General features: G+C 55.6%; 50 protein-coding genes, 1 other RNA gene and 1 pseudogene (2 of these 52 cut by a window edge). 25 read left to right on the forward strand and 27 right to left on the reverse strand.

The genetic code is table 11. From position 1 onward, the window contains the following. Positions 1-1,349 carry the 5' portion of a penicillin-binding protein activator gene (locus RTU33_RS03970; RefSeq protein ID WP_312625463.1) on the reverse strand. Its footprint begins 823 nt before the window's first position, so only the first 1,349 of its 2,172 coding nucleotides appear in the window; its start codon is at positions 1,347-1,349; its stop codon lies off the left edge, out of view. Between the two features lie 63 nt (positions 1,350-1,412). Between RTU33_RS03970 and rsmI the strand changes: the two genes are divergently transcribed. Further along, positions 1,413-2,279, forward strand: a complete 867-nt coding sequence (gene rsmI / locus RTU33_RS03975) for a 16S rRNA (cytidine(1402)-2'-O)-methyltransferase (RefSeq protein ID WP_312625465.1) — start codon at positions 1,413-1,415, stop codon at positions 2,277-2,279. A gap of 4 nt (positions 2,280-2,283) precedes the next feature. After that, positions 2,284-3,074, forward strand: a pseudogene (locus RTU33_RS03980) (Fic family protein). A gap of 31 nt (positions 3,075-3,105) precedes the next feature. Here RTU33_RS03980 and RTU33_RS03985 read toward each other — a convergent pair. The 8 genes from RTU33_RS03985 to kbaZ all read right to left on the reverse strand — a co-directional run bounded on the left by RTU33_RS03985 (position 3,106) and on the right by kbaZ (position 11,288). Then, entirely contained in the window at positions 3,106-4,995 is a 1,890-nt protein-coding gene (locus RTU33_RS03985) for an enterotoxin (protein WP_312625467.1), read from the reverse strand. A 22-nt stretch (positions 4,996-5,017) separates the two neighbouring features. Continuing rightward, positions 5,018-5,890, reverse strand: a complete 873-nt coding sequence (gene kbaY, locus RTU33_RS03990; RefSeq protein WP_312625469.1) for a tagatose-bisphosphate aldolase subunit KbaY — start codon at positions 5,888-5,890, stop codon at positions 5,018-5,020. 12 nt (positions 5,891-5,902) lie between these two features. After that, entirely contained in the window at positions 5,903-7,048 is a 1,146-nt protein-coding gene (locus RTU33_RS03995) for an SIS domain-containing protein (protein WP_312625470.1), read from the reverse strand. A gap of 341 nt (positions 7,049-7,389) precedes the next feature. After that, positions 7,390-7,824 (reverse strand): PTS galactosamine/N-acetylgalactosamine transporter subunit IIA, encoded by a 435-nt coding sequence (gene agaF, locus RTU33_RS04000; protein ID WP_312625471.1) that lies wholly within the window; start codon positions 7,822-7,824, stop codon positions 7,390-7,392. 17 nt (positions 7,825-7,841) lie between these two features. Further along, entirely contained in the window at positions 7,842-8,720 is an 879-nt protein-coding gene (gene agaE / locus RTU33_RS04005; RefSeq protein ID WP_312625472.1) for a PTS N-acetylgalactosamine transporter subunit IID, read from the reverse strand. Next, positions 8,710-9,489 (reverse strand): PTS N-acetylgalactosamine transporter subunit IIC, encoded by a 780-nt coding sequence (gene agaW, locus RTU33_RS04010; RefSeq protein WP_312625473.1) that lies wholly within the window; start codon positions 9,487-9,489, stop codon positions 8,710-8,712. The genes agaE and agaW overlap by 11 nt, the downstream gene beginning before the upstream one ends. A gap of 10 nt (positions 9,490-9,499) precedes the next feature. Further along, positions 9,500-9,973 (reverse strand): PTS N-acetylgalactosamine transporter subunit IIB, encoded by a 474-nt coding sequence (gene agaV, locus RTU33_RS04015; protein ID WP_312625474.1) that lies wholly within the window; start codon positions 9,971-9,973, stop codon positions 9,500-9,502. Between the two features lie 19 nt (positions 9,974-9,992). Next, positions 9,993-11,288 carry a tagatose-bisphosphate aldolase subunit KbaZ gene (gene kbaZ, locus RTU33_RS04020; protein WP_312625475.1) on the reverse strand — a complete coding sequence of 432 codons (1,296 nt, stop codon included), beginning with the start codon at positions 11,286-11,288 and terminating at the stop codon, positions 9,993-9,995. A gap of 250 nt (positions 11,289-11,538) precedes the next feature. On the opposite strand from kbaZ, the gene RTU33_RS04025 reads away from it, so the two are divergent. Continuing rightward, positions 11,539-12,348: a DeoR family transcriptional regulator gene (locus RTU33_RS04025; RefSeq protein ID WP_312625476.1), complete on the forward strand. Its 810-nt coding sequence runs from the start codon at positions 11,539-11,541 to the stop codon at positions 12,346-12,348. A gap of 69 nt (positions 12,349-12,417) precedes the next feature. Here the strand turns inward: RTU33_RS04025 and garD are convergent, their stop codons facing one another. After that, positions 12,418-13,989 carry a galactarate dehydratase gene (gene garD / locus RTU33_RS04030; RefSeq protein WP_312625477.1) on the reverse strand — a complete coding sequence of 524 codons (1,572 nt, stop codon included), beginning with the start codon at positions 13,987-13,989 and terminating at the stop codon, positions 12,418-12,420. A 352-nt stretch (positions 13,990-14,341) separates the two neighbouring features. On the opposite strand from garD, the gene garL reads away from it, so the two are divergent. The 4 genes from garL to RTU33_RS04050 all read left to right on the forward strand — a co-directional run bounded on the left by garL (position 14,342) and on the right by RTU33_RS04050 (position 17,563). Further along, a complete protein-coding gene (gene garL, locus RTU33_RS04035) occupies positions 14,342-15,112 on the forward strand; it encodes a 2-dehydro-3-deoxyglucarate aldolase (protein WP_312625478.1) in 771 nt (256 codons plus the stop codon). A gap of 29 nt (positions 15,113-15,141) precedes the next feature. Further along, entirely contained in the window at positions 15,142-16,032 is an 891-nt protein-coding gene (gene garR, locus RTU33_RS04040; RefSeq protein WP_312625480.1) for a 2-hydroxy-3-oxopropionate reductase, read from the forward strand. A 78-nt stretch (positions 16,033-16,110) separates the two neighbouring features. After that, an RNA gene (rnpB, locus tag RTU33_RS04045) (RNase P RNA component class A) lies at positions 16,111-16,489 on the forward strand. A 684-nt stretch (positions 16,490-17,173) separates the two neighbouring features. After that, the gene (locus RTU33_RS04050; RefSeq protein ID WP_312625482.1) at positions 17,174-17,563 is read left to right on the forward strand and encodes a hypothetical protein; all 390 of its coding nucleotides are present in this window, start codon (positions 17,174-17,176) and stop codon (positions 17,561-17,563) included. A 354-nt stretch (positions 17,564-17,917) separates the two neighbouring features. Here the strand turns inward: RTU33_RS04050 and RTU33_RS04055 are convergent, their stop codons facing one another. Next, positions 17,918-18,673, reverse strand: coding sequence for a helix-turn-helix transcriptional regulator (locus tag RTU33_RS04055; protein ID WP_312625484.1), 756 nt, complete (start codon positions 18,671-18,673; stop codon positions 17,918-17,920). Between the two features lie 213 nt (positions 18,674-18,886). On the opposite strand from RTU33_RS04055, the gene RTU33_RS04060 reads away from it, so the two are divergent. From RTU33_RS04060 to tdcG, 11 genes are all read left to right on the forward strand, one after another. Further along, positions 18,887-20,986: a TonB-dependent siderophore receptor gene (locus RTU33_RS04060; protein ID WP_312625485.1), complete on the forward strand. Its 2,100-nt coding sequence runs from the start codon at positions 18,887-18,889 to the stop codon at positions 20,984-20,986. A 20-nt stretch (positions 20,987-21,006) separates the two neighbouring features. Next, entirely contained in the window at positions 21,007-21,846 is an 840-nt protein-coding gene (locus RTU33_RS04065) for an ABC transporter substrate-binding protein (RefSeq protein ID WP_312625486.1), read from the forward strand. Further along, on the forward strand, positions 21,839-23,824 hold the full coding sequence (gene fhuB / locus RTU33_RS04070) for a Fe(3+)-hydroxamate ABC transporter permease FhuB (protein ID WP_312625488.1): 1,986 nt from the start codon (positions 21,839-21,841) through the stop codon (positions 23,822-23,824). Before RTU33_RS04065 ends, fhuB begins: the two co-directional genes overlap by 8 nt. A 31-nt stretch (positions 23,825-23,855) precedes the next feature. Next, the gene (locus RTU33_RS04075; protein ID WP_312625489.1) at positions 23,856-25,448 is read left to right on the forward strand and encodes a cyclic peptide export ABC transporter; all 1,593 of its coding nucleotides are present in this window, start codon (positions 23,856-23,858) and stop codon (positions 25,446-25,448) included. A gap of 228 nt (positions 25,449-25,676) precedes the next feature. Then, positions 25,677-25,952: a DUF1471 domain-containing protein gene (locus tag RTU33_RS04080; RefSeq protein ID WP_312625490.1), complete on the forward strand. Its 276-nt coding sequence runs from the start codon at positions 25,677-25,679 to the stop codon at positions 25,950-25,952. Positions 25,953-26,502: 550 nt separating this feature from the next. Then, positions 26,503-27,441, forward strand: a complete 939-nt coding sequence (gene tdcA / locus RTU33_RS04085) for a transcriptional regulator TdcA (RefSeq protein ID WP_312625491.1) — start codon at positions 26,503-26,505, stop codon at positions 27,439-27,441. Positions 27,442-27,535: 94 nt separating this feature from the next. Next, complete coding sequence (gene tdcB / locus RTU33_RS04090) at positions 27,536-28,525, forward strand: bifunctional threonine ammonia-lyase/L-serine ammonia-lyase TdcB (RefSeq protein WP_312625492.1); 990 nt, start codon at positions 27,536-27,538, stop codon at positions 28,523-28,525. A 46-nt stretch (positions 28,526-28,571) separates the two neighbouring features. Then, positions 28,572-29,903 carry a threonine/serine transporter TdcC gene (tdcC, locus tag RTU33_RS04095; protein WP_312625493.1) on the forward strand — a complete coding sequence of 444 codons (1,332 nt, stop codon included), beginning with the start codon at positions 28,572-28,574 and terminating at the stop codon, positions 29,901-29,903. An 80-nt stretch (positions 29,904-29,983) separates the two neighbouring features. Further along, positions 29,984-31,192 carry a propionate kinase gene (gene tdcD, locus RTU33_RS04100; RefSeq protein ID WP_312625494.1) on the forward strand — a complete coding sequence of 403 codons (1,209 nt, stop codon included), beginning with the start codon at positions 29,984-29,986 and terminating at the stop codon, positions 31,190-31,192. A 20-nt stretch (positions 31,193-31,212) separates the two neighbouring features. Continuing rightward, positions 31,213-33,507, forward strand: a complete 2,295-nt coding sequence (pflB, locus tag RTU33_RS04105) for a formate C-acetyltransferase (protein ID WP_312625495.1) — start codon at positions 31,213-31,215, stop codon at positions 33,505-33,507. Positions 33,508-33,586: 79 nt separating this feature from the next. Next, positions 33,587-34,951: an L-serine ammonia-lyase gene (gene tdcG, locus RTU33_RS04110; protein WP_312625496.1), complete on the forward strand. Its 1,365-nt coding sequence runs from the start codon at positions 33,587-33,589 to the stop codon at positions 34,949-34,951. Positions 34,952-35,107: 156 nt separating this feature from the next. On the opposite strand, the gene RTU33_RS04115 is transcribed toward tdcG, so the two are convergent. Both RTU33_RS04115 and RTU33_RS04120 read right to left on the reverse strand, forming a co-directional pair. Next, on the reverse strand, positions 35,108-35,290 hold the full coding sequence (locus tag RTU33_RS04115) for a hypothetical protein (protein WP_312625497.1): 183 nt from the start codon (positions 35,288-35,290) through the stop codon (positions 35,108-35,110). A 21-nt stretch (positions 35,291-35,311) separates the two neighbouring features. Next, positions 35,312-36,013 carry a pirin family protein gene (locus RTU33_RS04120; RefSeq protein WP_312625499.1) on the reverse strand — a complete coding sequence of 234 codons (702 nt, stop codon included), beginning with the start codon at positions 36,011-36,013 and terminating at the stop codon, positions 35,312-35,314. Between the two features lie 104 nt (positions 36,014-36,117). Between RTU33_RS04120 and yhaJ the strand changes: the two genes are divergently transcribed. Beyond that, on the forward strand, positions 36,118-37,017 hold the full coding sequence (yhaJ, locus tag RTU33_RS04125; protein WP_312625501.1) for a DNA-binding transcriptional regulator YhaJ: 900 nt from the start codon (positions 36,118-36,120) through the stop codon (positions 37,015-37,017). 60 nt (positions 37,018-37,077) lie between these two features. Here the strand turns inward: yhaJ and RTU33_RS04130 are convergent, their stop codons facing one another. The 11 genes from RTU33_RS04130 to RTU33_RS04180 form a co-directional block, all read right to left on the reverse strand. Then, positions 37,078-37,464 (reverse strand): DUF805 domain-containing protein, encoded by a 387-nt coding sequence (locus tag RTU33_RS04130; protein WP_312625502.1) that lies wholly within the window; start codon positions 37,462-37,464, stop codon positions 37,078-37,080. A gap of 106 nt (positions 37,465-37,570) precedes the next feature. Next, on the reverse strand, positions 37,571-38,557 hold the full coding sequence (locus RTU33_RS04135; protein ID WP_312625503.1) for a glutathione S-transferase family protein: 987 nt from the start codon (positions 38,555-38,557) through the stop codon (positions 37,571-37,573). 71 nt (positions 38,558-38,628) lie between these two features. Then, positions 38,629-39,021, reverse strand: coding sequence for a DoxX family protein (locus RTU33_RS04140; protein ID WP_312625504.1), 393 nt, complete (start codon positions 39,019-39,021; stop codon positions 38,629-38,631). A 301-nt stretch (positions 39,022-39,322) separates the two neighbouring features. Continuing rightward, entirely contained in the window at positions 39,323-39,622 is a 300-nt protein-coding gene (locus RTU33_RS04145) for a YqjK-like family protein (protein WP_312625505.1), read from the reverse strand. Then, positions 39,615-40,016, reverse strand: coding sequence for a phage holin family protein (locus RTU33_RS04150; RefSeq protein ID WP_312625507.1), 402 nt, complete (start codon positions 40,014-40,016; stop codon positions 39,615-39,617). Before RTU33_RS04150 ends, RTU33_RS04145 begins: the two co-directional genes overlap by 8 nt. Before the next feature lie 2 nt (positions 40,017-40,018). Beyond that, positions 40,019-40,324 (reverse strand): YqjD family protein, encoded by a 306-nt coding sequence (locus RTU33_RS04155; RefSeq protein ID WP_312625510.1) that lies wholly within the window; start codon positions 40,322-40,324, stop codon positions 40,019-40,021. 37 nt (positions 40,325-40,361) lie between these two features. Further along, positions 40,362-40,730 carry a DUF1090 domain-containing protein gene (locus tag RTU33_RS04160; protein ID WP_312625512.1) on the reverse strand — a complete coding sequence of 123 codons (369 nt, stop codon included), beginning with the start codon at positions 40,728-40,730 and terminating at the stop codon, positions 40,362-40,364. 149 nt (positions 40,731-40,879) lie between these two features. Next, complete coding sequence (gene mzrA / locus RTU33_RS04165; protein WP_312625513.1) at positions 40,880-41,266, reverse strand: EnvZ/OmpR regulon moderator MzrA; 387 nt, start codon at positions 41,264-41,266, stop codon at positions 40,880-40,882. Positions 41,267-41,268: 2 nt separating this feature from the next. Continuing rightward, a complete protein-coding gene (gene yqjA / locus RTU33_RS04170) occupies positions 41,269-41,931 on the reverse strand; it encodes a DedA family general envelope maintenance protein YqjA (RefSeq protein WP_312625515.1) in 663 nt (220 codons plus the stop codon). 314 nt (positions 41,932-42,245) lie between these two features. Beyond that, a complete protein-coding gene (exuR, locus tag RTU33_RS04175) occupies positions 42,246-43,022 on the reverse strand; it encodes a transcriptional regulator ExuR (RefSeq protein WP_312625516.1) in 777 nt (258 codons plus the stop codon). A 120-nt stretch (positions 43,023-43,142) separates the two neighbouring features. Next, positions 43,143-44,438 (reverse strand): MFS transporter, encoded by a 1,296-nt coding sequence (locus RTU33_RS04180; protein ID WP_312625517.1) that lies wholly within the window; start codon positions 44,436-44,438, stop codon positions 43,143-43,145. A 467-nt stretch (positions 44,439-44,905) separates the two neighbouring features. Here RTU33_RS04180 and uxaC point away from each other — a divergent pair, with 467 nt between their 5' ends. After that, on the forward strand, positions 44,906-46,318 hold the full coding sequence (gene uxaC, locus RTU33_RS04185; RefSeq protein WP_312625519.1) for a glucuronate isomerase: 1,413 nt from the start codon (positions 44,906-44,908) through the stop codon (positions 46,316-46,318). Between the two features lie 33 nt (positions 46,319-46,351). After that, on the forward strand, positions 46,352-47,839 hold the full coding sequence (locus RTU33_RS04190; protein ID WP_312625521.1) for an altronate dehydratase family protein: 1,488 nt from the start codon (positions 46,352-46,354) through the stop codon (positions 47,837-47,839). A 98-nt stretch (positions 47,840-47,937) separates the two neighbouring features. Here RTU33_RS04190 and sstT read toward each other — a convergent pair whose 3' ends face one another. From sstT to RTU33_RS04205, 3 genes are all read right to left on the reverse strand, one after another. Beyond that, complete coding sequence (gene sstT / locus RTU33_RS04195) at positions 47,938-49,179, reverse strand: serine/threonine transporter SstT (protein WP_312625523.1); 1,242 nt, start codon at positions 49,177-49,179, stop codon at positions 47,938-47,940. 253 nt (positions 49,180-49,432) lie between these two features. Beyond that, positions 49,433-50,395, reverse strand: coding sequence for a TerC family protein (locus RTU33_RS04200; RefSeq protein ID WP_312625524.1), 963 nt, complete (start codon positions 50,393-50,395; stop codon positions 49,433-49,435). A 266-nt stretch (positions 50,396-50,661) separates the two neighbouring features. Then, positions 50,662-51,648 carry a Gfo/Idh/MocA family oxidoreductase gene (locus RTU33_RS04205; RefSeq protein WP_312625526.1) on the reverse strand — a complete coding sequence of 329 codons (987 nt, stop codon included), beginning with the start codon at positions 51,646-51,648 and terminating at the stop codon, positions 50,662-50,664. Positions 51,649-52,025: 377 nt separating this feature from the next. Here RTU33_RS04205 and RTU33_RS04210 point away from each other — a divergent pair, with 377 nt between their 5' ends. The 4 genes in view from RTU33_RS04210 to RTU33_RS04225 are tightly spaced (at most 12 nt apart) and all read left to right on the forward strand, a layout consistent with a single transcriptional unit that may run on beyond the window. After that, entirely contained in the window at positions 52,026-54,599 is a 2,574-nt protein-coding gene (locus tag RTU33_RS04210) for a type VI secretion system tip protein VgrG (RefSeq protein WP_312625528.1), read from the forward strand. A gap of 12 nt (positions 54,600-54,611) precedes the next feature. Further along, positions 54,612-56,069 (forward strand): hypothetical protein, encoded by a 1,458-nt coding sequence (locus tag RTU33_RS04215; RefSeq protein WP_312625529.1) that lies wholly within the window; start codon positions 54,612-54,614, stop codon positions 56,067-56,069. A gap of 1 nt (position 56,070) precedes the next feature. After that, entirely contained in the window at positions 56,071-57,132 is a 1,062-nt protein-coding gene (locus tag RTU33_RS04220) for a type VI secretion protein ImpA (protein WP_312625530.1), read from the forward strand. Between the two features lies 1 nt (position 57,133). Continuing rightward, positions 57,134-57,671, forward strand: the 5' portion of a protein-coding gene (locus tag RTU33_RS04225) for a type VI secretion protein ImpA (protein WP_312625533.1). Its footprint extends 320 nt past the window's final position; 538 of the gene's 858 nt are visible here — the first part of the coding sequence; it begins with the start codon at positions 57,134-57,136; the stop codon falls past the right edge of the window.

Below are 57,671 nucleotides of genomic sequence, written 5' to 3' on the forward strand. Positions count from 1 at the left end.
ACGTTCAGGCTGGTATTGCTCTTCACCAACGAGTCAACGTCGGGCTTCAGCAGCGGACCGACCACGAGGGAAACGCCATCCTGTTGAGCCTGATTTAAAATCTGGTCCAGAGGTGCGGTGGTGGTGTCATAGACTTTCAGCTCAGCGGAGGGTGCGGCTGGTGCCGTTGCCACGGCTGGCTGAGCGGTTGGCTCTACGGATGATTGCACCGCAGGCTGCGCGGTGGGCGAAGTATTCATCGGTGCTGCGGGCTGTGCAGCAGGAGTTGCGTTTGCTGGCTGTTGCTCAGGTGCTGTTGTTTGCTGAGGAGCCGGCGCCGCAGAGGTGGGGGCCTGAACGGGATTTGCCTGAGTACCGACGGCTGGCTGGCTGGTGGTCAAATCGGTCACTTCAGCCTGAGAAGGGCTGACTACGGTGTTGTCCTGCACATTAGCCGCCTGAGCCGTTTGTTCCGGCACGGCATTACCGCTTACGGAACCCGCGCTGCCATTTTTTGCTGCTTCAAAACCTTGCTGAATGGTGCGACCGAAGACCGCCGCCTGGCCGTTCAGCGGCAACAGTAGGGCGATTTTTGCGGTGGAAGCCGGTTTGAAGTTCTGGACGTTAACCAGCTGCGTCGGCAGCATTTTCGCGCCAGGGTTATGCGGGTAACGGGTTTTCCAGTCCTGGATGCCAGCTTTCATCATGTCCGGATCGTTGCGGTTATCAAACCAGACGCGCTGGAGGTCGAGCCAGCCCTGCAGCACGTTATCATTGGCGTTGATGACCAGCGAATTGGCCTGATCTTTGGTCATCGATGAGAGCGCCTGCCAGGTGGCATCAATATTTTTCTGCTTATCCTGAGGAGACGTCAGCAACTGCTCCTGCGCGATGAGCGCCCCCAGCAAAATCAGAGACGGCTGGCCTTGCTGGGCGACAATCACGTCCTGCCAGTAGCGCGCCTGCTGATTTTTTTCCAGGCTGGCGACATCGATTTTTGCCAGCAACGCCTGCGCCCCGGCAAAATCTTTCTGTGCGAGCTTAATCTCCGCGCCAAGCAGCGCCTGCTCACGAGACTGAGTATTGTTCAGATTCTGCGGCAGCTGGCCGTAAAGCTCCAGCGCCTGCTGGCTCTTGCCCTCTTTCAGCAGTGCACGAATGGCGAGTAATTGCCAGTTGGTCTTGCTATCATCTGAACTTTGCTGCATCTGCTGCAGATAGTAGCCGGAATCAGCCTGTGCGCTGCCTTCAAGGTGCGCGGTGCTCTGATCGGCGCTTTGCTGAGTGCCACAGCCGGCGAAAAGTAACGCTGCCAGCATAACAGGCAGGCAGCGCGCGGCTTTAGAACGAAGAAATGTTGACGGTACCATAAGTATCCAGTGATATTTTTTTAGCTCAATGCTCAATATTAAATCGGCAATACGGACTAAACAATGAAACAACGCGAAACAGCGGACAATTCTCAGGGCAAACTCTACATTGTGCCCACGCCAATTGGTAATCTTGGCGACATCACCCAACGTGCGCTGGACGTGTTGCAGGCTGTTGATCTTATTGCCGCAGAAGACACCCGTCATACCGGTTTGCTGCTGCAACATTTTGCTATTAACGCCCGCTTATTTGCGCTGCACGATCATAACGAACAGCAAAAGGCAGAAACGCTGCTGGCGAAGCTGAAAGAGGGGCAAAATATCGCCCTCGTCTCTGATGCCGGCACGCCGCTGATCAACGATCCTGGCTACCATCTTGTACGCACCTGCCGTGAAGCCGGGATCCGCGTTGTGCCGCTGCCTGGGCCTTGTGCAGCCATTGCTGCCATGAGCGCTGCCGGGCTGCCTTCCGATAAATTCTGCTACGAAGGTTTTCTGCCCGCTAAATCCAAAGGCCGCCGCGATGCGCTGCGAGCGCTGGAAAACGAGCCGCGTACGATGATTTTCTATGAATCCACGCACCGCCTGCTGGAAAGCCTGGAAGATATCACGGCGGTACTCGGCGAATCCCGTTACGTGGTGCTGGCTCGCGAGCTGACCAAAACCTGGGAAACCATTACTGGCGCACCGGTGGGTGAACTGCTGACCTGGGTGAAGGAAGACGAAAACCGCCGTAAAGGCGAAATGGTGCTGATTATTGAAGGCTTCAAAGTGCAAAGCGACGATGCGTTGCCTGCCGAAGCGCTGCGTACCCTGGCGCTGTTGCAGAAGGAACTCCCGCTGAAGAAAGCTGCGGCTCTCGCTGCCGAAATCCACGGCGTGAAGAAGAATGCGCTTTATAAGCATGCGCTGGAGCAGCAAGGGGAGTGATGCATTGAGCCGCTATCAGCCTCCTTTTACGATAACGCCGATAATGCTCAACAAGATGGTTGAGATCGGTGAGCTTCTGGGGCACTGGGCGGCTCAGTCCGGACGTACTTCACCGTTGCTGCGTAAAGAAAATCGTATTCGAACCATTCAGGCGTCGCTGGCGATAGAGCACAATTCATTAACCACGGAGCAGGTGACGGCGATTATGGACGGTAAACGCGTCCTGGCCCCTGCCAAAGAGATTCAGGAAGTACGTAATGCTATTCAGGCTTACGAGAAAATGACTTCCTGGAAAGCGTGGTCTTTGAAGGATTTGCAGAACGCACATCGGATACTGATGACAGGGCTCGTCGATGTACCCGGGGCGCTGAGAACCGGTGATGTGGGGATCTATCGCGGTAAAAAATTGATCCATTGGCACCGCCTGCTTCACAGTTACCGCGCCTGATTGGCGACCTGCTGGCGTGGCTGAAAATAACCGACCTGCATCCGTTGATCGCCAGCTCTGTTTTCCATTACGAATTTGAATTTATCCATCCTTTCTCCGACGGAAATGGCCGAATGGGTCGGTTATGGCAGACGTTGATCCTTAGTCAGTGGCGTAATGAGCTGGCCTGGTTGCCTGTTGAAACGCTGATTCACTTCCAGCAGACGCCTTCACTGACTGCAGTCAGCCTGGCCGTACGGCTGGATATATCATCAAAAACAATAGAGCGTCACCTTAAATCGTTACAGCTTAAAGAGAGGCTTCGGCGAGTAGGCCCTAATAAAGGGGGCCACTGGCAGGTGGTTTGAAATACGGCCCGGAACGCCGGGCCTTTCTTGTTTATTTCACCGGCATGGCTTCAAAGACCAGCGTTTCAAACGGTTTAAGCGTGACTACGATTGCATCTTTGTAGTCAGCAGGCACCGTTGTGTTATCACCATATACCGCTTTCAGCGATAATTGTGTCGCCTCACCCCGCGGGATTTCGAAGTCTTTCACCAGATTCAGATAGTAAGTCTGTGGCTTATCGGACGGGTTGCGCAGGCCCAGAATGGCTTTCTGTTTGCTCCACGATGCCCAGCCATAAGCTTCAAGTTTCGTTGGGTCGCCGCCAATCCAGTGGGTATCCACCAACACTTTAGCGTTATCCCTTGACCACCTGGCCGCCTGCGCCAGCGTGTCCCACTTGGTTTTATTCAGCATCGACGGAGTGATGTAAAGCTCCTGGAGCTGCGTACCGGTGGCGAAATAGCTCCAGACCTGATCGGCAAAGTCGCTGTCGGTCTGTACTTTTTCGAGCCCGTAATAGGCATGTTCGGCGCTGACGATGCCGTGATACATCAGTGAGTTAAGCGGGAACAGTGGGCCTTTACGCACGATAGAGCGATACGTTTCCGCATCACGATAGGTCATCCACTGCTGCACGGGTGTTCCCGGGCCATAAAGATTGATGTCATCACCCTGACGCCAGATGGAATCGGCGTACAGCAGCCAGGACGGGCTGGCGTCGGTGCCGGTGGTCAGGTTGATAAACAGATTTGGGTTGGCCTGTCGCATGTTGTGCAGCAGCGCAATGGAGGCATCAAAGTCGGAGGCAAACTTGCTGCCTTTGATGTGCGAATTGGCGTTACCCATGCCGTCGAGCTTGAACGAGGTAATATGCTCGTCCTTAATCAGCTTGATGATTTGCTCGTTGAAGTTGTCAAAATAGCGCGGGCCGGAAAGGGCAAATTTCCCGTCAACGGTTTCGAAACCATACTCTTTTGCGTGCGAGACGCGAATATCCCGCGGCTTGTTATACCCACCCCACGGTGAAAGCCAGAGCCCGACCGAACTGTGTAGGCTGTCTGCTTTTTCCCGCACTTTGCCAAATCCGTGGCTGAACGCTGGGCCAAACAGCCAGCGGCCAGTGCGATCGTCCCATCCGTCATCCAGCAGGAAGGCATCAAGCGGCACGCTGCGCCCGGTGATGAGCGCTTTGTTCCACTCATCCATCCGCCCTAAAACGTCCTGTTCGCTGTAGGTAGTGAAGAAGCCGATATCCATCCAGCTGTTGTAGTGAAGGTAGGGCTTGTAAGGGCGAGGGCGAACGGCCTCAATGAACTCATTCACGCTACGGCGCAGCTGGCTGGTTTCTGGGAAGGTGCCAAAGTAAGTGGTATAGCTGACCGGCGTATCCGTCTGAATCGGCGTTTTCAGCTCGACGCTAAGGTTGGTGGTCGCCTCGTAGGCATAGGTATTAATAATGGGTTTGCCCGGCAGCATAAAGAACGAATCCGCCACGATGGGCGAACTGTTGATCGCGCCGTCAACAAACGGCGCCTGAGCCTGCTTTTTGGTCGGGAAGAAGGTGATTTTTGCCACTTCACGCGCTTTGCCTACGGCAGAAAGCGTGTAATCGAGACTCGCATATTTACCCTTGATCAGATTTACGCTCACGGTGACGTTGAAATCAGGATGCGAGTAATCAATCACAATCGCATTGTCCTGTTTCTCAACGTGTTTCACCTTGAAATCGGCAGTGTGGATAACCGTCTCATCCGGCAGCGTCAGAAAAAACAGCTCCTGCGGTGAAAGCGGGTGGCTGGAATGTACATCTTTCACCACCAGCGCCGAGTTCGCGTCGTCAAAGGAGACGCTGAGGTTGTCATTATTGAGGGTAAAGCTTGTGGCAAAAGCGCCGTTTGTAACCAGTAAAGCCAACAGCGAAAGCGTGGATACTTTTTTCATCAGGTATGTCCTTACGGGCAGATCAGGCTTCTGCGGGAAGACGCAGGCGATGGGCGGACCCGCAAACGGCGACTTTTTGTCTGACGATCTCTTTCATGGCGTTCATGCCGACGCGCATGTAATACCTTGGATCGTTGCCTTCCGGGTTCTCGGCAAACCACTCTTTAACCGCGGTGGCAAAGGCGATTTTCAGCTCGGTCGCCACGTTCACTTTGCATACGCCAAGCTCAATGGTGCGGCGTACAAACTCATCCGGTACGTCGCTCGCGCCGTGGAGCACCAACGGAATGTCGACCACTTCACGGATTTCCGCCAGCCGCTGAAAATCGATTTTCGGGCGCTTCGTGTAGAGTCCATGCGCGGTGCCAATCGCCACCGCCAGGCTGTCGACGCCGGTCAGCTCAACAAAGCGCTTCGCCTCCTGTGGGTCGGTCAGGAAAGCGCTTTCTGCATCAACGCTCATATCATCCTCCATGCCACCCAGACGTCCAAGCTCCGCTTCAACGCTGCAATCGTTCTGATGGCAGAAATCGACCACTGATTTCACCAGCTTTACGTTTTGCTCAAACGGGTAATGGCTACCGTCGATCATTGCGCTGCGCACCCCGGCATGGACCTTGCGACGGATATCCTCCAGCGATTCATGGTGATCGAGATGCAGCGCCAGCGGCATGCTGTAGCTGGTGGAGTAGGCACTGCACAGCGCGAAGATCTCTTCGAGGGCGATGTGTTTGAAGGTGCCCGGCGTCCCGGCGAGGATCACTGGCGATTGCAGTTCGCTACACACTTCGAGGATCGCCTGGATCGTCTCGGCGTTGTGAATATTAAAGGCCGGAACCGCGTAGCCGTTGGCCTGCGCGTCCTGAAGCAGATATTTGGTAGAGATGATGCTCATTGTCTTCTCCTCTTATGCCTTCCACGGGTGGATGACAACGCCCTGAACCACACGATTGACCGTGCCGTTGGCGGAAGGCGTATCCGGTGTGTTGCCGATGCTCAGAGACTGCGTCAGGGCAAAAACTTGTGCGTAAATCAGGAAGCAGAACACCTGCTCCATATCGATGAAGGGCCGCGCTGGCGGCAGCAGGATATGCGGGCCTGCTGCTATCAGTTCGTCCGTTTCGGCGGCGACGGCCACTACCCGCATCGCTTCTCCATCGCGGCGCAGCTCTGCCAGAAGATCGAGATCGTACTGGCGGGTATACGGGTGGCTGGAAACAAACACCACCACCAGCGTTTGTGCATTGATCAACGATTTTGGTCCGTGGCGGAAACCTGTCGGTGAGTCATAAAACGCCGCCAGCTTACCGGCCGTCAGCTCCAGCACTTTCAGTGCGGATTCACGAGCAGCGCTCTGCAAGCCGCCGCTGCCGAGATAGACGATGCGTTCCCATGGCTCGTAACCGAACACGCCGCTGCGAAAATCGCCAAGAGAATCGAGAATCGCCCGGCAGCGGTCTGCTACATCGCGGAAGGTCTGGCTGTTGATGGTGTCTGGTGCGAAGACGGCAAGGCAGCTCGCCATCATGGTGGTGATACTGCTGGTCATCGCGAAGCCGCGATCGTGCGTTTCGGCGGGCATCAGCAGAGCGAACGCGTTATCGCTGTCCAGAGCGTTCTGGTAAAGGCTGCCGGCTTCGTTGCAGGTAATGGGCAGGTGATAGCACTCCGGCACAAGCTGATTGGCAAGGTTAACGGCGGCCAGGCTTTCCGGGCTGTTGCCTGAGCGGGCGAAAGAGACCAGCAGCAGCGGGTGCGCCGCGTTCAGGTAGTCCATCGGGTTGGTGACCAGGTCCGTGGTTGGCACCGCGCTGATGTTGAGCCCGGTATGGCGTGAGAGCCACGGTGCAATAATATCGCCGATAAACGCCGAGGTGCCCGCGCCGGTCAGAACAATTCGCAGATTTTTTTTGCGCAGCAGCGGGGTAAGAAAACCGTCCAGCGCAGGGCGGAGCTTATCGAGGTTAGTCAGGGAGCGGATCCAGCTGGCGGGCTGCTGGCGGATCTCGGTTTCGGTCCAGGTACCGGTGACGGAGGTGATCGTTTCGGGCATAGCTCATTCCTTAGTCGCGTGAGTTCCACAGTGGACGCGGGTACGTGTCGCTGTCTTTCGTTTCGTTTCACTTGTTTATCTGTTTCGTTAAATAAAATCTATAGAAAAGAAATTGAAACATCAATGAAAGAAAGCGAAATATGATGAAATTTGTGACCGCCAACGGGTGTTCTTGTTTAACTTTATGAAAAATAAATAATTTATTTAAATGAGTGGAATCGGGAAAGATTTCGTGAAAGGAAAAGAAAGGCCTGGCACTACCTTCATGCAGGCCAATATGATGCAAAATGAAAGGTCTACAGGGGGAGAGCCAGACCTGAATTATTAACCCTGAAGCGAGCTCAGATCCCTTCCTCAACGGGCTTTGCCTCACGGCAGCGCCCCAGTTCATCGACCAGGCTGGTCAGCCCGCGGTGTCCGCATTCCAGCGCCTGTACGCGGAAGGTTTCGCTGTTTAATCCGTCTCGCTCGAGTACCATTTCAAGCAGCAGCTGCAGATTGGTGCCGGTGATCACCTCTCGTCCCGGCTTTTGCATTGCCAGCGTTGATGCGACGCGAAAAGGTGTGCCCCCAAGCAGGTCGGTCAGAAAGACTATTTCGTGCTGGGGATCCAACGCATCCACCGCCTGCGTTAGCTGTTCGGTAAGCAGTGCCGTGGTGGAAGTTTCAGGAAAGTCGATGGCGATAAAGTGCGACTGCTCGCCTAAGATTTGCTTCATCGCCTTTTCCATCCCGCTGGCAAATCCGCCGTGGCCGGTCAAAATAATGCCTAACATCGCGTACCTCTTTGTTTTTACAGGAAGTGACAGAATTTACCGACCACGCCGAGCAGCACGGTGATACCAATCAGGCGCAGCGGACTCCAGCCCCGACGCACCAGCCAGAACATGCACAGGGTATAGACCAGCGGCAGGAAGGCGGGCATCAGCTTATCGATCACATCGGTTTGCAGCTTCACTACCGCATCACCGGCGGTAATTTCGAGCGTGGTATTCAGGCGCACGTAGGTCGCGACCAGCGCGCCAATCACCGTCATCCCGACAATCGAGGCGGCATGACCGACTTTTTTCGTATTGGCCTTAATCAGCGGGATTGCCGCCACGCCCATGCGGTAGGCGTAATGCGCCAGCCCAAAACGCAGGCCGAGATGCACCACGTTAAACAGCACCAGGAACACCACAGCGCCGAGAATCGAGCCCTGAAGCGCCAGGCTCGCGCCGATGCCGCCGCAAATGGGTAGCAGCGTCAGCCAGAACATCGCATCACCGATGCCGCCGAGCGGTGCGCCAACCGCAATTTTGGTGCTCTGAATGCTGTTCACATCCTGCTTGGAGCGCTCCATCGCGAGAATAATGCCGATGACGAACGTCACCAGGAACGGATGGGTGTTGAAGAAACCCATGTGGCCCTTCATGGCGCGCGCCAGGTCGCGGGGGTTGGTGTGGATCTTTTTCAGCGCGGGCAGCAGGCCATACAGCCACCCCGAAGCCTGCATACGCTCGTAGTTAAAGGAAGCCTGCAACAGCATCGAACGCCAGGCCACGCGGTTAATGTCCTTACGGGTGAGCTCCGCACCGAGCTTCTGATCTTCATAGATATTTTCATTCACGTCTGTCAGCAGCGTCTGCTCACCGTCGACGACGCCCGGCAGGGTGGTATGTTCAGATGCCATCTTCGAATTCCTCTTTCTGTGCTGCCGGGGCAGCCGGTTCTGGAGATTTACGCAGCAGATCGATAAGCGCCATTGCCAGCGCCGCGGCAGCAATCGCCAGCACCGGTAATTTCAACCAGGCGGCGGCGACAAAGCCGATGATGAAATAAGGGATGTAGACGTTTTTCATCATGATTTTCAGCAGTACGGCGAAACCGATGGCGGGCATGATGCCGCCCGCTACGCCAAGACCGTCGATCAGGCGAGCGGGCAGGACGTCGATGGCGGTTTTCGCGTGTTCAGCGCCGAAGTAAATCGGCAGGAAAGCGCAGAGAAAATAGAACACGCCGAGTGCCAGCAGCGCCAGATAGTTCACCCGCTCGATGCCTTTCACATCGGCGTTTGCCGCCATGCGGTCGCAGCGGGACATCACGCCGGACATCACCGAGAAGAGGAACGTAATGCCCATTTGTACCGCCACGGCGAACGGTACAGCCACGCCGACCGCCACTTCAGGTTTGACGCCAGTCGAGATAGCAAACGTGGTACCGACGATGGTGCCGATAATGACGTTCGGTGGCTGCGCTCCGGCCAGCGGCGCCAGGCCCATCCACACCAGCTCCAGCGTCCCGCCGGTCAGGATCCCGGTGTGCAGGTCGCCCAGGACCAGACCAACCAGCGGCCCCAATACGACCGGCCGGTGCATATGGGTTAACCCGTTGAACATATCGAGGCCAGCAACAAAGGCGAGAAGGCCCAGCGCAACAGCCTGCAACAGACTGATTTCCATTATGAATCCCTCAGAGTAGTTTAAAGAGATCTAAAGCGGGCTCGGTCGGCACGCCCTGCACGAAGCAGGCAACCCCAGCGTCTTTCAGCCCGTTGAATGCGGCAATATCGCTGGCGTCGACAGAAACCGTTTTGGCAATTTGCTGTTTGCCGTTGGCGTAATGCATGTTTCCTACGTTGATGCGCGTCACCGGCACGCCGCCCTCAACCAGCTTTATAAAGTCAGCGGGGGATTTACAAACCAGCAGGATTTTCTGCCGATCCGCCGCCCGGTGAATGTTGTCGATCACCTTTTGCAGCGGCCAGAAACGCACGTCGATCCCTTCCGCCAGCACCATCTCCATCAGGTTTTGCTGAACCGGATCGTCAGCCACTTCATCGTTGGCCACCAGTACCAGATTCGCCCCGGCGAAGCCGACCCACTGCACGCCAACCTGACCGTGGATCAGGCGCTCATCAATCCGACTTAACACAATGTTTGGCATACTGTTTTCCTCTTCGTTGTTATGCGTTAGGGGACGTTTCGCCCTGACAGGCCGCGTGGTACTGGCGAAGTATGTCCTGGATATGGTCGAGGATGAGGTCCCGCGGTGCCGCATTGAGATCGCCCTCGCGGACTTTTACGTACTGCAGCGGCAGGTACTGGCTGATCAGCGGCAGCGGAATGGGGTCGTCGGCCAGATTGCGCACCAGTCGCTCAAACGCATCATCAATTTGGCTGTCCGGCCAGTAGTAGCGCACGCGGTCAGAGTAGCTGTAGCCTCGGGCCAGACGACGGGTATTGCCATCTCCGTGATAGTGGCTTTGCCAGTATTCCGGCCGATCCAGCATGACGGTTTCCAGCACATGGCGCAGGCCGGAACAGGCTTTGGCGGGCAGCAGCTCTTCTTCGATGGCAGCCAGAGAGAACAAAGCTTCGCGCAGCGCAAAGGTGAGCGCCGGGCCGACCTTGAGGATGGCGAAATGATCTTTCACCAGCCGGCGCAGCGCCTGCGGCGTCTGATAATCGGTGGAGTGCGCTTCAAAAACGAGGGTGTCGAACGCGTTGACCATCTCGCTCAGCGCTACGGCTTTCTGCGGCTGATAGTCAATCACGTGGGTATGATCGAATTCGACGCCGGGCTGGACGACAAGCGCAATAATGCGTGGCCAGATAGCATTGAGCCCCTGCTTTTCAAAGGCGTGGCGATGGGCTTCAAGCGTCGCACGGGCCGCATCCGGCGTCGTGACCTCAAGTTCGGTTAGCGCTTCATGTGCACCGCCCGGCACCGGCACTTCTGTGCCAATCACGTACACCAGATCGGCGCTGCCGAAATGCTCACGACAGGTTTGCTCGGCGATGTTTGCAAGCCTTGCGGCGCGTTCAGCCACGATTTCGTCGGTGAGCGGCACCGGGTCGCCCGCGCAGGACATGCTGCAATCGAGGTGGATTTTTTTGAAACCCGCAGCGACATAGCATTCGATTAAGCTGTCGGCGTTAGCCATGGCTTCTTCAGCAGGTAAATTCTGCCAGCGATTTGGGCCCAGATGATCGCCGCCGAAAATGAGGCGTGATTCAGGGAAACTAAGCCTGCCGGCGAGCTGACAAACAAATCGGCGAAAATCAGCAGGGGTCATGCCGGTGTAGCCGCCGAACTGATCGACCTGGTTCGAGGTGGCTTCAATCAGCAGCGGGGTCTGCCGGGCATGGGCATAGCGGAGTGCGGCTTCGAGCACCAGCGGATGTGCGGAACAGACGGCATAAATGCCGTTGCCGTTTCCTTTCTTATGCTGCGCGACGCTATCAATAAGATGTTTCACTTTCCTCTCCGTTTCGGATGGTTATGGTATTCATCTTTCGTTTTGTTTCAGTTAATCCTGCATCATGCTGCTTTAAAAATAAAACGAAAGATAATGGTTTTCCGATCTGTTTCACAAAAGAAACATAATGAAAGGTTTCAGCGGAAAGATAAGCGCGTAAGGCGAGGCGGGCAGCGCTTGCATTTCGGCAAAAGAAAGGCGTTAATAGCTAAAACGAAATGAAACGAAAGTTTTTCTTAAAGGAGCTCTTATGAGCAACAGCGAATTGTCCGCAGAAAAGCGCATTAGCGGCACCAGCGAAAGGCGTGAGCAGATTATCCAGCGGTTGCGGCAGCAGGGAAGCGTGCAGGTTAACGATCTTTCTGCCGCCTTTGGCGTCTCCACGGTGACTATCCGCAATGACCTGGCTTTCCTGGAAAAACAGGGGATTGCGGTGCGCGCCTACGGCGGAGCGCTAATTTGCGAGGGCAATACGCCCGTGCACGAGCCGTCGGTGGAGGACAAAAGCGCCCTCAACACCGGGGTGAAGCGCAATATTGCCCGTGCTGCTGCCGACCTTATCAAAGCGGGCCATCGCATCATTCTGGATTCCGGGACCACCACCTGTGAGATTGCCAGAATGCTCCGCCAGCACACGGAGGTCATCGTCATGACCAACGGCATGAACGTCGCCAACGCGCTGCTGGAGGCCGATGGGGTTGAGCTGCTGATGACCGGCGGGCATCTGCGTCGTCAGTCGCAGTCGTTCTATGGCGACCAGGCCGAACAGTCGTTGCAGAACTACCACTTCGACATGCTGTTTCTCGGGGTGGATGCCATCGACACCGATCGCGGCGTCAGCACGCATAATGAAGATGAAGCTCGTCTCAACCGCCGGATGTGCGAGGTGGCCGAGCGCATCATCGTGGTGACCGACTCCAGCAAGTTCAATCGCTCCAGCCTGCATAAAATTATCGATACTCCGCGTATCGACATGATCATCACCGACGAAGGTATTCCGGCAGAAAGCCTGAAAGAGCTGCAGCGTGTGGGAATTGAGGTGTTGCAGGTGAAGGCGTAATTGCGGGATTTGGAAAAGGAAGAGCCGGGTAGCGCTGGCGCATACCCGGCCTGGAAGCCTGCAAGACAATCAGGTCACCGGCGCCGGGTTAAACACCGCCAGCTGATTGTGCAGCCCCCACTGGTCGGAAAACGTCTTTTTGCGCCCGCTCGCTACATCCAGAATAAAGTGGAACAGCCTCCAGCCGACATCCTCAATAGTTTCTTCCCCGGTGGCTATCGTGCCTGCATTGATGTCCATAAGGTCATACCAGCGGTTGGCGAGCGCCGTGCGCGTTGCCATCTTGATGACTGGCACCGCCATCAGGCCGTAAGGCGTGCCTCGCCCGGTGGTAAACACCTGAACCGTTATCCCGGAGGCGACCTGCTGCGTGCCGCAGACGAAGTCGCTGGCGGGCGTGGCGGCGTATATCAGGCCACGCTTCGTCGGGCGCTGCCCCGGAGAGAGCACTTCGACAATCGCGCTTTGCCCGGATTTGGCAATCGATCCCAATGCTTTTTCTACCACGTTCGCCAGCCCGCCTTTTTTATTGCCGGGCGAAGGGTTGGCGCTGCGGTCCGTTTTGCCCATATCGAGATAGTTATCGTACCAGGCCATCTCCTCCAGCAGGCGTTTGCCGACCTCTTCGTTAATGGCGCGCGGCGTGAGCAGGTGAATCGCGTCGCGCACTTCAGTCACCTCCGAGAACATCACCGTAGCGCCACAGCGGACCAACAGATCTGAGGCGTAGCCGACAGCCGGATTGGCGGTGACGCCAGAGAAGGCATCGCTGCCGCCGCACTGCATGCCGACCACCAGGTCAGATGCCGGGCAGGTTTCGCGCTGGCGCTGGTTGAGCTTCGCCAGATGTCTTTCGGCAACCTGCAAAATATCGTCGACCATTGAGCGAAAACCGACGTGCTGCTCATCCTGCAAACGCACAACGCTGGCGCCGTCCACCGGAATGGCCTGTACATCTTCACTCCCCTGTAGCAGCCGCTCCGGCTGAAGCTTCTCACAGCCAAGCCCGACGACCATCACTTCGCCACCGAAATTAGGATTCAGAGCGATATTGTGGGTGGTGCGAATCGGCACGATGGCGGCGGGCGCATTGATAGCCACGCCGCAGCCGTAAAGATGATTAAGGCCAACCACGCCGTCGACGTTCGGGTATTTGGGCAGTAAGTCGCGCTCGATAATTTTCACCACAAAATCCACAACGCCCGCCACGCAGTGGACGCTGGTGGAGATGCCCAGCAGGTTTTTAGTGCCGACGCTGCCGTCTGCATTGCGATAACCTTCGAAGGTATAGCCTTCCAGGGCAGGCAATGGCTCTGGCACCCGCGTGGCTAATGGCAGGGTTGCCAGCGGCGGCGCTTCCGGCAGAGCGACGGTGGATTCATCAATCCAGCTGCCTTGTGCGATATCCCGCACCGCATAGCCAATGACTTCGCCGTAGCGGACAATTTCGCCGTTGCATGGAATAGCCTCCAGCGCAACCTTGTGGCCCTGCGGAATATGCTCCACCAGCGTCAAACCGTCGGCAAAACAGGTTCCTGCCTTTAGCCCATTATCGTTAACAATAATGGCGACGTTATCAGCGGCATGCACTTTGATATAAATTGCCTGCGGTGCCTTATCCCGGATTTCGATATCAGCCATTGTTCCGTTTTCTCCAGTATGAAAAGAGACAGCGAAATAAAGAAAATGAAGAGCCGCCAATATGCCGGGGGAATGCATGGGAAAATGTGATCGCTATCACTCAATAAGCCGCCGGAAACCTCGCCGGGCCAGCAATATCACGTTCTGTGGCGCAGCGCGTATCAGGGTGTGCAGATGCACAGGACAATGAAAGAAACGGGTAAAGATATTGGTTTCCTGCACAATGCGCGACTCTTCAGGGCTGCTTATACTGAACAGGTTTTTATTTCAGAGCCTGCGCATTGGGCGGCAGATAAATAAGAAGGGCGTGGGGTTCACTGACTGACGAATAAAATAACCAAAGGCTGAAATCATGACGAACGGAATATTCCCGAACACCTTCAAGGCTGCGCTGGCGGCACATCAGATCCAGATTGGCTGCTGGTCAGCATTGGCGAACCCAATCAGCACTGAAGTACTGGGGCTGGCTGGCTTCGACTGGCTGGTGTTGGATGGAGAGCATGCCCCCAACGATATCTCGACTTTTATTCCACAGCTGATGGCGCTGAAGGGAAGCTCCAGCGCTCCGGTGGTAAGGGTGCCGACCAACGAACCGGTCATTATCAAGCGCCTGCTGGATATCGGCTTCTATAACTTCCTGATCCCGTTTGTCGAAACGCAAGAAGAAGCCATTCTTGCGGTAGCCTCCACGCGTTATCCACCTGAAGGGATCCGCGGCGTGTCGGTATCACACCGCGCCAATATGTTTGGCACCGTGCCGGACTACTTTTCTCAGTCGAATAAAAACATTTCCGTTCTGGTGCAGATCGAAAGCCAGACAGGGGTGGACAACGTCGATGCCATCGCAGCTACCGAGGGCGTGGACGGCATTTTTGTTGGTCCGAGCGATCTGGCCGCAGCCCTGGGCCATCTTGGTAACGCGTCGCATCCTGAGGTGCAGAAATGCATTCAGCACATCTTCGCGCGTGCCAAAGCGCATGGCAAACCGAGCGGTATTCTGGCGCCCGTTGAGGCCGACGCCCGTCGCTATCTGGAGTGGGGAGCAACCTTCGTTGCCGTCGGCAGCGATCTCGGCGTATTCCGCTCCGCCATGCAAAAGCTGGCTGACGCCTTTAAAAAATAACCACCACCGTAATTGAGAAGGAACAGAAGATGACGATGAAAGTGGGCTTTATTGGCCTGGGCATTATGGGTAAACCGATGAGTAAAAACCTGCTGAAGGCGGGATACTCGCTGGTGGTGTCGGACCGCAATCCTGAAGCGGTGGCTGAAGTGATTGCCGCGGGCGCGGAAGCCGCCAGCACGGCCAAAGATATTGCTGAGCAGTGCGACGTCATTATCACCATGCTGCCGAATTCGCCGCACGTGAAGGAGGTGGCGCTCGGTGAGAACGGCATTATTGACGGTGCGAAGCCGGGCACGGTGCTGATTGATATGAGCTCCATTGCGCCGCTGGCGAGCCGTGAAATCAGCGAGGCGCTGAAGGCCAAAGGCGTGGCGATGCTGGATGCGCCGGTCAGCGGTGGCGAACCGAAGGCCATCGACGGTACGCTCTCCGTGATGGTAGGGGGCGATAAAGCCATTTTCGATCGCTATTACGATTTGCTGAAATCGATGGCAGGTTCCGTCGTGCATACCGGTGAAATCGGCGCGGGTAACGTCACCAAGCTCGCCAATCAGGTGATTGTGGCGCTGAATATTGCGGCCATGTCGGAGGCGCTGACGCTGGCGACTAAAGCGGGTGTGAATCCGGACTTAGTGTATCAGGCTATTCGCGGTGGTCTGGCGGGAAGCACCGTGCTGGATGCCAAAGCGCCAATGGTGATGGACAGAAACTTCAGGCCGGGCTTCCGAATTGACCTGCACATCAAAGATTTAGCCAATGCGCTGGATACTTCTCACGGCGTGGGCGCACAGCTGCCGCTGACCGCAGCGGTCATGGAGATGATGCAGGCACTGCGCGCCGACGGGCTGGGAACCGCCGATCATAGCGCGCTGGCCTGCTATTACGAAAAACTGGCGAAAGTGGAAGTTACTCGCTAACGGCGTTGTCGTCACGTTGCGGGCCGGGATGCAGCCCGAAGGGTGACAAAGCTATGCGAACCCTCTATACTGCGCGCCGAAGCTGACCAGACAGTCGCCGCTTTGTCGTCGTCCTCCCTCGGGGGGAGACGGGCGAAGGGGAGGAAAGTCCGGGCTCCACAGGGCAGGGTGCCAGGTAACGCCTGGGGGGGAAACCCACGACCAGTGCAACAGAGAGCAAACCGCCGATGGCCCGCGTAAGCGGGATCAGGTAAGGGTGAAAGGGTGCGGTAAGAGCGCACCGCGCGGCTGGTAACAGTCCGTGGCACGGTAAACTCCACCCGGAGCAAGGCCAAATAGGGGTTCACATGGTACGGCCCGTACTGAACCCGGGTAGGCTGCTTGAGCCAGTGAGCGATTGCTGGCCTAGATGAATGACTGTCCACGACAGAACCCGGCTTATCGGTCAGCTTCAACTTCTTTCAGAACCCCGCTTCGGCGGGGTTCTTGCTTTATGCGCGAGTGAGATAAATGACTGTCCACGACGCTATGCCCAAAAGAAAGCGGCTTATCGGCCGGCTTCAACTTTTATAAAGACGCCCGCAGATGAAAATCTGTGGGCGTTTTGCTTTGTGGCAGCAAGTGATGAATGGCTGTCCCTTCCTCTGTCTCAATAAAAAGAAAGCGACTTAGTGGTCAGCTTCGCTAACCTTGCTTTGTCTCCTCTTTAATTCTAAATAGCCCTGAATTACTGTGAGTAAAGCACTAAAAGAGTTCGATGCGATAAATATAAGATACATCATCAAGAAGCTATATTTACATAAACTTACATTGTTGTTAAGTGATTCACTATTTAAATAAGTTTTTGCATGTGTAACAGTTAAATGGCGGAAAGCAAGCGACTAACCAATAAAAGGAATCTTTATGACAAAAATAAAAGAATTAAGTTTAGATGAGATGGCGTTAGTCAGCGGCGGTGAGAGCATGATGAGTGCAGCAAATCGTGGAACGACAAAAGGTAGCACTTCCTATGGAGGGCAGGCAAACGGGTTTCAACCGAATTATGCTGCGGCTGGAGGAACGGGAAGTTGTGGCGCAGGTGTTGCTGGAGGTTTGGTTGGTGGTATAACTGCTGCGGCTATTGCTACAGGTGTTATTACCGGTGGAATTGGTTTTGTGGGCACTCTCGCGGCAGGAGCTATTGCGGGGGGATGTTTCTCTGGCGGGGCGAGCAGCGGCAACGGAGGGAAAGTGGGTTCAAATAACTGTTCTGGCGGTGGAGCGGGGGCGACTTGCAGTAGATAATTTTGGAATTAAGGTATTAATAATGATTTTTAATATGAAAAGAGTGATGACAATATTTTTAACTGTATTCACATTGTACTTTGTTTTTACTAATTCACCTATCCTTGAATTGAAAAGGGAAACAATATTACAACAGTTGGCTTTTTTTGTAATAATAACAAGTATTCCGTCAGGGTTGATTTTTTTATATGAAAAACTTATTGCTATTGCGGAATGGTTTCTGCTAAACATAATAAATGGTAAGTAAAGGCATAAAGCAGGAATTGCGTTTGCATAAGCCTGTGTTGTTGTTGGTTAATTCACTATTTCAATGGGTTTTGTTATTTTAAAACATGTTCCGAAAGTGCATGATAAATAACAAGAGCAACGAAGATTACTATCGCATGAATGTTGGAGCCGGGTGCGTTTTCATTATGACCTATGGCAGATATGAACTGCTCTCTCAATTATGACGCCGTGTTTCCTTTGCCGTGCTCCGACATATTTTCACCAGAACAACGAGCTGGCTTTGCACGAGTCCTGGATCGGCTGACTGAACGGTCAGCGTACAGCTATATTCGCTGAAGAGTAAGGATTACGGCCAGCCAATGCCTGTCCGGAGTCAGGGAGCAATATCACCCGCAGTCTGAATATAGCGCAACGGCGAGACGCCGAGCTTCTTGCGGAACATCGCGATAAAGGCGCTGGCGCTGGCATAACCCAATTCATGCGCCAGTTTGCCGATTGCTGCCCCGCGAGCAAGATTACACACCGCTTCCAGCAGGCGGATCTGCTGGCGCCACTCGGAGAAACTGAGGTTGGTCTCCTCGCGAAACAGTCTTGCCAGCGTGCGTTCACTGGCCCCGACCTTTTGCCCCCACCATGACAGGGTAGCCGTATGGTCCAGCTCGCGGCATAACGTATCACACACCTGCCGCACGCGCCGGTCTCGAGGAAGGATCACATGGCAAAGCATGCTGGTTGGTAAACGGGAGAGTTCATCGTTTAACAGCGCGGCAATCAGCGCCTGACGTTCCGCCAGGATCCCTTCTTCCAGGCCAGCCGTAATCAGCGTATGCAGGAGCGGCGTTGCTGCCAGGCCACGACAATGAGAGCCAAACTGGCGCGAAGCCTGAGGCGTTAAGTAGATATTTTGCGTTACCACGTGGTCAATCGCCTGCAGACCATGTGATAAACCTCCGGGCAGCCAGATGGCGCGTCCGGGCGAAAGTAACCAGATATGCTGCGGAGTGACGATTTTCGCCACCCCACGTAACATATAAATCATCTGCCCTTGTTCATGCTGATGAACCGGCTCTTCGCTGCCCGGGATATATTTCAGCTGACGCAGCCCTTCAATAGCCTGCTGGATTGTCATCTTCACCTGCCTTTGTCCGATTCTCACCATTTATGAGCACTGCTGCGTATAGAGACAACTTTTGTCTTAATGGCGACATCCAGGTGGCCAGTTGCGCCATTCTGCCATGGACGGGCTTCTCTTTTAAAGTTGAATAATTATCATTTCCACCTAACTCTAATAACAGTCGGAAATAATATGAAAGAGATTGGCAAGTTTTTCAGGGATAAGCCGTTGAAAGTACTGGCATGTACGATCATCGCAGGATACAGCGGGCAAGCGTTTACTGCGGATAACGGGCAGGATAGCACAAAAGAACAGACGATGGTGGTCACCGCCGTTGCTGGCTCACAGGGCCAGGAAGACGAAAGTAATATCGTTGCACATAGCGCAACGGCAGGCAGTAAATCGAGCCAGCTCATCAGCCGGACCGCACAAAGTATTGCGGTGGTTACCCAGGCACAAATTGAAGCTCAGGCGGCGAAGACCATTCCGGAAGCATTGCGCTACGTTTCCGGCGTGTCATCGGAAAGCTCCGGCCCGGATACCCGCTTCGATACCATCATGGTGCGCGGATTCGAGGCCGACGAATATCTTGATGGCCTGCGTCTGCCGCGAGAAGCCTGGTGGAGTCGACCAGCATGGGACCCGTTCCTGCTGTCCCGTATCGAAGTCGTAAAAGGCCCCGCTTCGGTGCTCTACGGGCAGGCTAACCCCGGCGGGATCGTCAATATGGTGAGCAAAACCCCGCAGGCTGAACCTGGCGGTCAGGTGTATGTGACCACGGGCAATAACAACCTGTTTGGTACCGGCGTTGACGCGACCGGGGCGCTGAACGAGGACAAAACGCTGCTCGGCCGCGTCGCTGGCACCTTTTTCGATACGGAAACCCAGGTCGATCATACCCGCTATCAGCACTATGCTATCGCGCCTTCGTTGACCTGGCAGCCGAGCGATCGCACCAGCCTGACGCTCCTGGCGCAGCTGCGTAAAGACCCGGACAGCGGCTTCTACAACCAGATGCCCCTTTCCGGCACGCTGACCCACAACCCGAACGGGCAGATCTCCACCCACTTCTACGGCGGGCAGCCCGGCTTTGACAAGTACGAACGTGAACAGGGCAGTATCGGCTATCAGTTCCGCCATGACTTTAACGATACGGTAACCTTCCGTCAGAACCTGCGCTATATCAGCAGCACCGGCGACTACCTGATGGTGTATCCGTGGGGCGAACACGCCGACGCGCCGCTGATTGACCGCTATTCGATGAACCTGAAAGAGACGATGGTCAACTTCGCCGTGGATAACCAGGCGGAGTTCCATCTGCAAAGCGGGCCGATCGCCCACACGCTGCTGGTAGGTATCGATCGCATGCACAGCTCGGTGCGCAGCCAGTCAGGCTATGGCGATGCCAGCCCGATCAACTATCGCGATCCTGACTACAGCACGCCGGTCGAAAAACCGCCCTTTGACAGCAGTACCCACTCGACGATGGATCAAACCGGGTTCTATTTACAGGATCAGCTGGGGTGGAACCGGTGGATCATGAACCTCGCCGGGCGCTATGACGCGGCAAAAACCAAAAGCACGGACCTGATCGCCGACACCCGCAGCGAACGTAACGATTACGCCACCACCGGTCGCGCCGGACTGCTTTACCATTTCGACAGTGGCCTGTCGCCTTATGTCAGCTACTCGACGTCGTTTGTGCCAACCAGCAACACCGACTTCTACGGCCACGCCTTTAAGCCAACGGAAGGTAAGCAGACGGAGATCGGCCTGAAATACGATCCTGTCGGTCTTGATGCGCTGTTTACCCTCGCGCTGTTTAACCTGCGGGAAACCAACGTTGCCACGCCAGATCCGGATCATGCCAACTTCAGCGTGCAGACCGGCGAGATCCGCTCCCGCGGGGTTGAAGTGGACGGCAAAATCAACATTACGCCTGCCTGGTCGGTCATGGCTTCCTATGCGTTAACCGATCCGGAAGTCATCAGCGCTAACGACGGCAGCGAAGGCAAGCATCCGGTAGGTATTGCGCGTAACAGCGCCAAACTGTGGACCGAGTACGCACTCAGCGGCCCGCTGGACGGCGTTTCGTTGGGCGGCGGCGTGCGTTATGTCGGCAGCAGCTATGCCACGACGGACAACAGCCTGAAAGTGCCGGCGGCAACGGTTTACGATGCGCGGATTGGCTACCAGTGGCGTGAATGGGGCGTGGCGCTTAACGCCGCTAACCTGACCGACAAGACCTATCTTGCCACCTGCCAGGATAACGGCTGCGAATATGCGATGAAACGGCAGCTGGTCGCCACCGTGAACTACAAGTGGTAACCATGCTTTCACGACGCAGGTTGTTAACTGCCGCTCTGCTGGCCCCCGCGTTGTCGTGGGCCGGCAGTACGCCAGTGCCGCAGCGGCTGGCGGTGCTGGACTGGGGGCTGACGGAGATGATCCTTGCCCTCGGCATCACGCCAGCCGGCGTTTCGGCGCCGGACTGGTATCGCAAACTGATCCCCACGCCCGTTCTGCCGCCGACGGTGCAGGATCTGGGTCTGCTGTTTCAGCCCAATCTGGAAACGCTCTTTGCGTTGAAACCTGACGCGATTGTAATCACTCCGCAACACGTTCTGCTAGAACCGGCGCTGGCGCAGGTGGCTCCTCTTTTGACTTTACCTGCCCATGGGCTCAGCGACTTCATCAGCGCCACGCTGCAGTTGGGTGGTGCGCTGAACCGTGAGGCACAGGCGGCAGCGCTTCTCGCGCGCCTGCACCAGCAAATCGCTCGCGCCCGCGACCATGCGAGTAGCCTGCGCCAGCCGGTGATTATCGCCGCTCCGGTAGACGCCCTGCACCTGCGGCTATACACGGTCGGTAGCCTGCCGGGAGATGTGCTGACGGCCTGCGGGATGCGCAACGCCTGGCACGGCGGCGGCGGGGCAGAAGGCAATGTTCTGGTGGAACTGACACGCATCGCGGGCGTTGATGCCCGGTTGATCCTGCTGGTTGCGGCGGATCAACAGGACGCGGTTTCCCACTGGCAGCAAAGTCCACTGTGGCGACGCTTGCCGTTAACCTCTCGCTATCCGATCGCGCGGATTGATCAGCAAATCAGCGATGCCGGAGCGCTGATCACCGCCGGACGTTTTGCCGATATCTTCAGCCAGCTGATGGCGGGGTGGCGCGATGCATGAACCTTTTTCCCGCCGCCTCTCCTGGAGCGTTATCGGCGTACTGTGGCTGGTTTCGCTGCTGCTGGCGGCCAGCGATGTGCTGCACCAGGGCGGGTTTGCCGCGCTGTTCAATGCCCACAACATTCAGCCGATGGCGATTATCCTGCACAGCATGTGGCTGCCGCGGCAGGGGATGGCCATCGTTGGCGGGGCCACGCTCGGGCTGTGCGGCTGGCTGATGCAACGCGCGCTGCGCAACCCGCTGGCGGAGCCGATCACCCTCGGGATGACCTCCGGTGCGACGCTGGCGATGGGGCTGGCTTCGCTATGGCTACCGGCCCTGAGCGGCGGCATGCGGATGGGATTCATCATAGGCGGTGAACTGGCGGCGCTGCTGCTGGTGTTGCTGCTTAGCTGGCGTCAGCGCCTCTCGCCGCTGGTGATGATTCAGGCCGGGATGATGATCAACTTATGGTGCGGCGCGCTGACGATGCTGATCGCCATCATTAACGATCGTTTCCTGCTGACCGTCCTGATGTGGGGCGGCGGTTCGCTGGCCCAGGAAGACGGTCATCTGCTGCAGTCGCTGCTGCCGTGGCTGGCGCTGTGTCTGGGGCTACTGGTGCTAATGCTGCGTCCGCTGGAACTGCTACAGCTGCCGGAAACGATGGTTAACAGCCTCGGTGCTTCAGCGCTGCGGATCCGCACGGTGGCGGTATTGCTGGCGCTGGTGATGAGTGCGCTCATCATAAACGCCGTCGGGGTGATTGGCTTTATCGGTCTCGCCTCGCCGCATCTCGCCCGTTTTGGCGGCGCGCGCACCTCGCGCCAGCTGCTGCTGCACAGCGCCCTGACCGGCGCGGGTCTGCTGTGGTTTACCGACCTGTGCGTCTCCCGGGTTTCTCTGCTCAACGGCCAGCTACTGCCGACAGGAATGTTGACCGCGCTGATTGGCGGCCCGCTGCTGATCCTGCTGGCGCGCCATGCCCGCCAGCACACGCTTGATACGGCGCCACCCCCGCTGGCGGTGGAACATTCTGCCAGTTACCGGGTGCCGTGGGCTGTGGCGCTGGCCCTGCTGCTATCGGTGGCGATCTCGCTGTTTTTCGGCCGTGGGCTGAGCCACTGGCACTGGGCCCATTCGGCGGAGCTGGCGCAATTGCTGCCCCTGCGGCTACCGCGGCTACTGGCGGCGATGAGCGCCGGTGCTCTGCTGGCCGGGGCTGGCGTACTGATGCAAAGGGTAAGCGGCAATCCCCTCGCCAGTCCTGAAGTGCTGGGTATTGGCGGCGGCGCGGCGATGGGGGTGACCGTTTATATTCTGCTTTTTCCCACTCACGGCAGCGCTTTTTTACTGCTCAGCAGCCTCTGTGGCGCGCTCATCAGCCTGCTGCTGACGATGTGGAACAGCCGCAGCAGCGCCTTTAATCCGCAGCGGGTGCTGCTCAATGGCGTCGCTCTCAACGCTCTGTGCCAGGCGGCGGTGAGCATTGTCATGCTTAATAACCTCGCTGCCAGCTCGATACTGCTGCCGTTGATGACCGGAAGCACCTATTACATCAGCGCGCCGCTGGCGCAGGCGCTGTTTGTCTCCACCCTGGTTCTGCTGGCGCTGACGCCGCTGCTGCGCCGCTGGCTGACGCTCCTGCCGCTCGGCGGCGTGGCCGGTTCGTTGGGGCTCTCACTTCCGCGCGCCCGTTTCGGGGTGCTGGCACTGGCGGCATTGATGACCGGGCTCGCCACGCTGCTGGTCGGCCCGGTGTCGTTTATCGGCCTGCTCGGGCCACATCTGGCTCGTAAAGTCGGCGTCAAAGGTGCGCTGGCGCAGCTTTACACCGCTGCGCTGCTGTCCGCCTGCATCATGACCTTCGCCGACTGGCTGGGGCGCAATGCGCTCTATCCACGTCAGCTGCCGGTCGGGCTGGTGGCGTCACTGATCGGCGTTCCGCTGCTGGTCTGGCCGTTGATGCGCGCGAAGCGCCAGCGCGGCGGCGAATAACAAAGAATAAGCAATGAAAAAGGAATGATGCATGTCGGTTTTGTTGATTTTGTTTCGTATGGTCGGCGGCTGGCTGCTGCTGGCGGTCGTTGCCGGGATAATCAGCGGCTTTAGCAATGCATCGCTGCTGGCGATGATTAACCACAGCCTGACGCTGCCGCAGGCGAAAAGCGGGTTGGGGCCGGGGGTGCAGTTCACGCTGCTGGCCCTGCTGATGCTGGCCACCCGGGTACTATCCCAGACCACCTTTATGTATCTCGGGCAGAAGGTGAAAGCGCGGCTTCGCGGCGAACTGACCCGGCACGTCAGCGAGACTCGCTGGCTCCAGCTGGAGAGCGCCGGCATGGCAAAAACGATCTCGGTACTGACCCAGGATCTCGATACCCTGGTGGTGTTTTTCGTCAGCCTGCCGAATCTGTTTATCTATGGTGCGGTGATCGTCGGTTGCCTGGTTTACCTTTCAACTCTCTCGATCGGCGTCCTTGCGCTGGCGCTGGCCGCCATTATTCTTGGCACCCTCGGCTATCACGCCGCCCACGGCAGGGCCATTGGCCTGCTGCGCCAGTCGCGACAGCGGGAAGATACCCTGATTCAGCAGTGCAAAAAGCTGTTTGATGGCGGGCGTGAGTACCGGCTGAATGCCTCCCGCCGCCGCCAGTTCGTCTATGGTGAGCTGGCTGACAATATTGAGGCTGTCCGCCGGGAGCGCACCCGCGGCTATGTCCTGTACGGGCTGGCCACCAGCTGGGGCAGCATTCTGTTTTTTGCCTTTATCGGCCTGGTGCTCTTTGGCCTGCGCGAGTCGCTGACGCTCTCACCGGCGGCGATCACCGGCTACGTCATGATCTTTCTCTACATGATTGTGCCGGTTGAAGGGGTGCTGTCGTCGCTACCGACCATTGCCAGCGCCCGGGTGGCGCTGCAGCGGGTACAGCTCCTGCGTGATGAGCTGCCGCCGGAGCAGCCGCAGCGCCCGCTGGCGGCGGAACCATTTCGCTCCCTGACGCTCAGCGAGGTGTGCTATCAATATCAGGGGGAGGACGGGGAACGCTTTACTCTCGGGCCGCTGAATCTGGAATTCACTCCCGGAGAGCTGGTGTTTGTGGTCGGCGGTAACGGCAGCGGCAAAACCACCCTTGCCAGTTTGCTGGCAGGGCTTTATCCGCCTGATAGCGGGGCCATTTTGCTTAACGACCACACCGTCGCGGCCGACCAGCAGGAGGCGTATCGCCAGCTGTTCTCGGCGGTATTCAGCGATTTTTTCCTTTTTGATGACGTGGCGTTTGTGCATGAACGCACGCCAGAGCAGGTTGACCGGCTGCTGCAGTTGCTCAAGCTCAGCCATAAAGTACGCTTTCAGGACGGTCGTTTCTCCACGACCGCCCTCTCGCAGGGGCAGCGAAAACGGCTGGCGCTCCTGCAGGCGTGGCTGGAGGAACGGCCGCTGTATCTGTTCGATGAGTGGGCTGCCGATCAGGACCCGGAGTTCAAAGCGGTGTTTTACCTTGAGCTGCTGCCGATGCTGAAGGCTGAGGGTAAAACCATCATCGCCATCACCCACGACGACCGCTATTTTCACCTGGCGGATCGGCTGATTAAGCTGGAGTCGGGGCAGGTCGTGTAGTCTGCAATAACGGTACTAACCCCTCCAGACGGGGTTAGTCGCTGCCATGTCTGCCGCTTCGCTCAATGATGACGAGGTGTTTCCTTCGCCATACCCCGACATGCTTTCTCCACAATCCTGCCACAATGATTAACTGACTTTGCACTCGTCCTGGATTGGCTGACTGAGCGGGCGACATACTTAAACCTGTAAACGCTTCTACATCCACGATTCTGCGAGGGTTTAAAAATGAAAACGACTTCTCTGCTGACAGGTGCAGTTTTTATGCTGATTTCCGGTGCGGCGCTGGCCGCGGGTCCAAAACAGGTTGATGCCGATCGGGCCAGCGGGCTACAGGAAATGGGTACCGTTCAGGTATCCGGGATTGCTGGCTCATCAGATGATGCGGTGCGTGCGCTGAAAGCGAAAGCCGCGCAAGATAATGCGGGCCATTACCAGATTGTTGCGATGGGCAACGGAGGGGACTCCAGCCTGTGGGACGGCACGGCAATTCTCTATAAATAACCGTTTTACCTCCAGTAGCCAGACCCTCGACAAAGCCTCATGTGCCCACATGAGGCTTTTTTGTGAGCAGCGCCCGCTTGTTGTAAAAGTGTGGTAGTTGTTTCTTATTGGTTGCTAAATATTCATCGGGTTGATGATTTAAAGATTGAGAAATGTGCTTCTGTAACAATACGCGTGATCGCTATCGTATTTTATAGCCACCTTTATGGTCCTCTTTAAATTATTTTTATTTATTAAAATAAAGATAGATAATAAAGTGATGAAAATATATACCGAAAATGCGATGAATATAGCCGGTTAAACAAATTGTGAATAATTAGTGTGACGCGATTTATCGCCATAAAATAAAGTTATGCGCTTGATGTTTATTGACTCTGGTCAGGCTATTGTTGAATTGATAATTCATTAACACATTGTATATAAAGAGTAATCCTAAATAATGTGAGCTGATGCAGGCAACCCTTCCGGTGAATTGTGAGTGATCGCACATACGCCGCTATATTTAATTTACTAGAATTCAGCCCGAAGAAAGGAATATGGACTGAGTACTATGGATAATATTCTTCTGCCAAAAACGCAGCACCTTGTCGTGTTTCAGGAAGTGATCCGCTGTGGCTCGATTGGCTCAGCGGCAAAACAGCTCAGGCTCACGCAACCGGCGGTCAGTAAAATTATCAATGACGTTGAGTATTATTTCGGCACTGAATTGATGATTCGAAAAAACACCGGGGTAACGCTAACCAGCGCCGGGCAGGTGCTGCTGGCCTATGCGGAATCCATCACCCGTGAAATGAAGAATATGGTCAGTGAGATCAACAGCCTCAGCGCAGGCGGCGTGGTTGATGTTTCCTTTGGCTTTCCGTCGCTTATCGGCTTTACGTTTTTGCCGGGCATGATGAAAACGTTCAAGGAGCTGTTTCCGACGGCGCAGGTTTCCATGTTCGAAGCGCAGCTTTCCTCCTTCCTGCCCGCGCTGCGCGATGGTCGTCTCGACTTCGCGATTGGCACGCTGGACGATGACATGCAGCTCCAGGACCTGCACGTGGAACCGTTGTTTGAAACGGAATTTGTGGTGGTGGCAAGCCGGTCCCGAACATGCGGGGGAGCGATCCGACTTGATTCGTTGCAGAACGAACAGTGGGTCCTCCCGCACACGGAAATGGGATACTACAAGCAACTGCTCGCCATTCTTCAGCAACACCACATCAACCCAGACCATATTGTTAAAACCGACTCGGTCGTGACGATTTATAACCTCGTGATGAACGCCGATTTCCTGACCGTCATTCCCTGTGATATGACGACGCCTTTCGGCTCAGAACAGTTTATTACGCTGCCGCTGAAGGATGTATTACCGATGGCCCGCTACGCCGCCATTTGGTCGAAAAATTACAGTATTAAAAAATCGGCTTCAGTATTAGTGGGGCTGGCAAAGCATTACTCAGAACAAAATTTTACCCGGCGAAGGCCGGTGACAGAAATAAATTAAATAAGCATTAAACCCTATGCGGAGTGCTCAGGTTTGAGCCTCTAATGACCTGATATTGCCTGAAATTCAGATGAGTTTCTGAAAAGAGGATGTTATGCATATTACTTACGATCTTCCGGTTACCCTCGATGATATTCAGCAGGCAAAGCATCGCCTTGCCGGTAAAATATATAAGACAGGCATGCCCCGCTCAAATTATCTGAGCGAACGCTGTAAAGGTGAAATTTACCTGAAGTTTGAAAACATGCAGCGCACCGGCTCATTTAAAATTCGCGGGGCGTTTAATAAGCTGAGTTCGTTAACGATGGAAGAGCGCCGTAAAGGCGTGGTCGCCTGTTCCGCCGGGAACCACGCGCAGGGCGTATCGCTCTCCTGTGCGATGCTCGGGATTGACGGCAAAGTCGTGATGCCGCGCGGTGCCCCGAAATCCAAAGTGGCTGCCACCCAGGATTATTCGGCAGAAGTGATCCTGCACGGCGACAACTTCAACGACACGATTGCCAAAGTCAGCGAAATTGTGGAAATGGAAGGGCGGATTTTCATCCCACCGTACGATGACCGATACGTGATTGCAGGCCAGGGCACCATTGGCCTCGAAATCCTTCAGGACCTCTATGACGTTGACAACGTGATTGTGCCGATTGGCGGCGGCGGCCTGATTGCCGGGATTGCCACGGCGATCAAATCCATTAATCCGACCATTAAAATCATCGGCGTGCAGTCCGAGAACGTGCACGGTATGGCTGCTTCCTGGCGTGCAGGCACTATCACCAACCATCGTCTGAATCCGACGCTTGCCGACGGCTGTGACGTGGCGCGTCCGGGCAATCTGACCTTTGAAATTGTTCGTGAGCTGGTGGATGACATCGTGCTGGTCACCGAAGACGAAATCCGCGACAGCATGATTGCGCTTATCCAGCGCAACAAAGTGATTACCGAAGGCGCCGGTGCCCTGGCTTCCGCCGCGCTGCTCAGCGGTAAGCTGGATGACTACATTCAGCACCGTAAAACCGTCAGCATTATTTCTGGCGGCAATATCGATCTTTCCCGCGTTTCACAAATTACCGGATTAGTTGGGGCATAATGCCCCGCTTTGACAGGTTTCGGAACATTTTCGCTAAGGACACGATATGAGTACCACAGAAAGCCTGGTTGCCGGCCAGCAAAAATCCTCGGCATGGCGCAAATCGGATACGACCTGGACGCTCGGCCTGTTCGGCACGGCGATCGGGGCCGGTGTGCTGTTCTTCCCTATCCGTGCCGGTTACGGCGGTCTGATCCCGATTCTGATCATGCTGGTGCTGGCCTATCCCATTGCCTTCTACTGCCACCGCGCGCTGGCGCGCCTGTGCCTGTCCGGGAAAAACCCTTCCGGCAACATCACGGAAACGTTGGAGGAGCACTTCGGCAAGACCGGCGGCGTGGTGATTACCTTCCTTTACTTCTTCGCCATCTGTCCGCTGCTGTGGATTTACGGCGTGACCATCACCAACACCTTTATGACCTTCTGGGAAAATCAGCTTGGCTACGCGGCGCTCAACCGCGGCATGGTCGCGCTGTTCCTGCTGCTGCTGATGGCGTTCGTCATCTGGTTTGGTAAGGATCTGATGGTAAAAGTGATGAGCTGGCTGGTCTTCCCGTTCATCGCAAGCCTGGTGCTGATTTCGCTCTCGCTCATCCCTTACTGGAACTCAGCGGTAATCGATCAGGTAAGCCTCAGCGACATTGCGCTCACCGGCCATGACGGCATTCTGGTCACCGTGTGGCTCGGCATTTCTATCATGGTGTTCTCCTTTAACTTCTCACCGATTGTCTCTTCGTTTGTGGTGTCCAAGCGCGAAGAGTACGAAAAGGATTTTGGCAATCAGTACACCGAGCAGAAATGTTCGCAGATTATCTCCCGCGCCAGCATGCTGATGGTGGCCGTGGTCATGTTCTTCGCCTTCAGCTGCCTGTTCACGCTCTCCCCGCAGAACATGGCGGAAGCAAAAGCGCAGAATATCCCGGTGCTTTCCTACCTGGCGAACCATTTTGCGACCATGACTGGCACTAAATCTACGTTTGCTACCGTGCTTGAATTTGGCGCTTCTATCATCGCGCTGGTGGCGATTTTCAAATCCTTCTTCGGCCACTATCTGGGCACGCTGGAAGGGCTGAATGGCCTGGTGCTGAAGTTTGGCTACAAGGGCGATAAAACCAAAGTCTCGATGGGCAAACTGAATACCATCAGCATGGTGTTCATCATGGGCTCCACCTGGGTTGTGGCTTACGCCAACCCCAATATTCTGGACCTGATTGAAGCAATGGGCGCGCCAATTATTGCCTCGCTGCTGTGCCTGCTGCCGATGTTCGCTATCCGTAGAGTCCCGGCGCTGGCGAAATATAAAGGCAGAACCGAGAATATCTTTGTCACCGTTATTGGCCTGCTGACTATTCTGAATATTGTCTACAAACTGTTTTAATTCCTGATACCCCAATAAACTCAGGCTGCATTCGCAGTCTGAGTCTTTCATCACGAAACAAGGACGAGCGGAGAATTCAAATGATTGAGTTTCCTGTGGTGCTGGTCATTAATTGCGGATCGTCTTCCATTAAATTTTCTGTAATGGATGCTGATTCTCAGGATGTATTACTGACGGGCATTGTCGAAGGCGTTAATACTGACGTTGCCACTTTACGTATTAATGAAAATGACCCTGTTGAATTGAATCACCAGGATTACGAATGTGCGCTGGGGGCGATTACCGACGAATTAGATAAACGTCAATTACTGAACAGCGTCACGTTAATTGGCCATCGGATTGCCCACGGCGGCAGCATATTCAGTGAATCGGTAGTCATTACCGATGAAGTTATTGAACTTATTCGCCAGGTATCGCCGCTGGCTCCGCTGCACAATTTCGCCAACTTAAGCGGCGTGGAGTGTGCCAGACGCCTTTTTCCTGGCGTGCAGCAGGTGGCGGTATTTGACACCAGCTTCCACCAGACGCTGGAGCCGGAAGCTTATCTCTACGGTCTGCCGTGGCGCTATTTCGAAGAGTATGGCGTGCGTCGCTACGGCTTTCACGGCACCTCACACCGCTATGTGTCGCAGCGCGCCTGTGACCTGCTGGGTCTTGAAGAACAAAACTCAGGCCTGGTGATTGCTCACCTGGGTAACGGCGCCTCGATTTGCGCGGTACGCGACGGCAAAAGCGTCGACACCTCGATGGGTATGACGCCGCTCGAAGGGCTGATGATGGGCACCCGCTGCGGCGACGTGGACTTCGGTGCAATGGCCTGGATTGCTGGCCAGACCGGGCAATCCCTGAGCGACCTTGAGCGCGTGGTGAATAAAGAGTCCGGCCTGCTTGGCATATCCGGGCTTTCCTCGGATCTACGGGTGCTGGAAAAGGCCTGGCATGACGGCCATTACCACGCGCGCCTGGCGATCAAAACATTCGTCCACCGAATTGCCCGCCACATTGGCGGCCACGCGATGGCGCTTAAGCGCCTCGACGGCCTCATTTTCACCGGCGGAATTGGCGAAAACTCAACGCTCATTCGCCAGCTGGTCGTGGAACATCTGGAGGTGCTGGGCATTCAGCTCGATCCCATGAAAAACCGGCTGCCGGGGAAAGAAGGTGAGCGAATTATCTCGCGGCCAGAATCCCGGGCTGCCTGCGCGGTGATCCCAACCAACGAAGAACAGATGATCGCGATGGATGCGATCGCGCTTGGACACATTCACGCTTCGGCAGAATACGCCTGACGTTAAGAGAGAGCTATTTCATGAAGGTTAATATCGATATCAACGATATGCAGTATGTCGCTGCCTGGCAGGGATTTCACGGCGCCGACTGGAAACTCGGCATCAACGTGCGTGATTTCATTCAGGCGAACTACACCCCTTACAGCGGTGATGAATCTTTTTTAGCGGCGGCAACGCCTGCGACCACCGCGCTGTGGGAAAAGGTAATGGAAGGGATTCGCACGGAGAACGCCACTCATGCACCGGTGGATTTTGACTCCGATGTTGCCACCTCGATCACCGCCCATGCGCCGGGCTACATCGAGCAAAGCCTGGAAACCATCGTTGGCCTGCAAACCGATAAACCCCTGAAGCGCGCGCTGCATCCGTACGGTGGCATCAATATGATCAAGAGCTCATTTGATGCCTACGGGCGCGAAATGGACCCGCAGTTTGAGTACCTGTTTACCCATCTGCGCAAGACCCACAACCAGGGCGTATTCGACGTTTATTCGCCGGACATGCTGCGCTGCCGTAAATCAGGCGTGCTGACCGGGCTGCCGGACGGCTACGGGCGAGGGCGCATTATTGGCGACTACCGCCGCGTGGCGCTGTACGGTATTACGTATCTGGTGCGGGAGCGCGAACAGCAGTTTGCCGATCTGCAATCTGCGCTTGAGCGCGGCGAGAATCTTGAAGCGACCATTCGCCTGCGTGAAGAGCTGGCCGAGCATCGCCGTGCGCTGCTGGAGATCCAGCAGATGGCTGCGAGCTACGGCTACGATATTTCCCGCCCCGCGCATACCGCACAGGAAGCGATTCAGTGGCTCTATTTTGCTTATCTGGCCGCGGTGAAATCGCAGAACGGCGGGGCGATGCCGCTCGGGCGCACCGCGTCCTTCCTCGATATTTACATTGAACGTGACATGCGTGCGGGCCGCCTGACGGAAACTCAGGCCCAGGAGCTGGTCGATCACTTCATCATGAAGATCCGCATGGTGCGCTTCCTGCGCACGCCGGAGTTTGATTCGCTGTTCTCCGGCGATCCGATTTGGGCAACGGAAGTGATCGGCGGGATGGGGCTGGATGGCCGTACGCTGGTGACCAAAAGCTCATTCCGCTACCTGCATACGCTGCACACGATGGGGCCAGCGCCAGAGCCGAACCTGACGATCCTTTGGTCGGAAGCGCTGCCGATCGCCTTTAAAAAATACGCCGCGCAGATGTCGATCGAGACCTCGTCATTGCAGTACGAAAACGACGATCTGATGCGCACCGATTTCAACAGCGACGATTACGCCATTGCCTGCTGCGTCAGCCCGATGGTGATCGGCAAACAGATGCAGTTCTTCGGCGCCCGCGCCAACCTTGCCAAAACGCTGCTGTATGCGATCAACGGCGGCATGGATGAGAAGCTCAAAATCCAGGTCGGCCCGAAAACCGCGCCGTTGATGGACGAGGTGCTGGATTACGCCACGGTAATGGAGAGCCTCGATCACTTTATGGACTGGCTGGCGGTGCAGTACATCAGCGCGCTGAACCTGATCCACTACATGCATGACAAATACAGCTACGAAGCCTCGCTGATGGCGCTGCACGATCGCGACGTGCATCGCACGATGGCGTGCGGGATTGCCGGGCTGTCGGTGGCGGTGGACTCCCTCTCCGCCATCAAATATGCGCAGGTGAAGCCGGTGCGCGACCACACCGGGCTGGCGGTCGATTTTGTTATCGACGGTGACTACCCGCAGTACGGCAATAACGACGAACGCGTGGACAGCATCGCCTGCGATCTGGTTGAACGCTTTATGCGCAAAATCAGCGCGTTGCCGACTTATCGCAATGCAGTACCGACGCAGTCCATTCTGACCATTACCTCCAACGTGGTTTATGGCCAGAAAACCGGGAACACGCCGGATGGTCGTCGTGCAGGTATGCCGTTTGCGCCAGGGGCAAACCCGATGCATGGCCGCGATCGGAAAGGCGCGGTGGCTTCACTGACGTCGGTTGCGAAGCTGCCGTTTGCCTATGCCAAAGACGGTATTTCCTACACGTTCTCCATCGTGCCAGCGGCGCTCGGTAAAGAGGACGGCACGCGGAAAACGAACCTGGTGGGCCTGCTCGACGGCTACTTCCATCACGAAGAAGCCATTGAGGGCGGGCAGCACCTGAACGTTAACGTGATGAATCGCGACATGCTGCTGGATGCTATTGAGCATCCGGAGCAGTACCCGAATCTGACCATTCGCGTATCAGGCTACGCGGTGCGCTTCAATGCACTGACCCGCGAACAGCAGCAGGACGTGATTTCCCGAACCTTTACGCACGCGCTGTAATTTGCGCTCACGGCGAGGCGTGCTCTTGGCGCCTCGCCCGGCCACCGCTCTTCACCGACAGGTTTTCAGGAGTGTGGATATGATTAGCACCTTCGACATTTTCAAAATTGGCATTGGTCCTTCGAGCTCGCACACCGTCGGGCCGATGAACGCTGGTAAAAGCTTTATCGATCTTCTGGTGGCATCGGGTGCGTTAGCTTCCGTTAACCGGATTAGCATCGATCTCTACGGTTCACTGTCGCTCACCGGCAAAGGCCACGCCACCGACACGGCCATCATCATGGGGCTTACCGGAAACACGCCGCAGAGCGTAGCGATTGACGGCATTCCTGCCTTCATTGAGCAGGTCGCCTCCAACGGGAAACTGCCGGTGGCAGGCGGTACGCATCAGGTGGCTTTTGCTATGAATGAGGACATTGTTTTTCATGATGAAACGCTGCCGCGGCATGAAAACGGCATGCGGATCGTCGCCTGGCGCGGGCAGGAGCGGCTGCTCAGCAAAACGTACTACTCCATCGGTGGCGGGTTTATCGTTGATGAAGAGCATTTCGGCCAGGCGCATGAGGTGGAAACGCCGGTGCCGTACGCTTTCCGCTCCGCAGGTGAACTGCTGAAGCTGTGCGAGCGCAACGGGCTTTCCGTCTCCGGGCTGATGATGCAGAACGAACTCGCGCTGCGCAGCAAAGAGGAGATTGATACCGGGATCGCTCAGCTGTGGCAGGTGATGCACGACGGCATTGAGCGTGGCATGAATATCGAAGGCGTGCTGCCGGGGCCGCTTAAGGTGCCGCGTCGCGCCGTCGCGCTGCGAAGAATGCTGGTGGCGAGCGACAGCCTGTCGAGCGATCCGATGAACGTGATCGACTGGATCAATATGTTTGCCCTGGCGGTCAGCGAAGAGAACGCGGCGGGTGGGCGCGTGGTGACGGCACCGACCAACGGCGCCTGTGGCATCATTCCGGCAGTGCTCGCCTATTACGATAAATTCCGACGCCCGGTTAACCCCAACTCCATTGCCCGCTATTTGCTGGCCGCCAGCGCCATTGGCGCGCTGTACAAAATGAATGCGTCGATTTCCGGGGCGGAAGTGGGTTGTCAGGGGGAGATTGGCGTTGCCGCATCGATGGCGGCGGCGGGGCTTACCGAGCTGCTGGGCGGCAGTCCGGCGCAGGTCTGCATCGCCGCCGAAATCGCCATGGAGCATAACCTGGGGCTGACCTGCGATCCGGTTGCCGGACAGGTGCAAATCCCCTGCATCGAGCGTAATGCCATCAATGCGGTGAAGGCGGTTAATGCGGCCCGGATGGCGCTGCGTCGTACGTCCGAACCCCGGGTTTCACTCGATAAGGTGATCGAAACCATGTACGAAACGGGCAAGGACATGAACGACAAATACCGTGAAACCTCACGCGGTGGGCTGGCGATAAAAGTTGTCTGCGCGTAATCCTGCACGCACGAGCAGAAACGGCGCGCGCTGCAACGGCTATTAAGACCAGATGCCCGGTGGCGCTACGCTTACCGGGTCTACAACTTCAGCGTAATGGTTTGATTTTGTAGGCCTGATAAGCGAAGCGCCATCAGGCAGAACAGGGAGAATTTTCTACGCCAGACGAGCTTCCTGTTCCAGCCTGGTTTCGGCTTCCGAGACAATCGCCTCCAGTTCCCCCAACATCTCATCAAAACCAAACGCTATCGGCGAGGCGTTGACGCTGGCGACCGTTTCCAGGTTTTCTTGCGGAGCGGCCGTCTGAACCGCGCCTTTTTTCTGCTGTTTTTTGCTCACGATGACCGCCAGAATTCAGGGCTATACCGGTAAATCTATCAGCAAAGCGCGCAGCGGCGTATCAGCAACCAGTGTTATGTTAGCCTCGTCACGAATAAAAGCGCCGTCGCCGCAGGTCAGGCCTTCCCGTTCGGCTTTTGGCGTTAGCGCATGAACGGTGCCGTGAATCGACTGTAAGTACGCACGAGGCCCATGAAGCTGGAAGCTGAGCTGCTCGCCTTTCTCTAACTGAATGTGATGGATCCATACCTGCTGACGCAACTGCACGCTCTGCTGGCTGCCGTCCGGCGAGGCAATCAGCTGCTGCGCGGTATTGCTGAGCGCCAGCTTCTGCACCGGCGGGTTTTCCCTTTCCGGGCAGGCATCGAGCCACAGCTGCATGCGGGTCAGTGATTTGTCTTTGCTGAGGTTGTGCTCGCTGTAGCTGATACCCGGTTGGGTGGCAATCAGCAGCGCTTCGCCTGCTTTGGCCTGAACGTGATTCCCTTCACTGTCGCGATACTCGGCTTCCCCTTCCAGAATGAGGTTAAGGATATCGACTTTCGGGTACGTTCTTGGCTGGAATGCGCTGCCTGGGCCGAGCACTTCCTGATTCAGAACGCGCAGCGAGGCGTAGCCCAGCAGTTTTGGGTCGAAGTAGTGTCCAAAGGAGAAAGTGTATCGGGCCTGCAGCCAGCCGAAATCGGCTTGTCCACACTGTTTGGCTGTTCGGGTAGTAATCATATTCTTGACCTCTCTTTACACTAAAACAATGGTAAAGCTATGGACGCTGCATTGTTAGCCAGATATTCTGCCCGGTATGTTCAAATTTCCTGAATGAGAACGCCATGGCTAAAGAGAGAGCATTGACGCTGGAAGCGTTAAGAGTAATGGATGCCATCGACAGGCGAGGCAGTTTTGCCGCCGCTGCCGATGAGCTGGGGCGCGTTCCGTCGGCGCTGAGCTACACCATGCAGAAGCTGGAAGAAGAGCTGGACGTGGTGCTGTTCGACCGCTCAGGGCATCGTACAAAATTCACCAACGTTGGGCGCATGCTGCTGGAGCGAGGACGCGTTTTGCTGGAAGCGGCGGACAAGCTCACCACCGATGCCGAAGCGCTGGCTCGCGGCTGGGAAACGCACCTGACGCTGGTCACAGAGGCGCTGGTGCCGACGCCTGAGCTGTTCCCGCTGGTGGAAAAGCTGGCGGTGAAAGCCAACACGCAGCTGTCGATCATTACTGAAGTGCTGGCGGGCGCATGGGAAAGGCTGGAGCAGGGGCGGGCGGATATAGTGATCGCCCCGGACATGCATTTTCGCTCCTCTTCCGAGATTAACTCCCGCAAGCTTTATTCCATTATGAGCGTGTATGTTGCGGCACCGGATCACCCGATCCATCAGGAGCCGGAACCGTTATCCGAAGTGACGCGCGTGAAATACCGTGGCGTGGCGGTGGCTGATACTGCCCGGGAACGGCCAGTGTTAACCGTGCAGCTGCTCGATAAGCAGCCGCGCCTGACCGTCAGCACCATTGAAGATAAGCGTCAGGCGCTGCTTGCCGGGCTTGGCGTGGCGACGATGCCGTATCCGCTGGTAGAGCAGGACATCGCCGAAGGGCGCCTGCGGGTTGTCAGCCCGGAATACACCAACGAAATCGATATCATTATGGCCTGGCGGCGTGACAGCATGGGCGAAGCGAAAGCCTGGTGCCTGCGCGAAATACCAAAGTTGTTTGCACACCATAAATAGCGAACGCAGAAACGAAAACGCTCCTCAGACGGGAGCGTTTTTTGTTATACGCAGAAGGCGTTATGACACAATCCGCTGCGTTGCATCTGATGCTTTCGGGTCCGGCCCGAAGCGGTTGTCGCCTGGCGTGCCGCTCTGGCAGTTAAAGACCAGGATCACCAGCCAGCCGATCACCGGGATCAGCCAGATAAGCAGCCACCACGCGGAACGATCGGTGTCGTGCAGACGGCGGAACTGTACCGCCAGCCCCGGCAGCAGCACCAGCAGACCATAAATGCTTGCCAGCACACCTTCACCTCCGGCGCGCTCCCAGCCGAGGATCTTATCGATAATGCTTAGTACCCCGGCCAGAACGAAGCTTATCAGCACGAACATCCAGTATTCTTTCCGGCGTGCGCGGCCACCAAATCCGATGTAATTCTTCAGTACTTTTAGATACCAGTCCATTTTCCTTGCCTCGATTATCAGTCAATCACTTGTTTTCTAAGCGATCGAGGTAAGGATAGATGCAAAAGATGAATTAAAAAAGGGCATCCAGAGATGCCCTTGATAATTAGCGGAAGCGGACGTCGCGCCCGTGCGGTTCGTCGAGATCCTGCCAGGGGCCGATGGAGATGATCCCTGTCGGGTTAATGGTTTTGTGGCTGCGGTAATAGTGGTTACGAATGTGGTCAAAATTGACCGTCTCCGCCACGCCCGGCAGCTGATAAATATCGCGCAGGAAAGCGTACAGGTTCGGATAATCGCTGATGCGGTGCTTGTCGCATTTGAAGTGGGTGACGTACACCGGGTCGAAGCGTACCAGCGTTGTCCACAGACGGAGGTCGGCTTCGGTTAGCTGGTTACCCGTCAGATAGCGGTGCTGATTGAGGATCTGTTCGACGCGCGCGAGGGATTCAAAGACTTTATTCACCGCTTCGTCGTAGGCCTCCTGGCTGGTAGCAAACCCGGCCTTGTAGACGCCGTTATTGATGGTGTCGTAGATCCAGCCGTTCAGCTCGTCTATTTTCCCACGCAGCGCTTCCGGGTAGTAGTCTCCCGCGCGTGCGCCGAGGCCGTCAAACGCCGTGTTCAGCATACGGATGATTTCAGCGGATTCGTTGCTGACGATGGTGTGGTTCTTTTTATCCCACAGCACCGGAACGGTGACGCGCCCGCTGTAGTGCGGATCGGCGTGGAGGTAGAGCTGATAGAGAAATTCGTTTTGGTACAGGCTGTCGCCGGTTGCGCCGGGGAAGCTGTCGTCGAAGGTCCAGCCGTTTTCGAACATCAGCGGGTTGACCACAGAGACGTCGATAAACGCTTCCAGGCCTTTCAGCGCGCGCATAATCAGCGTGCGGTGTGCCCACGGGCAGGCGAGGGAAACGTATAAATGATAGCGATCTTTCTCGGCGGCAAACCCGCCTTCTCCGGAGGGGCCGGGCGCGCCATCGGCGGTCAGCCAGTTACGAAACGCCGAAACGGAACGTTTGAAACGCCCCCCGGTTGATTTTGTGTCATACCAGGTGTCATGCCAGACGCCGTCAATCAGTTGTCCCATGTTCTCTCTCCTTCAAATGGCAAAAGCGAGGAAGACGCTCCTCGCTTTTTGATGCATTCAGTATAGATGCCTTACCACTTTTTGTTCAGCACGCGGTCCAGACTCAGGGCACCAGGGCCGGTGATAGCCAGTACCAGGAAGCCACCTGCGATGGTCATGTTCTTCATGAACATCAGGGAGTTCACGCCTTCCGCAAAGTTGCTGTGGAAGATGAACGCGGTCAGCAGCGTAAAGATGGCGGTAATAATCGCGGTGGTACGGGTCAGCAGACCGAACAGAATGGCCAGGCCGCCGCCAAACTCGAGCAGAATGGTCAGAGGCAGCAGCGCACCCGGAACGCCCATGGCTTCCATGTATTGTTGGGTGCCAGCGTAGCCGGTGATCTTGCCCCAGCCTGCGGTGATAAACAGGATTGGCATCAGAATACGTGCTACCAGGAAACCAACATCTTCTAATTTTTTCATTCTACTCTCCATCAAACCTTTTGGGCGTCTGTATTGATTTGTTGTGCAATTTCGCAGAGATACCGCGTGCTTGCTGTCGATGGAAAGGAGTGTAAACGTGACGGTGCGGGATTGTTAGCAAGGAAAACTGTCAGTCTTCTTCAAATATATTGAGTGTGTGCGGGGTTGCCTGATGGCGCGGATTGCCTGGTGGCGGCTAATGCCTTACCTGGCCTACAAATCAGGTCCGGGGGGAGGCAAAGAGAGGGAAAGGAGGCCGGGTAAGCGGTAGCGCCACCCGGCATTCAGCCATTTGGCAACATCAACGGAACTGCTGCTGGCGAAGCGTATTTTTTACCAGGCGGTATGCGCTCCAGGCACCAAAGCCCCGGCGGGCCCAGCGCACCAGGAAGCGGGGATGACGAACGCTCCAGATGGCCATCACGCTGCTGCCAACCAGCGCCCAGGAACGCAGGTTAAGCAGCGTGTTCCAGCCACGATCGTAGACGCCCGTGGCCTCGTGCCAGTCGCGGCGGCTGGCAGAAAGATCCAGCCGCTGCTGCTGAATCTGGCTCAGCAAATACGCTTTGCGTTTTTGCAGCTCCAGTTTGCTCTTACTCACGATCGTCGTCCTCAAGCAGCGCCCGGTCGTTCGCCAGCTCGTTGCGGGTGTGGCGCAGGAAGGTGGAGCGCCGTGCCTTACGCAGCGTCCAGAGGCCGCCAATAAGCGCCAGCGCAAGCAGCACCACGGTGGTGGCAATCATGGCGTTCAGGCGGTACTGCGGATCGATGGCCCAGATAATCAGCACCATCAGGCTCATTAACCCAAAGGCGGCGAACAGCATGGTCAGGCCAAGCATCAGCAACATCTGGAAGAGGTTGGCTTTCTCCTCTTCCAGCTCGACCACCGCCAGTCGCAGACGGGTTTCGACCATCTCGACCATGATGGTGACGATCCGCTGACCGATACCAAAGACGCTTTTGCCCGGCCCGTGTGTGCGATGTGAATCAGCCATAATCAGCGACGCGTCAGCAGCACACCCAGCACCAGCCCGACGGCTGCACCGATACCTACGCCAGTCCATGGGTTATCACGTACGTACTCATCTGCGCGCGCGGCCGCTTCACGGGTTTGTTTGGCAATAACGTCGCTGGTTTCGCCCAGACGATTGCGGCTATCCTTCAGTGCGCGTTCTGCTTTGCTGCGCAGTTTGCCCAACTCTTCTTTTGATTTATCGGTGGAGGAGTTCAGCACCTCTTCCAGGGTATCCGCCAGGGATTTCAGTTCGGCACGAAGATGTTCTGAGGTGTTCTCTTTTGACATGGTGTTCTCCAGTTGACGAGATTAGACTTCCATTGACTCAATAATCACGAGACTCCAGCGCTTTCAGCTGCTCCTGCGCTTCTGCGAGCTTGTGTTCACGTTTACTGATTTTGTCCGCATCACCTTTGGCTTTCGCTTCGTCCAGGTCGTGGCGACGCTCGGTGACTTCCTCTTTTTGTCTGGCAATTTTCTGCTGGTGGTCGGCGCGAAGTTTTGTGTCGCTACAGCTGTTTTTCACTTCGCGTAACGCTTTGTTCAGACCGTCAATCCGGCTCTGGTTGTGGTGCTTTTCGGCGTAGTGAATTTCGCGCTGAATGTCCTGCTCTTTCTCCTGGCACGGCGTGGTGGCAAACGCGGCTGTGCTCAGCGTGACAAGGCCCAAAGTCAGAAAAATGCGGTATTTCATAGGTGAAACCTTCCATTGTGTCGTGGGCAACGCTGGACATTGCCCCACCCAGTCGATGAGATGAGGATGGTGACTTCCGCTTACTCAATGATAGTTAGTAAACGCGAAATCACCAAAGCCTGTGAAAAGATTCAGAATCCTGGAAGGGATTAACCGAAACGGTGTGGGTTATCACGGAAGCGGGAAAGCCAGTGCGGGGTCAGCGAGTCGTCGTCGTCCTGCTGGGCGATGATGTAACCGTGGGGCAGCGTTCTGTCCAGCACCTCTTTGGCGGCGGCGCTCTGATCGCTGGATTCAAATTTGATCACTAAGGCATCTTTCTGTGGGGTGATGCTTTTAAAGGGGATACCGTTGGCATCCAGGTGATGCCAGACGGAGAAGCCGTCCGGCATGCTGACGCTTGCGCTCACCGGGCGAATGGCCAGCGATGATTCCCGCTGTTGCACCGCGCTTCCAAACCAGATGAGGGCGCACAGCATGAGCAGTGCACCGAAACAGAGGCTGAGCCGGCGCAGGGTGACGTTACGCAATTCCATGCTTAACTCCGGTTACCGTATTTTTTCTTCCACAGCACGACCAGCGAACCGATAAGGCCAAATACCAGCAATACCACAGGCAGCAGCATCAGACAGGACATTAACGCATCTTCGTATTTCTGGAATACCGGCGTTTTACCCAGCGCGTAGCCGAGCGTGGTGAGGATAACCACCCACAGCAGGCCGCTCATCCAGTTAAAGAACTGAAAACGGGTGTTGCTCAGGCCGGACAACCCGGCGATGGTCGGGAGCAGGGTACGTACGAAAGCGATAAAGCGGCCAACCAGCAGCGCGGATAAACCATGCTTATGGAACAGATGATGCGCGCGCTGGTGGTAATGTGCAGGCAGATGCGACATCCAGGTTTGTACGAGGCGCGTATTGCCGAGCCAGCGCCCCTGAATGTAGCTGACCCAGGAACCGAGACTTGCGGCAACGGTGAGCAGCAGCAGCGTCTGTGGGAGGCCCATCACGCCTTTGGCAATCAGTACGCCGACCAGGATCAGCAGGCTGTCGCCGGGCAGAAACGCCGCAGGGAGGATCCCATTCTCAAGAAACAGAATCATAAATAATACGAGGTAAAGCATGCCGATGAGGGAAGGATTCGCGAGGGTTTCGAAATCCTGACTCCATAAGGCATCAAGTAATTGGGTTAACAGTTCCATTCACGATTCCTGGTACATCGATTAATGTCACGCCTGAACGCGTTGTCTGCCGGACGTCAGTTGTTATTGATTGATTATGGACGCTGGCGTGGCGTTCCGAACTTATCCATGTTTATACGAAACGGGGCAGCCCGTTTCGCGAACGCCAAATTGCATCTAAGTGTAACAAAGCCTCTGGTTCTGCGTCACAGAAATTACAGATTGTTGAGCAGTGATTTTGCTTTCTGAAAGAGGGCGAGGCGAGGGATTTTACACAGGCTGACACTATAGTGGCTTAACTTACCCTCGATAAGGCATCGAGGGTAAAGAAACGCTTATTTTACGCCGTTAGCGGCTGTATCGAGATGAACGACCGGATTTTCCGCAAACAGATAGCGATCGGCGTTGAATTCAAAGTCATCGCTGGTTTCGTTAAACAGCATTTGTTTGGTGTTTTCAAGGTGCTGCCACATTGCCAGCTTCGCCGCATGGGGATCTTTACGGATCAGCGCTTTCAGGATCTGATCGTGATCGTCGCACCAGTTATCAACGGTTCGAGAGTCGATGTGATCGTGCAGTTTTTTCCAGTACGGGTTGTGTACGCGCTGCGTCCACATTTTTTCGACGATGGCCGCAAGCGCGGTATTTTGCGTTGCCATTGCCACCTGCACGTGGAACTGCAAATCCCATTCTGAATCGCGGAAGCACTTCTCTTTGCGCGCCTTTTCCTGAATCTCCATCAGCTTCATGATGTCCTGCTTGGTGACCTGAGTCGCCGCAAATTCAGCAATGTTGCTTTCAATCAGCTGACGAGCCTGAAGCAGCTCAAAGGGGCCATAATTCGCAAACTCAAGGGATTCATCCGGGGTCTGGTAGTGCTTAGCCGTGCTGGAAATAACATGAATACCGGAGCCTTTACGCACTTCAACGTAGCCTTCAACCTCCAGCATAATGATGGCTTCACGGACAACCGTACGGCTGACGTTCTTCTCGTCGGCAATAAAACGTTCTGCAGGCAGCTTGTCGCCCACAAGATAAACGCCTTGCTCAATGCGATCTTTCAGCTCAGCGGCAAGCTGTTGATATAAACGGCGTGATTCCGTGATTTCCATATTCGCTCCAGGCAGGGTACAGCATAATGAATTTGTTATACCACTTTTACCCAATCCTCACCACCCTGAACCAGCAAAAAGCCGCTCGGTGAGCGGCTTTAATGTCAGTCGTGATAAGGCTTAGCTCTGCGTAACCGGGCCGCCAACGGTCTGGATATTTTCCGCCGCAGGTTTGTTCTGCAGGACGGTCCAGATCACTACCGCACCTATCAGGTCAAACAGCGCCAGCACCGCGAACAGCGGGCTGAAGCCAAGCGTATCCGCCAGGGCACCAACCACAAGCGCAAACAGGGTGCTTGCTGTCCAGGCCGCCATACCGGTCAGGCCGTTTGCCGTTGCCACTTCGTTACGGCCAAACACATCAGAAGAGAGCGTGATCAGCGCACCGGACAGAGCCTGGTGAGCGAAGCCGCCGACGCACAGCAGTGCAATCGCTATATACGGGCTGGTGAACAGGCCAATCATGCCCGGGCCAATCATCAGTACCGCGCCCATGGTCACCACCAGCTTACGGGAGACAATCAGGTTTACGCCAAAGACGCGCTGGAACAGCGGCGGCAGATAGCCGCCAACGACGCAGCCGAGGTCGGCAAACAGCATTGGCATCCAGGCGAACATCGCGATGTGCTTCAGGTCGAAGCCGTAAACTTTGAACATAAACAGCGGGATCCAGGCGTTGAACGTTCCCCATGCCGGTTCTGCCAGGAAGCGCGGCAGCGCAATGCCCCAGAACTGACGGTTGCGGACGATCTGCCAGGCAGACATTTTCTTCGCGTTGTTGGTTTGATGCTGGGCTTCCTGACCGCCGATGATGTACTCGCGCTCTTCATCGCTTAATTTTTTCTGATCGCGCGGATGCTTATAGAAGATAAGCCAGGCCATTGCCCAGGCGAAGCTCAGGACGCCGGAAATAATGAACGCCATCTGCCAGCTGTGCATCACAATCGCCCAGACGACCAGCGGCGGAGCAATCATCGCGCCAATCGATGAGCCCACGTTGAAGTAGCCAACTGCCACGGAACGTTCCTTCGCCGGGAACCACTCGGAGCTCGCTTTCAGACCCGCAGGGATCATCGCGGCTTCCGCAGCACCCACAGCACCACGTGCCAGCGCCAGGCCTCCCCAGCTGCCTGCCAGCGCGGTTGCACCGCAGAAACAGGCCCAGAGTACGGCAAACATAGCGTAGCCAATTTTGGTGCCGAGCAGGTCGAGTACGTAGCCTGCTACAGGCTGCATCACGGTATAAGCCGCGGAGTAGGCGGCGATAATGTAGGAGTATTGCTGGGTGGAAATATGCAGTTCTTGCATCAACGTCGGTGCGGCGGCGGCCACGGTGTTACGGGTCAGATAACCCAGCACGGTGCCAAGCGTCACCAGTGCGATCATGTACCAACGTAACCCTTTAATTTTACGCATCTAAAACCTCGTCATTTGTTTTATCCGCGCACCGCGCGGTCATCTTCCTGGGAGGAAGGAGGATGTTTAAGTAACGGGGGCGTAACAGACAAACTGTAACGGCCCGAACCTTGCCATGAGTAATCCTGCGAATTCGGTATCCGTACCGGGTAATTCCGACGACGCTGTCATCGGTAATGCATTCCGTCGGCTGATAGGTTGCGACGGGGCAAACGATAACTTGTCATACAACTTTAAAAGGTGAGAACCGTCACAAATGCTGGAATAACCGTAGGGTCTTTATTGCTGATGAATAAAGCCAGTGTCTGCGCGGCCTGGCACGTTGTTTACTTCTTATTGAGTACTTTTTTTGTCGGTGTTTATTGATCTGACTCACGAAAAATTCTTCGGTGGCTGGAAATTGGTGTGATAACTTTGTCACCATTGCAGTTAAGCATCTGACGCACTCTATAATGAGGAAGACGATAATGACGCCGTTTATGACCGAAGATTTCCTGCTCGATACCGAATTTGCCCGCCGTCTGTACCATGACTACGCCAAAGACCAGCCGATTTTCGACTACCACTGCCATTTGCCGCCGCAGCAGGTTGCCGAAAATTACCGTTTTAAAAACCTGTATGACATCTGGCTGAAAGGCGATCACTATAAATGGCGTGCGATGCGCACCAACGGCGTAGCGGAAAGGCTGTGTACCGGGGATGCGTCCGATCGTGAAAAATTCGATGCGTGGGCCGCGACAGTGCCGCACACCATTGGCAACCCGCTGTATCACTGGACGCACCTCGAGCTGCGTCGTCCGTTCGGCATCACTGGCAAGCTGCTTTCTCCGGCAACGGCCGATGAGATCTGGAACCAGTGCAACGATCTGCTGGCGCAGGACAACTTCTCTGCGCGCGGGATCATGAAGCAGATGAACGTGAAGATGGTCGGCACCACCGACGATCCGATCGATTCCCTTGAACATCATGCCGCCGTGGCGAAAGACACAAGCTTTGACGTGAAAGTGCTGCCAAGCTGGCGCCCGGATAAAGCGTTCAATATTGAACAGGCTACCTTCAACGACTATATGGCGAAGCTCAGCGAAGTGTCTGACACCAACATCCGTCGCTTCAGCGATCTGCAAACCGCGCTGGGCCGCCGCCTGGATCACTTTGCGGCGCACGGCTGTAAGGTTTCGGATCACGCGCTGGACGTGGTGTTGTTTGCGGAAGCAAGCGAAGCGGAACTGGATGCGATTCTGGCGCGTCGTCTGTCAGGCGAAACCCTGAGCGAGCACGAAGTCGCGCAGTTCAAAACGGCTGTTCTGGTGTGGCTCGGTGGTGAATACGCCCGTCGCGGCTGGGTACAGCAGTACCATATCGGCGCGCTGCGCAACAACAACCAGCGCCAGTTTAAGCTGCTGGGGGCGGACGTCGGCTTCGACTCCATCAATGACCGTCCGATGGCGGAAGCGCTGTCGAAGCTGCTGAGCAAGCAGAATGAAGAAAACCTGCTGCCGAAGACCATTCTGTACTGCCTGAACCCGCGCGATAACGAAGTGCTGGGCACCATGATCGGTAACTTCCAGGGCGAAGGGATGCCGGGCAAGATGCAGTTTGGTTCCGGCTGGTGGTTCAACGATCAGAAAGACGGTATGGAGCGTCAGATGACGCAGCTGGCGCAGCTTGGCCTGTTGAGCCGCTTTGTCGGGATGCTGACCGACAGCCGCAGCTTCCTCTCTTATACGCGTCATGAATATTTCCGCCGCATTCTGTGCCAGATGATTGGCCGCTGGGTCGCCGCAGGCGAAGCGCCAGCCGACATTCAACTGCTGGGCGAAATGGTCAGAAATATCTGCTTTAACAATGCGCGCGACTACTTCGCCATTGAACTGAACTGATTCGCTACCGCATCGGCATTAAGGTTGGTTGATATGCAATACATCAAAATCCATTCGCTGGACAACGTGGTTGTCGCGCTGGCGGATATCGCAGCGGGACAGGAAGTGACCGTGGAAGGTCAGACGGTACGCCTGCTGGCGGACGTCGTGCGCGGGCACAAGTTTGCCCTGCACGCCATCGCGAAGGGTGAAAACGTCATCAAATATGGACTGCCTATTGGTCATGCGCTGACGGACATTGCGCCCGGGGAACATATTCATTCCCACAACACACGAACCAATCTCAGCGATTTGGATGAGTACAGCTATCAACCGGATCTGCACAGCGAACTCGCTCAGGCAAGCGATCGTGACGTGCAGATCTTCCGCCGGGCGAACGGTGAGGTGGGCGTTCGCAACGAACTGTGGATCCTGCCGACCGTTGGCTGCGTGAACGGTATCGCGCGTCAGATTCAGAACCGTTTTCTGAAAGAGACAAACAACGCAGAAGGCACCGACGGGGTGTTCCTGTTTAGTCACACTTACGGCTGTTCGCAGCTTGGTGACGATCACGTTAACACCCGTACCATGCTGCAGAATATGGTGCGCCACCCGAACGCCGGGGCAGTGCTGGTGATTGGCCTCGGCTGTGAAAACAACCAGGTCGATGTGTTCCGCGAAACGCTGGGCGAATTTGACGCTGACCGCGTGCATTTCATGATTTGCCAGAAGCAGGACGATGAAGTGGAGGCGGGTCTTGAGCTGCTGCATCAGCTGTATGACGTTATGCGCCACGACAAGCGCGAGTCGGGCAAGCTGAGCGAGCTGAAGTTTGGCCTTGAATGCGGCGGCTCCGATGGGCTGTCCGGCATCACCGCTAACCCGATGCTCGGGCGTTTCTCTGACTACGTGATTGGTAACGGCGGCACGACCGTACTGACAGAAGTGCCGGAGATGTTTGGCGCCGAGCAGATCCTGATGAGCCACTGCCGCGACGAAGCGACGTTTGAAAAGACCGTCACCATGGTCAACGACTTCAAGCAATACTTTATCGCGCACAATCAGCCGATCTACGAGAACCCTTCGCCGGGCAACAAAGCGGGCGGGATCACCACGCTGGAAGAGAAATCCCTGGGCTGTACGCAGAAGGCGGGCTCAAGCCAGGTGGTGGACGTGCTTCGCTACGGAGAACGCCTGAAAACCCACGGGCTGAATCTGCTAAGCGCACCGGGTAACGATGCGGTGGCGACCAGCGCACTCGCCGGAGCGGGCTGCCACATGGTGCTGTTCAGCACCGGGCGCGGCACGCCGTACGGCGGCTTTGTGCCGACGGTGAAAATCGCCACCAACAGCGAGCTGGCGGCGAAGAAAAAGCACTGGATCGACTTCGATGCGGGGCAGTTGATTCACGGCAAAGCGATGCCGGAGCTGCTGACGGAGTTCGTGGATGCAATTGTGGAATTTGCTAACGGCAAACAGACCTGCAACGAGAAGAATGATTTCCGCGAGCTGGCGCTGTTTAAGTCGGGCGTAACGCTCTGAAGATAACGTGCCGGATGGGGACGACCCGCCTTATCCGGCCAACAAAATCTTGCCGATCCTGTAGGCCGGATAAGCGTTATCGCCATCCGGCTTTATTTTTATCCGCGCAGCGCGTCCTTCGCCAGGCGCTCATCTTCTGCCTGGCAGGCGGCGGCGGTAAACAGCACGTCGGTGGAGGAGTTCAGCGCGGTTTCGCAGGAGTCCTGCAAGACGCCGATGATAAAGCCGACCGCAACAACCTGCATGGCGACATCGTTTGGAATGCCGAACATATTACAGGCCAGCGGGATCAGCAGCAGTGAACCGCCGGCTACGCCTGATGCGCCACAGGCGCACAGTGATGCCACGACGCTCAGCAGCAGCGCGGTGGGCAAATCGACCGCAATGCCAAGGGTATTGACCGCCGCCAGCGTCAGCACGGTGATAGTGATTGCCGCGCCCGCCATGTTGATGGTTGCCCCCAGCGGAATCGATACGGAATAAGTATCACGGTCGAGATTCAGCTTCTCCGCCAGCGCCATGTTCACCGGAATGTTAGCCGCAGAACTGCGGGTAAAGAAGGCATAAACGCCGCTTTCGCGCAGGCACATCAGCACCAGCGGATAGGGGTTGCGGCGAATTTTCCAGAACACCAGCAGCGGGTTAATCACCAGCGCGACCAGCAGCATACAGCCAACCAGTACCACCAGAAGCTGTGCATAACCCCAAAGCGTTTCAAAGCCGGTGGTGGCAAGCGTCGACGAGACCAGGCCGAAAATCCCGATTGGTGCGAAGCGAATCACCAGTTTCACCATAAAAGTCACGGCATTGGAAACGTCGTTAACCAGGTTTTTCGTTGATTCGTTACCGTGACGCAGCGCGAAGCCAAGGCCCACGGCCCATACCAGAATACCGATGTAGTTGGCGTGCAGCAGTGCGTCGATTGGATTACTCACCATACTCATCAGCAGGCCACGCAATACTTCGACGATGCCCGACGGCGGCGTAATATCGCCCGCGCCAGCGCTGAGATGCAGCGTGGAGGGGAACAGGAAGCTGAACAGCACTGCGGTCAGCGCTGCGGAGAAAGTACCCAGCAGATAGAGGAACAGAATTGGGCGAATACTGGTTTTCTGGCCGTGCTGGTGGTTTGCGATAGAGGCCATTACCAGCATCAGCACCAGTACCGGGGCTACGGCTTTCAGGGCACCGACGAACAGCGTACCCAGCAGACCAACGGCTTCTGCTGCTGGCTTTGAGACCCAGGCCAGCAGGATGCCCAGGATCAGGCCGACGAGAATTTGTTTAACAAGGCTGCCGCGCGACAGGCGCGTAAACAGACCCGATGATGATTTGGTCATGGGTATTCCTTAAGTGAAATTGCGTTCCATCCCGGATGTGCTCTGAGTCACATTTATGTCCGGATGTAAGTAAATGTTTGCCTGGTCGAGTATAGGGAAAGTGGTGGGGGAGGGAAGCGTAAAATGCTGGATTTTACGTGTTGCGTCATGTTTTTTAACTGTTGTTTTACAATGTTGCCGGGTGGCGCTTCGCTTATTCGGCTAACTGGGGGCTTGTAGGCCCGGCAAGCGTAGCGCCGCCGGGCAAAGCCAGTTAAGCCTGTTTCTTATCCTGCTGGTAATTAACCCATGCATTGATAAGCAGCGTCACAACCAGAATGCCGAACACCACGCCCAGTGAAATTGCGATAGGGATATGGTAGAAATCGACGATCAGCATCTTGATACCGATAAACACCAGAATCACCGACAGGCCGTATTTGAGCATTGAGAAGCGTTCTGCCACGCCCGCCAGCAGGAAGTACATGGCACGCAGGCCGAGGATCGCAAACAGGTTCGACGTCAGCACGATGAACGGATCGGTGGTCACCGCGAAGATAGCCGGAATGCTGTCTACCGCGAAAATCACGTCGCTCAGCTCCACCAGTATCAGCACCAGCAGCAGCGGCGTGGCGTACAGCAGGCCGTTTTGGCGCACGAAGAAGCGTTCGTTTTCGATTTTATCGGTCATGCGCAGATGCCCGCGGATCCAGCGCACCAGCGGCTTATCGCCGATACCCCCTTCATCTTCTTTTGCCAGCGCCATCTTCACGCCGGTAAACAGCAGGAACGCGCCGAACACATACAGCAGCCATTCGAACTGGGAAATCAGCCAGCTTCCGGTGAAGATCATGATCGTACGCAGCACAATCGCGCCCAGAACGCCGTACACCAGTACCCGACGCTGCAGCGCTGCCGGCACCGCAAAGTAGCTGAACAGCATCAGCCAGACGAAGACGTTATCTACCGCCAGCGCTTTCTCAATCAGGTAACCCGTGAGGAACGCCATGGCCTGCGGATCGGCAACGGCACGGCCCTGGGTTTGGGCGAGATACCACCAGAAGGCAAGGTTGAAAAGCAGCGATAAAGTGACCCAGACCAGCGACCAGCTTGCCGCCTGCTTCATGGTCATGGTATGCGCGCCGCGCCGTCCCTGTAACAGCAGATCGATCGCCAGCATAATGACGACCACAACAGCAAATCCGCCCCAAAGTAACGGTGTGCCGACAGTATTCATAATCTTTCCTTTAAGCAAAAAAAACGGCTAACGTCCAAAAGACGATAGCCGTTATGGGATTTTTTGCCCGGACCTCGCCTTTCGGCAAGGTCTCACTTACAGCAGGAAAGAAATTATGCTGCATCTCTTTCCTGTTGCCCGGCGACCGGATGCTTTCGCATCGTCATGACGATCCACCGGCTAACAAGTTACTCCCCTTTGCGTGTGACAAAATATTACAGAGCATTGAGGGGGTCAATGCCCTGTAACATCGGTTTTACATTGTTTTACGCAGCCGCACCGTCAGCCGGGAAGACTACGCCGGTCTGACGGCGGATTTCGGTCGACAGCTTCGCCGTGATGCGGCTGACTTCGAGACCCGGATGGTTCACCTCACCGGCTTCCACCAGGCGGGCGAACGTTTCCGCTTCATACAGCATGGTGTTGATGTGCTGTGGTTGGGTCAGGTCCTGGGCTTTGCCGCCGCGCGGCACGAAGGACACTTTCTGGCACTCGGAGATTTTCTCGATCACCAGCGAGCCGTCTTCGCCCTGAATTTCGCTTGGCAGAACGGAATCGCTCACCTTGGAGTGCTGTAGCGTCACGCTGAAATCGCCGTAGTCCAGCACCGCCACGCCGTGCGCGTCAACGCCGCTTGCCAGCAGCGAAGCTGTAGCCTTCACGCTCTGCGGCTCGCCCCAAAGCGCGACAGCGGAGGCCAGGCAGTAGAAGCCGATATCCATAATCGAACCGTTGGAAAACGCCGGGTTAAAGGTGTTCGGGTTTTCGCCGTCGAGATAGCGCTGATAGCGTGATGAGTACTGGCAGTAGTTGATAAACGCCTTGCGCAGGTTGCCCACTTTGTCGAGCGACTGCTGCAACGCTATGAAGTTCGGCAGGCTGGCGGTCTTGAATGCTTCAAACAGCACCACCTCGTTTTCCCGCGCAATCGCGATAGCCTCTTCCGCTTCCTTGATGTTGGAGGCAAAAGGTTTCTCACAGATAACGTGCTTTTTATAGCTCAGGAACAGCTTCGTCTGCGGGAAGTGCAGGGAGTTTGGGCTGGCAATATATACCGCGTCGATAACGTCGCTTTGCGCCATCTCATCGAGCGAAGTGAAGGTGTGCTCCACCATGTAATCGCTGGCGAACGCCTGGGCCTGTTCGGCGCTGCGGGAATAAACGGCGGTTAGCTTATAGCTGCCGGTTTCATGGGCGGCATCGACAAACTGGCGGGTGATCCAGTTGGTACCAATGACTGCGAAACGTATCATGAGAATCAACGAACTCCGTAAAAGTGACCTTTCGCCACTTTAGCACGGCTAAATGACAAAACCAGTGCGCGCTCACGCAGAACCCGTCTGAGAGAGCAGCATCAACCGATTTCATTGTGGCATTATTATTCAGCATGCATTTATATATTTATTTTATGAATGAATTTCGTTATTGGAATTTGTATTTTGTATATAACCATTGATTTAATTATTTCTATGTTTTCCAAAGGGAATTTGTGGGTTAATATTCGTTCATCTTAAGCGCTTTTGCTAATTTTAATGCCCTGGTTAATGCTGTTCACTCAATTAAGGGAATCTCTAATTGTATTTTTATATTTGTTTATGTGATGGGCGTTATATAAACATGAGGAATTATAATGTCTGAGTTCGCCGCTCTGAGATTCAGCCATAACCACCATCTTCTGGCGGTGAAGGGATGCGATGCCGCGCTCGACGTGCTGGCCTTTGAAGGTAATGAAGCCCTGAGCAAACCGTTCAGCTACCGCATTGAGTTCACCAGCGGCGACCACGCTATCAGCAAAGAGATGATGCTGATGAAAACAGCCTCCCTGACGCTGCAGGCTCCGGTTGACCAGGGCTTTGGTATTAAGATGCAGCAGGCCGTGCGCACCCTTCAGGGCGTGGTGAGCGGGTTCGAACGCCTCGGAACCTCAAAGGATGAAACTCACTACGCCCTGACCCTCACGCCGCGTCTGGCGCTGCTTGACCGTTCACACCAGAACGCCATTTACCAGGACATGTCCGTTCCGCAAATCGTGGAAAAAATCCTGCGTGAGCGCCACAGCATGCGCGGTCAGGATTTTCTGTTCTCGCTGAGTAAGGAATACCCGCGCCGCGAGCAGGTAATGCAGTACGGCGAAGACGACCTGCGCTTTATCACCCGCCTGTTGGGTGAGGTCGGCATCTGGTTTCGTTTTACTACCGACACGCGCCTCAACATCGATGTGGTGGAATTTTACGACAGCCAGCAGGGGTATGAGAAAGGCCTTACGCTACCATCGGTTCCGCCGTCAGGGCAGCATTCGAAAGGCGTGGACTCGGTCTGGGAGATGGAATGCCACCATAAGGTGGTACAGAAACAGGTCAGCACCCGCGACTACAACTACCGTCAGGCCACGGAAGACATGAACACGCTTGTAGATGCTACCAGCGGGGATGCGACCACCTACGGCGATGCCTATCACTATGCCGATAACTACCTGACCCAGGGCAGCGCATATGACCGCAATCCGGCCCCGGAGTCCGGCGCGTTTTACGCCCGTATTCGCCATGAACGCTACCTGAATGGCCAGACGCAGGCGCAGGCCATTACCAGCTGCCCGCTGCTCTCTCCGGGGATGCTGCTGAAGGTGACCGGCGGTTATGAAGTGGCTGAGGTGTTCAGCAAGGGGATGGTCATCACCGAAATGACCAGTGCAGCAAAACGTGACAAAGATTTTGAAGTACATTTCAGCGGAATGCCGGACAGCACGAATTTTGGTTTCCGCCCGGAACCCGGCAAACGCCCGGTGATGGCAGGCACACTCCCGGCCCGTGTCACCAGTACCACCGAAAACGACACCTACGGCCATATCGATAAAGACGGTCGCTATCGCGTCAACATGCTGTTTGACCGGGACAACTGGGAAAACGGGTTTGAGAGCCTGTGGGTACGTCAGTCCCGCCCGTATGCTGGCGACACTTACGGCCTGCACCTGCCGCTGCTGGCGGGCACCGAAGTGGCGATTGGTTTTGAGGACGGTAACCCGGACAGGCCGTATATCTCCGGCGTGCTGCACGACTCGGCTCACGGTGACCACGTCACTATTCAGAACTACAAACGCAACGTCCTGCGCACACCTGCGAACAACAAAATTCGCCTCGACGATAATCGCGGCCAGGAGCACATCAAGGTCTCGACGGAGCATGGCGGCAAGAGCCAGCTGAACCTGGGCCACCTCGTCGACAGCGAAAAACAGAAGCGCGGCGAGGGTTTTGAGCTCAGAACCGACAGCTGGGGGGCCATCCGGGCGCAGAAAGGGCTGTTCATCACAGCGGATGGCCAGGCAAAAGCGCAGGGCAAGGTGCTGGAAATGCAGTCGGCGGTCAACAATCTGGGTAACGCCCGGGAGCAGATGACCGACATCTCGAATGACGCGCAGAAGGCGACCGCGAACCCGGCCGATCTCCAGGCGCAAATCAAACTGCTGGAACAAGAAATTAGCGACCTTCAAAAGTCGGTGCTGTTGCTCAGCGCGCCGGAGGGTATGGCGCTGACCAGCGGCGAGCACCTGCAGGTCTCAGCCGGGCAGAACCTGATTGCCACGGCCGGTAAAAATGCTGACGTCAGCGCGGTGAAAAACCTGTTTGTCGGGGTGGGTAATGCCCTGAGCGTGTTTGTCCGCAAGCTTGGTATGAAGCTTATTGCCAATCAGGGGCCGGTACAGATGCAGGCGCAGAACGACCTGATGGAATTACTGGCGCGCAAGGAAATCAGCATTGTCAGCACGGAAGATGAAATCAAAATCATCGCGAAGAAGAAGCTGACGGTAAACGGCGGCGGGAGTTATATCACGCTGGATGTTCATGCCATTGAGTCGGCGACGGCAGGTGAGTACAGAACAAGGGCCGGGTATTACGTCAGGCAGACAAAAGCACAAGATAAACCTGAAATAGCCATACTCCCTGGCGCCATTGCCAACCAGGTGGACATTGCGCTGAATTTCTTTGATCAAAGCAATCAGCCGATAGCGGGAGCCGGATATCAAATTACGTTTGAAGGGGGGCAGGTTTTGCAGGGTGAACTGGATGAACAAGGGTACGCATTGCACAAAAATGTGCCAAATGAAGATGCCAAAGTAGTTTACCAGCTCCCGGAACCTCAGCCAGATACGCCGTGGCCGCCTTACTCAGACTTGCTCCAGGCCACTTCATCATCATTCGCAGGTTAACAGGACGACAGCATGGATACGGATCTTCAGAACGCGCTGGCATTTTATCAGCCTGCACCGGAAGGCTGGTTTTCGGGGTTAAGCAGAAAAATGGAGGCGGCAGGGGAATGGATATGGCAAACCATTCAGGGCGATTTTAATGAGGAGCAGACGACCGGGCAGATTGTCACGGGAACGCTCATATCAATGATCCCTCTTGTCGATCAGATTTGTGATATTCGGGATCTGGTCGCCAACTGCAAAAAGATTAAAGAAGAGGAGAACAACACCGGATATTGGGTTGCTCTGGTGCTGACGCTGATTGGGCTTTTCCCGACGCTGGGGTCTCTGGTTAAGGGAAGCATGAAAGTTCTTCTGCTGTCAGGACGCAAAACGTTTATGCGTGCGACGCAGAACCAGACCCTGATCACCAAATCCCTCGACGGCAGTATCGCCTTGCTCAACAAGTTCTTGGATCTCCCGGCCGTTCGCGGCACCCTCAAAACCCTGAAAATTCATAATGCATATCATTACCTGGAAAAGCAGGTACGCGCCTTAAGGGGAGCCCTTTCCGTTAGCAAGCTGCTGAAGGCGTTCGACGACGTGCTGGCGGCAACCCGCAGTATGCTGGATAAAGTCGTTTCCTGGGGGCCAGAGTCATTGCGTCGGCCGGTTACTGAGCTGTGGGATGTGTTGCAGTTTGTCCGCCGTAAAGCGGATGAAATGCTGGGCAAAGCGCTGCAGCCGGTAAATGATTACCTGGAACGTCTGGCCAACCGCCTGAGAATTGAGGGCGACAATCTCTACCGTGGAAAAGTGGGAGTTAACCATCATGTGCTGGGCGGCGAGCGCGCGGCGCAAGAGCTGGAGATGTTAAAGCGGGATAAGCCGGACTGGGTGGATAAAGGGGTTAAGCGTCAATATTCTGCCTTGAGGAAACTTAGTGAATCACAAGAGAGAAAAATTGAGCAAGGCTGGCCGGATATTCGTTATGTTGAAAATAGCCGCGCTCCGTTAAACGGCAAGTTTAATACTTTCGATGATTCAATGAAGGCGACTGAGATACCGCCCGGTGAAAAGCTGTATCGGGTGGTAGATCCCAGCTCCGGGGATAACAGTATCTGCTGGATGCGTGAACAGGAGTTTCAGGCGCTGAAATCGAAAAGCGAATGGCGCAGGCGTTTTGCGGTCTGGAAAAGCTGGAATGAAAACGGCGAATATGTCATCTACACGGTTCCACCGGGTAAGTCGCTTAAGGTCTGGGAGGGGCGTGCGAGTACTCAACTTAAAAGGGGAGCTGAAGAATATTCACTGGAAGGTGGGGGTATGCAAATTGTTGTTGATCCAAATGATCTGAAAAAGGAATTTACCGGTAAGCGAATGAAAACCGGCTGGGGCTATCTGGATGTGGATAACGACCCGGCAGCCGTATACCTTGGATTGCCACGCCTGGAAAACAAACACAACTGGTACGAAAAAAAGGATAAATAAAATGGCGATACTTCACCCACAGGAATGCTATTTACTGGAGCAGTTCAGCTCCGCAGAGCATATTGCTGCCACGCGGGATGCGATTATTGAATTTATTGATGCCCATGAAGCGGCCTATGCGCGGTACCAGGCTAAAATCCCGGTGCGCAGCCGAAGCGAACCGCTGTGGAAGCAGGCGGATGTGGTCTGGGGAAACAGGGTATTGCCGAATATCCGAACCGCCCGTGAGCAGTATATCAACGCATATATTTACCGAACTCATGACGATCCCTTGGCGTTTCGGATTGGGCATACAATGAACGATTTTGATCGTGGCATTAGTGAGTTCTGGGATGGCTGGATGACGGATGAGGAGCAAACGAGGATCGTAAAAGCTAAGAGCAAGGCAACCCGTCTTGACCAACAACTTTCTACAACCGTAAGCGGGATGTGGGAAGAAGGAGATTTAACTTATCTTGGAGCTAATTATTATTTTAGGCTCAATGAATTACCAAAACGCTTACCACGCTATGAGCTGGATAAAAATGTCAGGATTGAAATTGGTCAGTTGCCAACGCAGGCAGGAATTTATCTTCCCGATGTGGAGTTCGCCGCGGCTCAGTTACTTTATCCTGACCCAGAAACCAATATGCTCAGGGAAGCCCGTCAGGGTGTCAGACGCAGCGACTGGGTAAATGAGAAAACCGGGCGACGAGACTACAGTTGGGAAGAAGCCCGCTGGGCAGAAACCGGCTGGACGCTGATTCGTCGGGTGGAAGGGGAATATATCGATGTGCCACCGGAGGGTTTTTTCCCCAACGGCACGCCGGATGAACTTTATAGCTGGCCGGAACGGGAGAAGAACTATATCAGCCGTGAAGGGGGCTATATCAGCGCCTGGTCCGGTGAGGAAGCTACTCATACCGGAGACTGGTCGGTCTTTACCGGTAATGAGATGAAGCACGTTAATCTTCGCAAGGGTGAACGGCTGCCGTATCTGCCGGGAGAAAATAATTCGCAGCAGCGTGCCTGTTGGACGCTGGTGAAGCGAGAAGACGGCGGCTCTGTCTTCCGGGATAAATAAAATGGCGATACTTCACCCACAGGAATGCTATTTACTGGAGCAGTTCAGCTCCGCAGAGCATATTGCCGCCACGCGGGATGCGATTATTGAATTTATTGATGCCCATGAAGCGGCCTACGCTCGATACCAGTCTGAAATCCCGGTGCGTAGCCGAAACGAACCGCTGTGGAAACAGGCGGATGTGGTCTGGGGAAACAGGGTATTGCCAAATATCCGCCATGGCAGAGAGAGATATATTAACGCGTATATTTTACGTACTCATAACGATCCCAAAGCATTCAACATTGGTTCTGCGATGAATGGTTATAGTAGGGGGATTGATGAGTTCTGGGATGGTTGGATGACGGATGAAGAGCAAACCAGAATTGCAATAGCAGAAGGTGAGGCTAGTGAGCTCGATAAACGACTTTCTTTAACTGTGAGGGGAATGTGGCAAGAGGGTTATCTGACCTATTTAGGGGAAAATAGCCTTTATAGTTTAAATGATTTGCCAAAGCGTATTCCTCGCTATGAACTTGATCGCAATATAAGGATTGAAA

This window comes from Scandinavium sp. (assembly GCF_032012665.1).
Lineage (GTDB): Bacteria > Pseudomonadota > Gammaproteobacteria > Enterobacterales > Enterobacteriaceae > Scandinavium.

What these genes read in the sequence shown, in the direction of transcription:
- tdcD (WP_312625494.1), top strand. Translation starts at nt 29,984, where the DNA reads ATGATTGAGTTTCCTGTGGTGCTGGTCATTAATTGCGGATCGTCTTCC.
- RTU33_RS04220 (WP_312625530.1), top strand. Translation starts at nt 56,071, where the DNA reads ATGGCGATACTTCACCCACAGGAATGCTATTTACTGGAGCAGTTCAGC.
- RTU33_RS04130 (WP_312625502.1), bottom strand. Translation starts at nt 37,464, where the DNA reads ATGGACTGGTATCTAAAAGTACTGAAGAATTACATCGGATTTGGTGGC.
- RTU33_RS04135 (WP_312625503.1), bottom strand. Translation starts at nt 38,557, where the DNA reads ATGGGACAACTGATTGACGGCGTCTGGCATGACACCTGGTATGACACA.
- sstT (WP_312625523.1), bottom strand. Translation starts at nt 49,179, where the DNA reads ATGACCAAATCATCATCGGGTCTGTTTACGCGCCTGTCGCGCGGCAGC.
- agaV (WP_312625474.1), bottom strand. Translation starts at nt 9,973, where the DNA reads ATGCCAAACATTGTGTTAAGTCGGATTGATGAGCGCCTGATCCACGGT.
- kbaY (WP_312625469.1), bottom strand. Translation starts at nt 5,890, where the DNA reads ATGAGCATCATCTCTACCAAATATCTGCTTCAGGACGCGCAGGCCAAC.
- RTU33_RS04200 (WP_312625524.1), bottom strand. Translation starts at nt 50,395, where the DNA reads ATGAATACTGTCGGCACACCGTTACTTTGGGGCGGATTTGCTGTTGTG.
- RTU33_RS04190 (WP_312625521.1), top strand. Translation starts at nt 46,352, where the DNA reads ATGCAATACATCAAAATCCATTCGCTGGACAACGTGGTTGTCGCGCTG.
- RTU33_RS04160 (WP_312625512.1), bottom strand. Translation starts at nt 40,730, where the DNA reads ATGAAATACCGCATTTTTCTGACTTTGGGCCTTGTCACGCTGAGCACA.
- pflB (WP_312625495.1), top strand. Translation starts at nt 31,213, where the DNA reads ATGAAGGTTAATATCGATATCAACGATATGCAGTATGTCGCTGCCTGG.
- mzrA (WP_312625513.1), bottom strand. Translation starts at nt 41,266, where the DNA reads ATGGAATTGCGTAACGTCACCCTGCGCCGGCTCAGCCTCTGTTTCGGT.
- RTU33_RS04120 (WP_312625499.1), bottom strand. Translation starts at nt 36,013, where the DNA reads ATGATTACTACCCGAACAGCCAAACAGTGTGGACAAGCCGATTTCGGC.
- RTU33_RS04205 (WP_312625526.1), bottom strand. Translation starts at nt 51,648, where the DNA reads ATGATACGTTTCGCAGTCATTGGTACCAACTGGATCACCCGCCAGTTT.
- RTU33_RS04155 (WP_312625510.1), bottom strand. Translation starts at nt 40,324, where the DNA reads ATGTCAAAAGAGAACACCTCAGAACATCTTCGTGCCGAACTGAAATCC.
- RTU33_RS04080 (WP_312625490.1), top strand. Translation starts at nt 25,677, where the DNA reads ATGAAAACGACTTCTCTGCTGACAGGTGCAGTTTTTATGCTGATTTCC.
- tdcG (WP_312625496.1), top strand. Translation starts at nt 33,587, where the DNA reads ATGATTAGCACCTTCGACATTTTCAAAATTGGCATTGGTCCTTCGAGC.
- RTU33_RS04215 (WP_312625529.1), top strand. Translation starts at nt 54,612, where the DNA reads ATGGATACGGATCTTCAGAACGCGCTGGCATTTTATCAGCCTGCACCG.
- agaF (WP_312625471.1), bottom strand. Translation starts at nt 7,824, where the DNA reads ATGTTAGGCATTATTTTGACCGGCCACGGCGGATTTGCCAGCGGGATG.
- RTU33_RS04150 (WP_312625507.1), bottom strand. Translation starts at nt 40,016, where the DNA reads ATGGCTGATTCACATCGCACACACGGGCCGGGCAAAAGCGTCTTTGGT.
- RTU33_RS03985 (WP_312625467.1), bottom strand. Translation starts at nt 4,995, where the DNA reads ATGAAAAAAGTATCCACGCTTTCGCTGTTGGCTTTACTGGTTACAAAC.
- agaE (WP_312625472.1), bottom strand. Translation starts at nt 8,720, where the DNA reads ATGGCATCTGAACATACCACCCTGCCGGGCGTCGTCGACGGTGAGCAG.
- RTU33_RS04055 (WP_312625484.1), bottom strand. Translation starts at nt 18,673, where the DNA reads ATGACAATCCAGCAGGCTATTGAAGGGCTGCGTCAGCTGAAATATATC.
- RTU33_RS03995 (WP_312625470.1), bottom strand. Translation starts at nt 7,048, where the DNA reads ATGCCCGAAACGATCACCTCCGTCACCGGTACCTGGACCGAAACCGAG.
- agaW (WP_312625473.1), bottom strand. Translation starts at nt 9,489, where the DNA reads ATGGAAATCAGTCTGTTGCAGGCTGTTGCGCTGGGCCTTCTCGCCTTT.
- RTU33_RS04075 (WP_312625489.1), top strand. Translation starts at nt 23,856, where the DNA reads ATGTCGGTTTTGTTGATTTTGTTTCGTATGGTCGGCGGCTGGCTGCTG.
- tdcC (WP_312625493.1), top strand. Translation starts at nt 28,572, where the DNA reads ATGAGTACCACAGAAAGCCTGGTTGCCGGCCAGCAAAAATCCTCGGCA.
- RTU33_RS04025 (WP_312625476.1), top strand. Translation starts at nt 11,539, where the DNA reads ATGAGCAACAGCGAATTGTCCGCAGAAAAGCGCATTAGCGGCACCAGC.
- uxaC (WP_312625519.1), top strand. Translation starts at nt 44,906, where the DNA reads ATGACGCCGTTTATGACCGAAGATTTCCTGCTCGATACCGAATTTGCC.
- yhaJ (WP_312625501.1), top strand. Translation starts at nt 36,118, where the DNA reads ATGGCTAAAGAGAGAGCATTGACGCTGGAAGCGTTAAGAGTAATGGAT.
- RTU33_RS04210 (WP_312625528.1), top strand. Translation starts at nt 52,026, where the DNA reads ATGTCTGAGTTCGCCGCTCTGAGATTCAGCCATAACCACCATCTTCTG.
- garR (WP_312625480.1), top strand. Translation starts at nt 15,142, where the DNA reads ATGACGATGAAAGTGGGCTTTATTGGCCTGGGCATTATGGGTAAACCG.
- RTU33_RS04140 (WP_312625504.1), bottom strand. Translation starts at nt 39,021, where the DNA reads ATGAAAAAATTAGAAGATGTTGGTTTCCTGGTAGCACGTATTCTGATG.
- tdcA (WP_312625491.1), top strand. Translation starts at nt 26,503, where the DNA reads ATGGATAATATTCTTCTGCCAAAAACGCAGCACCTTGTCGTGTTTCAG.
- fhuB (WP_312625488.1), top strand. Translation starts at nt 21,839, where the DNA reads ATGCATGAACCTTTTTCCCGCCGCCTCTCCTGGAGCGTTATCGGCGTA.
- yqjA (WP_312625515.1), bottom strand. Translation starts at nt 41,931, where the DNA reads ATGGAACTGTTAACCCAATTACTTGATGCCTTATGGAGTCAGGATTTC.
- tdcB (WP_312625492.1), top strand. Translation starts at nt 27,536, where the DNA reads ATGCATATTACTTACGATCTTCCGGTTACCCTCGATGATATTCAGCAG.
- RTU33_RS04180 (WP_312625517.1), bottom strand. Translation starts at nt 44,438, where the DNA reads ATGCGTAAAATTAAAGGGTTACGTTGGTACATGATCGCACTGGTGACG.
- rsmI (WP_312625465.1), top strand. Translation starts at nt 1,413, where the DNA reads ATGAAACAACGCGAAACAGCGGACAATTCTCAGGGCAAACTCTACATT.
- garL (WP_312625478.1), top strand. Translation starts at nt 14,342, where the DNA reads ATGACGAACGGAATATTCCCGAACACCTTCAAGGCTGCGCTGGCGGCA.
- exuR (WP_312625516.1), bottom strand. Translation starts at nt 43,022, where the DNA reads ATGGAAATCACGGAATCACGCCGTTTATATCAACAGCTTGCCGCTGAG.
- garD (WP_312625477.1), bottom strand. Translation starts at nt 13,989, where the DNA reads ATGGCTGATATCGAAATCCGGGATAAGGCACCGCAGGCAATTTATATC.